Origin of the sequence: Mucilaginibacter sp. (assembly GCF_965201005.1) — a bacterium.
Classification (GTDB): Bacteria; Bacteroidota; Bacteroidia; order Sphingobacteriales; family Sphingobacteriaceae; genus Mucilaginibacter_A.
In genome coordinates, this window is sequence record NZ_OZ241747.1 from 3,342,489 (window position 1) to 3,400,159 (window position 57,671).

Genomic DNA, 57,671 nt, shown 5'->3' on the forward strand with positions numbered 1-57,671 from the left:
AACTGGAAACGGAGGTATTGAACGAAAAACGCTCTACATCATCTTCCACTTTTTTGATGATTTTATGCAGCGATTTGAGTTCAGCTTTTGTTGGTGCTTCGTTTACCACCCTAAAGTTGAAGCTATCATCATGAAACAGTTTCCAAAATTTCCGCAGAAACTTGAAAACGCCTTCGATGCCGTTGGTGTTCCAGGGTTTGGATTGTTCCAGCGGACCTAAAAACATTTCGTACATCCGTAAGGTATCCGCGCCGTAACGTTCAATCATTTCATCCGGATTGACCACGTTAAACTTGGATTTGGACATTTTTTCTATTTCATGTCCGCAGATATATTTTCCGTTTTGATTGTTTCGAGGAGTAGAAATTGAGCTATCTTCAAATATGAAAGCTGCATTTTCATAATCTGATCGAGAAGATCGAAATTTTGTAATCTCTAATAAATCATTAGAAATTATATTTACGTCAACATGTATGGGATTTACTCTAACGTTTCTTATTTCAATATTGAATTTTTTGTAAAATGAATTGATCGCTTCAAATGTACTTTCGTCTCCTGAAATAAACTTTTCGTATATACTTTTAGATATAAACAAATTTGGTCTTACAATTTCTGTATTAATAATCAGAGTATTAGTATGTTCTCCACTAATCAATCTAAAATCAAATTCCGCTTCAACTCGATAAACAAAGCTCGATCTTCCCTGAATCATTCCCTGGTTAATCAGCTTTTTAAAAGGTTCTTCAGCTTCAACCAAACCCAAATCTTTTAAAAACTTGTTCCAGAAACGGCTGTACAGCAAATGTCCGGTTGCATGTTCGCTGCCGCCGATGTACAAATCCACATCTTTCCAATAATCAATGGCTTCTTTTGGTGCGAAAACGTTTTCCGCTCTTTCCTCTTTGGTCGCCATATAACGGTACCAGTACCAACTGCTGCCTGCCCAGCCTGGCATAGTACTTAGTTCGTAGTCAAACTCGTTTCGATATTTCCAGCCTTCTGCCCTTGCCAAAGGTGGCTCGCCACTTTCAGTTGGTAAATATTTATCCACTTCCGGTAAAACCAAAGGCAATTCCTTTTCATCAATCAGCTGCGGCAAACCATCTTTAAAATAAACCGGAACAGGTTCGCCCCAATAACGCTGGCGACCGAAAATCGCATCACGCATTCTAAAATTGATTTTAGCTTTTCCGGTGCCTAATTCTTCCAACTTGGCAATCACAGCGGCGGTTGCTTCTTTATAAGTCATTCCGTTGATAAAACCCGAATTGATGTAACGGCCTTCTTTAGTGGCGTCTGCTTCTTTTAGCACCTCTTTTTGGGTATCTAAAATGGCCACAATTGGCAAATTAAAATGCGTGGCAAAACGATGGTCGCGCGCATCGCCGGAAGGAACGCCCATTACCGCGCCGGTTCCGTATCCGGCCAAAACGTAATCGGCAATCCAAACCGGAATTTTATCATTATTTAAAGGACTAATGACGTAACTGCCCGTAAAAGCACCCGAAACGGTTTTGGTATCGGCCATGCGGTCCAGTTCCGATTTCTTTTTTGCCTGATCAATGTAAGCTTCAATATCGGCCCGCTGATCCGGTGTAGTTAAATCTTTCACCAATTCGTGTTCCGGTGCCAAAACGACGAATGTAACGCCGAAAATCGTATCCACACGCGTGGTAAAAACCGCAATTTTGGCCGGTTCCAGCGGACTATCCTGCGATAATTTAAAATTGCCCACAACCGGTTCAACCTCAAATTCCACCATCGCGCCCACACTTTTGCCGATCCAGTTGCGCTGCATTTCTTTAAGCGGTTCCGGCCAATCAATCGTGTCCAAACCTTGCAGCAAACGCTCGGCATACGCGGTAATGCGCATACTCCACTGCATCATTTTTTTCTGTTCTACCGGAAAACCTCCGCGTTCAGAAAATCCGTCTTTCACTTCGTCGTTTGCCAAAACCGTACCCAATGCGGCGCACCAGTTTACGGTGCTTTCGCGGAGATAGGTCAATCGGTATTTCAGCAGTTCTTCCTGCTTTTTTTGATCTGTAAAAGAAGTATACTCCTCCGCAGAAAAATTTAATACATCGTCATCGGATGCTGCTTTTACCGATGTATTTCCTTCAGCTTCAAATTTTTGAATTAAGGTGGAAATGGATTCTGCTTTGTCCGTTTCCAGGTTGTACCAGGAATTGAACAATTGCATAAAAATCCACTGCGTCCATTTATAGTAATCCGGCGAACTGGTTCGCACTTCGCGGCTCCAATCAAAAGAGAAACCAATTTGATCCAATTGCCGGCGATAAGTTGCAATATTTTGTTCGGTGGTAATGGCAGGATGCTGACCGGTTTGTATCGCGTATTGTTCTGCCGGTAACCCGAAAGAATCGTAGCCCATCGGGTGCAGCACGTTAAAACCTTTTAAACGTTTATAGCGCGCAAAAATATCCGAAGCAATATAACCCAGCGGATGGCCAACATGCAAACCGGCACCGGAAGGATACGGAAACATGTCCATCACATAATATTTGGGTTTAGCGGAATGATTTTCGGCTTTAAACGTGTTGTTTTTGGCCCAAAATTGTTGCCATTTTTTTTCTATTTCTTTAAACTGATAATCCATTTTCGTTTCCCGGGGAATTGAACCGCGAAATTAAAAAATTTGACGGGTTAAGGCTGAATGTTTTATGCCGATGAATTTATGCCAGTAAAAGAAGCATCACGGTTCGGTAACTTATTTCATCTTCATCAAACCCGGATAAATCCTTAAAAAAACTTCTCCCGCAAAAGGGTTTTTTCCATACAGATTATCCAACCGGTTGTTGGCATGGTAAGCAGAAAGCTGACCGCCCGCGGCAATACGTATTTTTCCAATGTAAAACAGATCATAATTCAGGCCCAAAGTCAGCGCATTAACCAGGAAAAGTGTGTTTTCTCTGTATAAATCCTCATCCAGGTTCAGTTCCTCGCGGGATTTTTGCAGCCACTCATAGCGCGTGTACAGTTCCAGTTTGTGCAGGCGGTAACTGGCTTCCAGCAAAGCAGAATTTTCGCCATCGTGGCCTTTATATTTGTTTAACCCCCAAAGCAGCGTGGCATTAAACAATTGATTTGGGTTGAAAGCTTTACTGTAAATGGCGGAAGCGATCGTCCGGTTTACGTTTTCATCAGGATGTAACATTTCCGGACTTTTAATAAAACCGTGCGAAATCTCCAAAGCCCAGTTTTGGGTTGGGTTGTAAGATAAGCGGCCGCTCCAGGAATCAAAACGGGGTTTATCAAAATCCAGGCGGTTTTCGTCCGGTTCCCTTCCGGTAAAAGAAGAACCTTCAATCTTAAATTTATCCAGCCGCAAACCCAACGTGGCCACACCAAAAGTAATGTGCGTGCCGTCGTTCCAGTGGTGGCCGATTGGCGCATCCGGGTTAGCTAAGGCTGATGGCCGGTGCATAAAAGCCGTAGAGCCCAAAGCCGGTTCGCCGGGATAGCCAACGTAAAAACTCAAATCTGTTTTTTTGTTAAAGCTGTAAGAATAACTGGCGGCCAGTTCGGAAAACAGATCGTGCGGGTGCTGCCGATCTACCAGCGGCACATTTTTCCAGCTTTCGCCGGTTTGGAACAATAGCGGATAACCGTTTCCGCCTTCTGTAAACCAATCTGCAGAAAGCATCGCATTAAAACGAAAAACACCTTTTTGGCCAATTTGCCGCTGCGCCATTGACATAAACCAGTTGGGCGCATCAAATTTATTGCCGCCGCGCAAACCTTTGCCGGTAAAATCCTGACTGGTAAAACGCGGTGCGATATTACCGTGCAGCATGTACATCCACGGGCCGGAATGCAGCATAATGCCATACATCGGCGCGGCATCCGGCAGCCAGGCCGTGCCCGAGCCATCACGGTTCATGGGCAGGTTAAGCGAGTAGCCGCTGTTTATCTGCATGTTCATGTGGCCAGAAGTATCGCTCCTGTCCATACCTGACATCCCGGCCATATTGTGCTGGGCACTGGCTTTTTTCGGCAGTAAAAACAGCATTAACACGGTAATTTTGAAGTAGTTTTTCAGCTTTTTCATATCGATACAAAAATATCTGCTAAAAAAACACCGGGTTTTATACAATCCTGTTTAAGATTTATAAAATAATTAGGCTGCGTTGCTGTAAAAACCATTGAAACGCGGTTAAACGATGCTGTTTTTAGCACATTAATTTTATGCTGATAAAAACAGTATGTCATCCAGCCAAAAAAATCAATAAATCAATTGTACTTTTATTTTGTTGATGCTTTCGGAGAGATAAATTGCCTGTCATTTGCAAATCAAATTCGGGTTGCTTATTTTTCAAATCCCTGCTTTAAATTTTTGCTTGTATCTTTGCTTTCTTCGATAAAAACAATGAATAATTCTGGAAATACGGATGTAATTTTAATCGGTGCAGGCATCATGAGTGCCACACTTGGCGTGATGCTGAAAGAACTGGACCCAAACCTGACTATACAGATTTTTGAACGGCTGGACAGTGCGGCTGCCGAAAGTTCTGACGCGTGGAACAATGCCGGAACGGGCCACTCGGCCTTTTGCGAACTGAACTATACACCCGAAAAACCGGACGGTTCGATCGAGATTATAAAAGCAATCAAGATTGCCGAATCTTTTGAAGAATCCAAGCAATTCTGGAGTTTTTTGGTGCAGCAGGGTTTTTTATCAAATCCGCCGGGTTTTATCAGAAGCATCCCGCACATGAGTTTTGTTTGGGGCGATGCCAATGTAACTTATCTGCATAAACGTTTTGAAGCACTCAGCAAAAACCATTTGTTTAAAGGAATGACTTATTCTGAAGACAAAAAACAGTTGGCCGATTGGATGCCGCTGGTGATGGAAAGCCGCAACCCGAACGAAAAAGTAGCTGCCACACGCATGGAACTTGGCACGGATGTAAATTTTGGTGCCTTGACCAAAGCCATGTTTACACAGTTAAATAAAATGGATGGCGTTGACCTGGAGTTTGGGCACGAAATACGCAGTTTGAAACAAAATCCAGACAAAACCTGGACGGTAAAAGTAAAAAACTTAAACACCGGTGAAAGCCGAAAAGTTACCGCAAAATTTGTGTTTATCGGTGCCGGTGGTGGCTCGTTGCCGCTGCTCGAAAAATCTGACATTCCGGAAGGAAAAGGTTTTGGCGGTTTCCCGGTGAGCGGACAATGGCTGAAATGCGTGAACCCGGAAGTGATTAAAAAACACCAGGCAAAAGTTTATGGTAAAGCTTCGGTCGGTTCGCCGCCAATGTCAGTCCCGCATCTGGACACGCGGATGATTGACGGCAAACGCGAACTTTTGTTTGGGCCGTATGCCGGTTTTTCTACCAAATTCCTCAAAAACGGTTCGTATATGGATTTGCCTTTGTCCATCAAGCCAACCAATATTTTCCCGATGATGGCGGCCGGGATCAAAAACATCCCGCTGACCAAATATCTGATCGATCAGGTCAGGCAATCGCCTCAAGACCGCTTAAATGCGTTGAAAGAATATTTCCCGGAAGCCAAAATGGAAGACTGGGAACTAGAAACTGCCGGCCAGCGGGTGCAGGTTATTAAAAACGACCCGGAAAAAGGCGGTATTTTAGAGTTTGGAACAGAAGTAGTAAGCGCGGCCGATGGCAGCATCGCAGCACTTTTGGGTGCCTCGCCGGGTGCGTCCACAGCGGTTTCAATCATGCTGGATTTGCTGGCCCGATGTTTTAAAAACCAGATCAACACGCCCGAATGGCAAAGTAAAATGAAGGAAATGATCCCTTCCTACGGCCAATCATTAGGGCAGGAAATAGCACTGGCAACAAAACTTCGCGAAGAAACCAGCAAAGTTTTAGGTTTGGTTTTACCGTAAACAGCTTAAATCAGCCCAAAAAATACCCGATAAAAACAGCATTAAGGATGAATTTCTGCGATGCTTTTTTTATGCCATAAAAATTTGTGATATGCTTTTTTGCAAAGCTATGTCAAGTCCAACAGCATTTCGTTTTTAACTCCTGTCCGGTTGTTTATCCTAAAAAAACACTTGTAAAAGAAGCATCTGATTTTTTTGTACAGATGCAGAACTTATTTTCTGCCTGATACTTATAGTTACATCAACTACAATTAATGGCAACTACAAAAAATTGGCAATTTTACATAATGGAAGCGTTGGCAATTGCCGGTTTCGTACTTTCTGCTGCTTTTACCTCTATTTTTTTAGAACATCCGGATTCGCCGGTTGCGCGCACAACATTAGCGGTACACCCTTTTCAAAAAAGTATCATTTTGGGTTTGGTAATGGGGATTTATATTACTTCCATTGCCCTTGCGGCTGGCAAATTATCAGGCAGCCACGCCAATCCGATGCTTTCCTCAGCATTTTTCCGTATCAAAAAAATAAGTTTTACCAATTTTTGCGCTTATTGTGCCGCACAATTTTTGGGTGCAATTGCCGCCATTTCGTTGCTCGATTTAACATTCGGTAAGCTTTTTGAACATCCTTTAATTGATTACAGCATCACCAAACCCAAGCCGGGCCATAGTTTAGGTGCTGCTTTTATCGCCGAATTTATCATCAGTTTTATTTTTGTGATGACTACGCTGTTTGTGCTGAGTTCTAAAAAACTTGAAAAATACAATGCGCTGATCGCCGGTTTGCTGATCGCTTTATTTTTGATTTTCGAGCTGCCTTACTCCGGCATGAGCATGAACCCGGCGCGTTCTTTCGCCAGTGCTTTGGTGGCCTGGAAATGGGAAGAAATCTGGGTATATTTTGTGGCACCGGTTATTGCAATGCTGCTGGCCACCGAGCTGTTTTTGTTGTGGCAAAAATCTTTAGGTGTTGATGCGGAAGGAAAACCGAAACTCACGGACGGGATTTTTGGCAGTCTGGCAATTTCCGAATTTCCTTCTGAAGGAAAATAATGCTTCTTTTATCGGTATAAATTACCTCTCCGAAAAAACACGCATAAAAACAGTATCATTATTTTTTTCATGCGGATTTGGATTTCGAACTATCCAAATTCCAGATTTTTTCTGCCTTTCTGCCGATCAGCCAGAATGATAATCCCAAAATGGCAAAAAACATCGTTTTGTTGATATTGTCCCACAAATATTCGGTGTAGCGCGTGTAGATATTGATGAGCAGAAATGTGATGCCGAACTCGCGGGCTATTTCGTCTTTCTTTTTCAACCCGTACAAAACAAAAATCAAGGAAGCGGCAATAGAAATCAAGGCCCAATAATATAAACTGATCTGTTTTACGCGCAGCCAATCGTTTATCGTACCAAAATTACCAAAAATAGAAAGCAGCCAAAGCGAGCAAAACAGGTAAGCCATGCCCACGATGTAAGTGAATTCGCGAAAGTATTCCAGCCATTTTTTCCGCCTCAGCACAAAGCAAAATGCCACCAAAATCGCCCCGAAAACCACAAAACGCAGCGGATAATTCATGCCCAGAAAGTAATGCCGCCAATCGGTTTGGTATCCGGTTTCTGTGCCGAACCAGCTCCCAAGGGAAATCAACGCAAACAGCCAGATCAGGTGTGAGTTGAGTTTGTAGGCGATGAAACCATACACAAAAACCGACAGTAAAAACAGTAACGAATAATGGCCGGAACCGTTGTCAAACGTTTTGCCGAGGTACGCAATGCAGTTGGCGGTAAACAAAATCCCCAGGAAAATAATGGCTTCGTTGCTGTAAACTTTTTGGGGCGAAGTTTTCTTGAGTTTTCTTCCGCGGAGGAACAGAAAAGCGGCCAAAATACCTGAAAGTAAGCTGATTAAAATATCCGGCGTGTTGTATAATTGCTGCAGCCAGCGGATCACTTTATCATCAATAATCAGTGAGGCGATGGCAATCAGGCCGCAAAATAAAGCCACCCAAAAAGAGTATTGCGCCAGCCGTTTCCAATCAAAACCTTTAACATCGTAGCTGTTACGCAGGTTTTGGGCCAGGTTTGGGTCGATCAAACCTAGTTTTTCCCAATGCGAAATGGTTTCGTCCAGAAATCCGCTTTCCTGCTTATCTAAGTCCAATTTTTCCAAAGCCGTAATTTAGGAATGGAAGATACTGTTTTTACCGGTTAAAAAATGCCAGCACATTTTCTTTATCGCGGCCAAGTTGTTCGGTCAGTTCTTCCAAACCGTTAAATTTTACATCGTGGCGGATAAAAGCGTGAAAACTCATTTGCAAGGTTTGGTTGTAAATATCTTCGTTAAAATCAAAAATATTGACCTCGATATTACGCGTCATGCCGTTTATCGTTGGGCGATGACCGATGTAAGCCATACCGAAGAGGCGCGGAGAGCGGAGAGCGGGGAGCGGAGATTCGCCTGTACTTTGTTCTATTAAGGCATTTCGCTCCTCGTTCTCCGCTCTCCGCTCTATTGTTACCGCATAAATCCCGTCGGCAGGTATCAGTTTATAACTTTCTTCGATAAAAAGGTTGGCGGTTGGATAACCTAAAGTGCGGCCGATCTGATCGCCGCGGATCACTTTTCCGGTGATAAAAAAAGCATAACCCAAAAACTGGTTGGCCAGTTGTGTTTCACCGTTCAACAGCGATTTGCGGATTTTACTGGAACTTACCGCCACTTCATTTACATCCTGCTCCGGGATTTCCTCGACCTCAAAACCATATTGCGGCGCAAATTTTTGCAGTTCTGCCAGTCCGCCGCTGCGGTCTTTCCCGAAACGATGATCATAACCGATCACGATTTTTTTGGTGCCGATACAGTTCACCAGCATTTCACGGATGTATTCCTCCGCAGAAAGATTGGAAAAATCACGCGAAAACGGTGTAATAATCAAATGATCAATGCCCAGTTCTTCCAGCAGTTTCGCTTTTTCGGAGATGGTTGTCAGCAGTTTTAGGTTTTGATCTTCCGGGTGCAAAATCAATCTCGGGTGCGGGAAGAAAGTTAAGATCACGGTTTCGCCGCCGGTTTGCCGGGCAACCTCCTGCAAACGGTCAATAATTTTCCGATGACCGAGGTGCACGCCATCAAACGTACCAATCGTAACCACGGCATTTGGCAGCGGTTTAAAATCCTGAATGTTGTGGTAAATTTGCATACTGTTTTTAGCACATAAATTTTAGGGTGATAAAAGAAGCATCAACCGGCGGGTTCCGTTTGGGTTTTTCCCGATCGGATATGGTTTACCAGTCCCATCACTTCATAAGCATCTTTCAGGTGAAAATTTCCGCTTCGGGTACGGGTCAATTTGGAAAGAAATGCGCCATTGTTTAATGCCGTACCAAAATCATGCACCAAAGAGCGGATATAAGTGCCTTTACTGCAAACCACGCGGAAATCGATTTCGGGCAGTTCAATCCTCGTAATTTCAAATTCGCTGATGGTAACTTGCCGGGCGCGGCGTTCCACTTCTTCGCCGCGGCGGGCTTTTTCGTATAAACGTTCGCCGTTGATTTTAATGGCCGAATGCGCAGGCGGAAACTGGCTGATCTCACCCAAAAACAGCTTTACGTTTCCTTTTATTTTTTCTGCGGAGATGTTTTCCAGCGGAAATTCCTGGTCAACTTCTGTTTCCAGATCGTAAGACGGTGTGGTGGCACCCAAAACCATTGTGCCTGTATATTCTTTTTCTTCTGCCTGAAAAGTATCAATTTGTTTGGTGAGTTTGCCCGTACAGATAATCAGCAAACCGGTTGCAAGCGGATCCAGGGTTCCGGCGTGGCCAACCTTTAATTTCAACGGTTTCAGGGAGTTGCGGATTTTGCCAACTACGTCAAAACTCGTCCAGTTGTAAGGTTTGTTGATTAAAAGAAGTTCTCCTTCAGGGAAATTAAAATCAGGAAAGATGCTGTTTTTATCGGACAAAATTTGTGTTTTTTATGCCGCTAAATGCCCGGTGTAATACAAACCGATCAGCACCAAACCCGCTATGATGCGATAAACACCAAACAGCTTAAACCCTTTTTTCTCCAGAAAAGTGATGAAAGTTTTAATGGCCAGCATCGCAACAACAAAAGCAATTACGTTACCAATCAGCAAAAATTTAAGCTGCTCGCCTGCAAAAAGCTGGGTGTGGTGCTTATGATAATCCCAAAGCTCTTTTACAGTTGCACCAAACATGGTTGGCACGGCCAGAAAAAATGAAAATTCTGCGGCTGCCTTGCGGGAAAGTTTCTGGCTCATGCCGCCAACAATTGTAGCTGCAGAACGGGAAACGCCCGGGATTACAGCCAAACACTGAAATATACCAACTTTAAATGCGGTTGGATAGCTGATTTCTTTTTCTTTATTTACCACCGGGCGGTTGAACCAGTCGTCCACAAAAAGCAAAATTATACCACCTAAAACAAGTGTTATGGCCACCACCAGCGGGCTTTCGAGCAAAATATCAATCTTTTTTTTGAACAAAAGGCCAATAATTACTGCCGGAATTACACCTACAATCAGTTTTAAATAAAAATCTATGCTGCGGAAAAAGCGTTTGAAATACAAAACGACCACCGAAAGTATGGCCCCTAATTGGATGCAAACTTCAAATAGTTTTACAAAATCATCCTTGCCAATGCCCATAAAAGCACTCGCAATAACCATGTGGCCGGTTGATGAAACGGGCAAAAATTCGGTTATCCCTTCAATAATGGCCAGGATAATGGTTTGGATCAGATTCATGCTTTAACATCCGGTTTTTTCAAAATCGAGTAAAAACCCAGGACAAAACCAATCATCACCACAAGCGGTGCCAGCACAATTTTGCGGAAATCGTAAATATCGGTATCGCCAATCATCAATATAAAACCAATAACCACTACGGCCATGCTGATGAGCATCCAGCGGTAATTGCTTTTGCCGAACACAAAGTGCAGCGGCTTGGTTTCTGTAGGTTTTAAAGCCATAATTATCTGTATAAATCGTAAATTTTTAAACGTAAAAACTTGTTGACGGCCAGGAAAGTGCTGAACCCGGAAATAAACATCCCTAAACCAATCAAGCTTAAAAAAATAATGCCGAACTCGTAATAGTTGCGCAGTAAAACCAGATCGGGGATTTGCCGGTAACCAAAATACAAACAGCCAACCAGTAAAATAATGGCAATCAGGCCGCCCAGCAAACCGTGCAGCAATGCAAAACCAACAAATGGCCAGCGGATAAAACCTTTTGTTGCGCCAACTAATTGCATCGATTTGATTAAAAACCGCTGCGAATAAATGGCCAAACGGATGGTATTGTTGATCATTGCGATGGAGACCACAAAAAATATCCCGGCAAAAGCAAGGATGACCAAACTGATGGAACTGATATTTTTGTTCATCAGGTCAACCATTGGCTCCTGGTACCGCGTTTCTTTTACGAGCGGATTTTTCGAGATTTCGGCCTGAAACTTTTTAATATTGACGTTGGTTGCAAAATCTGCCTTGAAATATACATCGATAGAAGACGGCAACACATTGTAACCCAGAAACTTAATGGCATCTTCGCCCATATCTTTCTGCAGGTTTCGGGCAGCCAGTTCTTTCGGTATATAAACGGCTTGTTTTATCTGCGGGTTGCTTTCCAGCTGTTTTTGCAAATGAGATATATCGGCCTCGTTGGCCGTTTCATCCACATAAATGTTAACTACCACGTTTTCTTTTACGTAATTGGAAATTTTACGGGCATGAACCAGCAGCAAGCCAAGCAAACCCAACATCAACAGCACCATGGCAATGCTGATGACGGTTGAAATGTATATCGTTTTTGTTTTTCTGGTTGAAGTGCTTGCTTCAAATTCTTCCAACATGATCCGAACCTTTTTGCGAAAATAGGAAACCTCATCCAAAGGTAAAACAATATCTGTTTTAATTTTGCCTTCCGCAGCAGCCAGAAACGGTTTTAACAAACATTAACAGCCCGCGTGTTTGTTTTTTTGCAGAACTATTTGCCGCCACATCAGTTTTAGGTAGATAAAAACAGCATCATGGAAAAAGCAAATTCTGGTAATAAACCCTCTCCTTCCGACGAAAAAACTTTCCCAAAAGTGGATGAAGGGCACGACAGCGTAATCCGCAAAGAAGATAAAACTTACCACGAAGATGATGCAAAAGCCAAAACCGAAAACCCGGCCGAGTATTATCAAAATGAAGAGCAGCCAGTGCAGCCGATAAAAGATGCGCCGAAAGAAGATTGAGCAATGCTTCTTTTAGCACCATAAATTTAAGTAAATCCGGTTTTAAAAAAGACCGGATTTGTTGCTATATTACAATTGATGGCCAAAGAAACCAGAAACCGCATCAATCAACAGGATTTAACTTTCAAAAAACGCTTTGCCGCGCTGGGCAACTTGCCAGCTTTTTTCAAACTGGTTTGGCAAAGCAGCCCCTGGAAAACCTCTTTTAGTTTTTTGCTGAGATTAATACGATCGGCCATGCCGGTGGCTTTGCTTTATATTGGCAAACTCATTGTAGATCAGGTGGTTTTGCTTAATCATAACGCATCAAATCAAAACGGACATCATTATTTATGGCAATTGGTTGCTGCGGAATTTGGCCTGGCTTTGCTTACCGACGCGTTAAACCGGCTGATTAATCTGCTGGACAGTTTGCTGGGCGATCAGTTTTCCAATCACACTTCTATCCGTTTGATGCGCCACGCGGCCACGCTGGATCTGGATCAGTTTGAAGATTCTGTTTTTTACGATAAACTCGAACGCGCCCGGCAGCAAACCGTTGGCCGCACGGTTTTGCTTTCGCAGGTAATGGGCCAGGTGCAGGATGTAATTTCCATGGCTTTCCTGATTACGGGCCTGATCGCTTTTAGTCCCTGGCTGATTTTATTGTTGCTGGTTTCCATTATTCCCGCTTTTTTGGGCGAATCATATTTTAACAATCAAAATTATGCTTTAACCCGAAGCCAAACACCCGAACGCCGCGAGCTGGATTATTTGCGATATCTCGGCGCAAGTGATGAAACAGCAAAAGAAATCAAGCTGTTTAACCTGGCCGGTTTCGTGATTGAGCGTTTCAAAAACCTGTCGGACAAGTTTTATACCGATAACAGCAAACTTGCCATCAAACGCTCTGCCTGGGGCACGTTTTTTTCGGTTTTGGGCAGCGTGGGTTATTATTCGGCTTATGTTTTTATCCTGATAAAAACAGTAAACGGCAGCATTTCGGTTGGAAGCCTGACTTTTCTGGCCGGTTCTTTCCGCCAGTTGCGTGCATTGATGGAAAGTATTTTAACACGTTTTGCGGCCGTTTCGCAAGGTGCTATTTACCTGTCGGATTTTTTGGGTTTTTTCGAGATCAAACCTAAAATTTCCGTTTCACAAAAACCGCTGCCTTTCCCAAACCCGGTTAAACAGGGTTTTACGTTTGAAAACGTAGGCTTTCAATACCACAACTCCGAAAACTGGGCCAACCGGCACTTAAACTTCACGCTTCATCCTGCAGAAAAACTGGCTTTAGTTGGCGAAAACGGTGCCGGAAAAACCACGCTGGTTAAGTTGCTGGCACGCCTTTACGATCCGACAGAGGGCCGGATTTTGCTGGATGGCATCGATTTAAAAGAGTATAAAATTGAAGATCTGCGATTTAACATCGGTGTGATTTTTCAGGATTATATCCGTTATCAAATGACTTTGTCGCAGAATATTGCCGTTGGGAACATCACAGAAATCAGCAATTTTCCGCTGATAAAAAAAGCAGCGCGCGAAAGTCTGGCCGATTCGCTGGCCGATAAATTGCCCGGCGAATACAACCAGTGGCTGGGCCGCAAGTTTAACGATGGCGTAGAACTTTCGGGCGGCGAATGGCAAAAAGTTGCTTTGGCGCGCGCTTACATGAAAGATGCGCAATTGCTGATTTTGGATGAGCCGACCGCCGCGCTGGACGCCCGCGCAGAATATGAGGTTTTTCAGCGTTTTGCGGAGTTGACAAAAGGGAAATCTGCCGTATTGATTTCGCACCGGTTTTCTACTGCGCGGCTGGCCGACCGGATTTTGGTTTTAGAGCGAGGCCAGATCCTGGAAATCGGCTCACATCAGGATTTATTGGCTTTGGAAGGAAAATATGCCGAATTGTTCCGGTTGCAGGCAATCGGTTATCAGTAATTGATACAATGATGCGATCAATACATCACCAAACTAATCATTTCGATCAGAAAAACACCTTTTTCAAATTTATAAAAATCTGTTTTTCATAAGGTTACTGTGGCCTGGGATTTAGTCAGCCGATTAATCGTCATCTGCGGACTGCTGGAATTTAAAAACACTAAGTCGCCGATTTTAAAAATCTTTCTTTTCCGTTTTCTTATTTCTAAATAAAGTTGGATTGTATTTTGAAGAGCTATTGTTAAATTTATTACAAAAAATCCTTATAATGCTTCTTTTATGCCTATAAATTTGGTGTGCCTGGATATTCAACAGGCACAAAAACTACAAAAAAACAATGATTTTTAGTCGATAAAAGAAGCATTGTAAATTGATCAACAGAAATCTAATCAGGATTAAAAGAAATGCTGCCAGAAATCTTGTTATAGCTTTTTCGGAACCGCTTGGCGAAGAGTGTTTCAAGCAGATATCCAATGATGACATAAGTAAGAAACAAGCCGTTCAATTAGCTGTCAATCAAGAGGATACTTGTGATATACTTGTTTTTTTATGTATAACTCCCGGGTCAAAACCATTCCTAAAGCAACAATTGGAGTAGCCAGCAAAACGCCCCAAAAGCCGGTTAAAGTACCCATAGCCACCTGAGCCACAACAGTAAGTATCGGAGGCATACTAATCATCTTTTTCTGAATTATCGGCTGGGTAACGGCACTTTGTATAATTTGTACCAGCGTGTACACACCAAACACCAGCAACGCTGTAGTTGGCCCCTGCATCAGGCCCAGCAGCATTGCAGGAACAACGGCAATTATAGGGCCGAAATTGGGCACAAAGTTTAGGAAACCGGCAATAAGGGCCAGGGTAAAAACCAGCGGCAGCCCTAATGCCCACAAGCCTGCCCCGGTAAATAATGCGATAAAGAAAAAACCGATAATCTGACCTTTAAGCCATTTCCTGAGCACATCGCCCAGTTGGTTTAGTAATTCATCGCCTTTATCTTTCGCTTTTTCCGGCAATAAATGAACAATACCTCTTTTATAAAGCTGCGGAGTGGCAACAAAAAACATGGTCATCAGAATAATCAGGTACAGATCACTCAAAATACCGAAACTGGAAGAAAAAAAGCGTTTGATCAGAGCCGAACTTTTCTCGGCACTGCCCCTGGAATTAATATAATCCAACGCTTTTCTGCCTATAATTGATTGATCAAGCTGCGCTTTGGCATTTTTAACAGTAGAAGGCAATACGTCGGACAGTTGCGTAATCTGCGCCTCCAGCCTTGCACCAGCAAACCAGAAGAAACCAACCAGTAAAAGCAGGTTGAATATAACGGAAACAATAAGACTGATTTTGGCGGGCAAATGCAGATAGCGCTGCAGCAATCCGGCAAAACCATGAAAGTAAATGGCCAGCAGCGCACTCGCCAGCAGCAATAGTAAAATATTTACAATAGCATTAAACAGCAGGAGGAACACAACGATAAAAGCAAGTATGCCCCATTTAATCCAGTTTTTTTTGATATAGACATCCCAGTCGATCGGGTCTTTACGTTTTTCTTCCGAATCCATAGGTTTTCTTAATAATGACAGGACAAGGTATTACAGCTTTTTAGAAAAGTTGGTAAAGTAACGAATCTATATTAACTGCTGCGAAAATCTTTTTAAAAAAGAATTTAAAACTTTAACAGTTTGTTTAAATTCTACTTGAAACAACGGCCATGCTTCTTTTATCACCTAAAAATTGGTGGTTTTTTATGAAATTTCTATCGACAAAAAACAAAATTTAAAGGCATAAAAGAAGCATTGTAAACTTTGCAAAGAATTTAAACAGTTTTACAAACGCCCGCAATATGACAAATATTTTTTTTGATAATTGGGAAAGCCTGACCAGGACTTTTATAATTACCGTTCTCGCTTATGTCAGCATCGTCAGCCTGTTGCGTATTTCGGGCAAACGCACACTTGCCAAAATGAACGCTTTTGATTTTATAGTTACCGTTGCATTAGGCTCCTGCCTGGCCACAGTTGCACTTAACAAAAGTGTGGCACTGCTGGATGGTGTTTTGGTGTTTTTTTTACTGATATTTATGCAATATTTGATCACCTGGCTATCGATAAGGCATAAAACCATCAAAAATTTAGTTACCTGCAGGCCGGTTTTGCTGGTTTATAAAGGGGAAATATTGCATGATATTTTGAAGAAAGAAAGAATTGGCATTGAAGATATTTATGTTTCTGCAAGGCAAAAAGGTATTGCCAGTTTACAAGATATTGATGCCGTAGTTTTAGAAACCACCGGAGATTTTACCATCTTGAAAAATATTGATCTGAACAAGGCAGAAACGCTAAAGGATGTAAAATTATACCAAACAGTAAAAAAGATCAAGTAAAAGACAGGTGCATTTTACCTATAAAATCACATTTTGAACCGATAGATCAGAAATAATATAATGCTTCTTTTACCTTATAAAATTTAGTGCCGCATCATTTTTAAATTAAAAGCAACCATTTTTTAAGTGATAAAAGAAGTATATAAAACCTGTTCGACAAGTTTTAAACAGGCAATTAATTAGCAGGCATCCGCAAAAAAAACCCATGCAAACCGGCGATTATTTATTACCGATTATCCTGATTGCCGGAATTTTCCTCAGCACAAAAGCCAAAAAACTTACGCTGCCTGCGGCATTAACGGCGGCTTTACTGGCCCTGTTTTTATATATTGGTGCAGGTTATTACGGTATATTGATGGCGGCCGCTTTCTTTACAATGGCCGTTTTGGCCACTTCCCAAAAAATGGCCGTAAAAGAAGCATTGGGCGCGGCCGAAAAAAACAAAGGGCAGCGCAATGCCGGGCAGGTTTTGGCCAATTCCGGAGTTGCCGGTTTAATGGGTTTGCTATGCTGTTTTTATCCTCATAAAATTGACTTGTTCAGGCTGATGATGGCCGCCGTTTTAGCTTCTGCCACTGCGGATACCATTTCTTCGGAACTGGGCACGGTTTACGGCAAACGGTTTTATAACATCATCAGCTTAAAACCCGACCAAAAAGGTTTGGACGGCGTGATCAGCCCGGAAGGAACGCTTTTTGGCCTGGCCGCCAGTAGTATCATCGCCGCGGTTTACAGCTTTAGTTTTGGCTGGAACATCAATTTTGCATGGATTATCCTGGCCGCAACCATCGGTAACCTGGCAGATTCTGCCCTCGGTGCAATTGTTGAACGGAAGGGTTTTATCAGTAATAATCTGGTTAATTTTTTAAATACAGTTGTTGCCGCTTTAATTGTTTTAGCGATATATTTTGCCGGATTTACTGCATAGATTTTACCTTTTTAAAGCCTGGTTTACCTTAACAGTAAATTATATGGTTACTTTTATGCGCAAAGTCTTTGTTGATGTCAGCTCAACTTTTTGATTTTATGCCGATAAAAACAGCATTTTAACTTTGCCTGATTTTTTAAACATTTGTAATTGTATGAACATGTCGATCATTTTTAAGCGGAGAAACCCTTTACTGCTTTTAGTCTTTTTTTTGCTGATTACGCCATTTGCTTTCGGCCAGCAACTTAATTTGGCAACGTATAACATGCGGAACGATAATGCCAACAATGGCGATTCTGCCCGCGGCAACGGCTGGAAACAACGTTTGCCGGTTATCGCACAACTTGTCCGTTTTCACGATTTTGATATTTTCGGCACGCAGGAATGCTTGTTTCATCAGCTAAAAAACCTCGAAACTGCCCTGCCCGATTATACTTACACCGGCATTGGCCGTGATGACGGCAAAACCGGCGGCGAGTTTTCGGCCATATTTTACAAAAAAAACAAGTTTAAACTGCTACGCCATGGCGATTTCTGGTTATCGGAAATTACTGATAAACCCAACAAAGGCTGGGACGCGGTTTTACCGCGGATTTGTTCCTGGGGCGCTTTTCAGGATAAAGCAACCGGTTTCAAATTTTATTTTTTTAACCTGCACATGGACCATATCGGCGTGGTTGCCCGCCGCAATAGTGCCGGACTTGTTTTGCAGAAGATTAAACAGCTTGCCGGCAACGCGCCTGTGATCCTGACGGGGGATTTTAACGTTGACCAGACTTCCGACAGTTATGCGGTGATCAACAATTCCGGCACGCTAAAAGATGCATATTTGCTTTCACCTGTAAAATACGCTCTGAACGGTACGTTTAACGATTTCAACCCAAACAACAAAACCGACAGCCGCATTGACCACATCTTTTTGAGCAAAGATTTTAAAGTGAAACGTTATGGTATTTTGACCGATAGTTACCGCTCGCAAAAAGCTGGCGGAAGCGAAAAAGAAACTTCTGCAAACGCGCCTAAAGAAGTTGCGCTGCAAAACTATCAGGCCAGATTGCCTTCCGATCATTTCCCGGTGATGGTGGTGGCTGGCTATTGAGTTTTGCAAGTTTGATTGAAGTGATATTGTTTTAACGAGGAATCCGGAGTAGTCTGGCTTATTTTAAGGATTAAAATTTTACTTGATTATATCCATCTAGACCTGGAAGGTTTTAAAAACCTTCCAGGTCTATAAACCCAACCTCTTATAATTTCCTCGCCTGCACCCCGTCCTGCGTAATCACCACGGGTTTAATCAATCCATTTGCATCAAAATATAGATGATCAATGCAGGTTACTCGATGATTGCCATCGGTTTCGTTAAGCGGACGGCGATGGTAAACAATATACCATTCATCTTTTCCAGGAACCTGAATCACGGAATGATGACCGGCACCGGTTGCCACTTTAGGGTCTTGTTTCAAAACTACGCCAATCCGCTCAAACGGGCCATCAATAGAGTTGGCCATGGCATAGGCCACACGATAATTCGGGCCGGTCCAGCCGCCTTCGCTCCACATTAGATAATACTTGTTTTTACGCGTGAAAAGAACAGGGCCTTCAGTATAATCTTTTGGGGTGATGGATTTGTAAACCGTACCGTCTGCAAACGGAATTAAGCCGGTAAAAGAAGCATTCAATTTGGCCATGTTGCAATGTCCCCAGCCGCCATAAATGATGTAATATTGGCCGTCGTGGTCTTTAAAAACAAATTGATCGATCGGTTGCGCGCCGTTTACGATTTTATCGATCAGCGGTTTGCCCAATAAATCTTTAAACGGACCTTCAGGTTTATCGGAAACCGCCACGCCGATGCCACCGGTTTGCTGATCGTTTTGGATATCGTTCGCCCCAAAAAACAAATAATATTTGCCGTCTTTTTTGGTGATGGCTGGTGCCCAAATCGCTTTTTTAGCCCATTTTACGTTGGCTGAATCCAAAACATGCGGATGCTTCGTCCAATGCACCAAATCCGGAGAGGAAAACGCATCCATAAAAACCTGCTGTTCATACGGTGCCGAATAGGTTGGGTAAACCCAGTATTGCCTGCCAAAAACCGTGGCTTCCGGATCGGCATACCAACCAGGGAAAATCGGATTGCCGCTTCTAAGTTTGTTTTTAACGATGGCGTGATTGGTTATTTGTTGCGCCCAGGCACAAAACATCAGCGAAGAAAATAAAGCGGTCAAAACTGTTTTTTTTATCATAAAATAGGATGTAATTAAACTATGATCTCAATAAAAGTAAAAATTTATTTGGCAATGTTGTTAATCAAGGCAACCATGTCTTTTTGATTTTTAAAATCAGGTTTATAGGTTTTTAGGTAAGCTTTGATCTCTGCTTCTTTTGTAGGAAATATTTTTTGTAATTGTTTTGCGTTCGATACTTTGATATATCTGTTGCCTTTTTTCAGCCAAAACTCTGTGTAAGGGGAAATCTTAAAATCCGAAGGAAGTTGAAGGTTGTAAACCGAATTTGCGCCGGAGTTGGTCCTGTTATAATTACCCGATAACGCGGTTGTAGCCGTTGTTTGCGTTGTGGTGCCGTATCCGCTGTCTTTCCCGGGCTGCTGGATATCGCATTTGTGTTGCACATAAAGGTTATATGGCGTATTTGTGCCGATCACTTCGTAAAAAACCGAATCGACTGGCACAAATTTAGTTTTGCCGATGTAAACGGTGTCAATTGTATTAATTTCGGACAGCGCGAGTTTTTGATTGTTTTGATCAAATATCATTTCCTGCGTGATGGAATTATAGTTTAAAAGGGCTTTGTTTTCTGCACCGGATTTCATTTTGACCATACCTTCCTTAAACTCCGGGAACACGTAATGCGATAAAGCAACGCCGGTTTCATTTTGGGCAGATAGCAAATTTACCTGCAACAGGCAAATAGCCAGATACAACAGTTTTTTCATGATAAACAGCTTTGGTTAAATTGGTTGTTAAATTTGGGCAATCAAAATGAAACAACAAATAATAATTTACAGATTGCCAACAAGCGGCAAACATCCGGCACTGATTTTATACCGATAAAAGAAGCATCCGATTTTCTGTTGCCGTTATCGCCCGGCCAAATAACTCAACAATCCGGCTTTAAACGCCGAGTTCGTGCATCAATTTGTCCAATGCTTCTTTTAGTGCTAAATAATCTGCTTCCAGTTTTGCCACACGCGCTTCCAGTTCGCCAACCGATTTCCGGGCCGGTTCTTGTGGCGTTTCTTCTTCTGCAAACTCAACTTCACCGCCTAAAAGGTGCATAAAACGGACTTCTTTTTGTCCGCTGCGGCGCGGCAGTTGTTTTACGAAAGGAGTTTCAGGCTGAGAAAGCTTTTCTAAAACCGATTGCACTTCTTCTATCGACTCAAATTCGTACATCCGGCCGGAATTGGTGTTGATTTCACCCGGCGTTTGCGGCCCGCGTAAAATCAGCAGACAAATCACGGCTACTTCCGCAGGAACGACCGGAAAAACAATGGCAAAATTGTGTTTATATTTAACCGCACGAATAGAACCGCCGGTTGCCGTGGAAATCAAACCTTTCTTTTTAAGCGAATCCAAAGCCGAAATCACGGTTTCTTCATCATAATCCACCACCGGTTTGCGTGAAGATTTTTGGTTGCAGGCCGTAGTTAAACTGTTCATCGTCATCGGATAATAATCTGGCGTGGTTTTGCTTTTTTCCATCAAAACGCCCAGAACGCGCAATTCCTCGGCAGAAAGTATCGGTAAATTTATTATTGTGTCCATTTTTTAAAAGTAACGAACACTTTGGTTTTGGCAAATTTAAGACGGAAGTTTGCAGCACTTCTTTTTCACCGATAAAATAGCATACATTATCGTCAATTGTTAAGCTTTGTATTTTAGAAATTTATGTCTGCCACCAAAATATCAGATTACGCCAAACGTCTCAAAGCCATGGCACATTTGGGTTTAACGTATGCAAAAGATGAATACGATCTGGAGCGTTACCACGAACTGGAACAGATCAGCATGGAAATGATGCAGCTGATTGCTGATGAACCTTTGCAAAGGATTTCGGATTATTTTAGTTTGAAAAAAGAATACATTACACCCAAAACGGATATCCGCGCGGTGATTTTTAATGCAGAAAAACAAATTTTGCTGGTAAAAGAAAAGGGCGATGGCAAATGGTCGCTTCCCGGCGGCTGGGCGGATGTTGGTTTTTCCCCCAAAGAAATAGCGGTAAAAGAAGCATTGGAAGAAACTGGTTTCCGGGTAAAACCTACAAAACTACTGGCCGTTCTGGATAAACGCTGCCATCCGCATCCGCCGCAGGCAGATTATGTTTATAAAATCTTTATTCAATGCGAAATTATCAGCGGAGAAAAAACACAGGCTTTTGATATTTTGGATGTGGCCTTTTTTGATGAAAACAACATTCCCGAATTATCAGCGGACCGCATACTACCATCGCAAATTAAGTTAATGTTCGAATATTTAAGCAATCCAAACAAAGAAGCGATTATTGATTAATGGCAAATTCAATTTTATACCGATAAAAACAGCATCAAAAAAACGTGTATCAAATCACGCCTTTTTCCTTTTCCGGCTTTTCCTGCACGCCAACTTCCACCAGTTCCTGCTCTTCTTCTACAGCTTCGGCACGCGTTGCATAATTCAGCTTCCTAAACCGCCAGGTTGCAAAAGCCGGTTCCTGATAACGGCCAAGTAATTTAAAATATTTTGGCAGGTTATGTACTTCTTCCAGCAAAAGGCCGGGCACAATGCCGTTGTTTTCCAGAATTTCGCGGACGGTATATTCCTTGTCTTTTGTGATCCAGATTTCAAAATCTTTTGCAATTTCTTCGGCTTTTTCTGGATCGATGGTGGCATCCACACAAATCACTTTATCTCCGGGTTTCATGTTTTGTAGCTTTATTGGCCGCAAAGTTATTGCATAAAAGCTTTGTTTCGATGGTTTTTATGCCGAATTTAGGTGGATAAAAACAGCATCCGGTTTTTACATTTCATCAACAAACTTCCAAAAATCATCCTGATCGTTTTTATCGTATATGGAAACGTCAGCAGGAAATCCTGAGCAATTTTTACTTAAAAATTAAAGGAATAAACTATTTTATAAAGTGCTTGTCTGAAACGGGAAATAATTTTTAAAACTTAATGTTGAAGCAACATACTGATTTTGATGCAGTTATTGTAGGTTCTGGCCCGAACGGACTGGCGGCTGCCATCGCGTTACAACAACACGGGCTTGCGGTTTTACTGCTGGAAGGCAAGGCGCAAATTGGCGGCGGCTTGCGCACCGAAGAGTTTACCTTGCCCGGTTTTAAACATGATGTTTGCTCGGCCATCCATCCGCTGTCGGCAGGTTCGCCATTTTTTAAAACGCTGCCGCTGGAGGATTTTGGGCTGGAATATATTTATCCGCCAGTTGCCGCCGCACATCCTTTTGATGATGGCCATGCGGCCGCACTTTTTGGCTCGGCACAGCAAACAGCCATTAAATTAGGTATTGATTGCAAACCCTATTTAAACCTGGTTAAACCGCTGGAACGCAATTTTACCAAGTTAGCGCCCGATTTGCTTGGCCCGCTGCATTTCCCAAAATATCCGGTCAAATTTGCGCGTTTTGGTTTAAATGCGATTCCTTCGGCTTTGCAAATGGCCAAAAAATTCAGGACAAAAGAAGCACGCGGATTGTGGGCAGGCATGGCGGCACACGGCATTCAGCCATTGTCAAATTGGGCCACATCTGCGGTTGCGCTGGTTCTGCTGGCCACCGGAAACACCAAAGGCTGGCCTATGCCAAAGGGCGGTTCTATCAAAATTGCCGATGCGCTGGCCGCCTATTTTGTTTCTCTGGGCGGAAAGATTGAAACTGATTTTGAAGTGAAATCTTTGCGGCAGCTACCTTCCTCAAAAACGGTTTTGTTTGATATCACCCCAAAACAGCTGCTTAAAATTGCCGGGCACCAGTTTTCGCCTCTTTACCAATGGCAACTTGAAAAATACCGTTACGGCATGGGCGTTTTTAAAGTGGACTGGGCATTGGATGCACCAATCCCGTTTTCGGCACACGAATGCCGCCAGGCCGGAACCATCCATTTAGGCAACACATTAGAAGAGATTGCTTTGGGCGAAAAACAAACTTCCGAAGGTAAAACCGTACAAAAACCTTTTGTATTGCTGGCGCAGCAAAGTATTTTTGACAGCACCCGCGCGCCGGAAGGAAAGCATACGGCCTGGGCTTACTGCCATGTGCCCAACGGCAGCAAAACCGATATGACCAATAGCATTGAGCAACAGGTAGAACGTTTTGCGCCCGGTTTCCGCGAGCGGATTTTGGCCAAACACACCATGGACACGGCTCAAATCGAAGCTTATAACCCCAACTACATCGGCGGTGATATTAATGGCGGCATCCTGGATATCCGACAGCTTTTTACCCGCCCGGCATTGCGCTGGTCGCCGTATAAAACTTCTGCAAAAGGGCTTTACATCTGCTCATCATCAACGCCGCCAGGCGGAGGCGTGCATGGCATGTGCGGTTATTATGCCGCAAAAAGGGCGTTAAAAGAAGTATTCGGGCTGAAGGCTTCTAAGCTGAGTTATGTATAGGGATGAAAAAATAAACGTAAAATGGCCAGTATTTTAGCTGGTTTTGATGCTGTTTTTATCGGTATAAATCTGGGCTGGTTTTTATCTGCCTTTTGCAGGGAAAAAATCCGGATGAATGTTAAGCATCAGGTAAAACCAGTTGCCGGTACGGTTATAAGCAGTGGTTTGTGGCTGCGCTTTAGCAACAGACAGGCTGCTGGAAGCCTTCATCAACCCGTAACCCAACTCGATATTGGTTAATTTATTAAGGTTGTAATTTGCGGTCAGGTTGATTTCGGAGCCTAAATAATTATCGATTGATGTGCCGTTTATCTGTTTCATGGGCTGGTTTAATACGAAATAATGGTAATCGGCTGCGAAAAAAAAGTTTTGATTGGTGTACTTTAATTTAAAATAAGCATCATCCAAACCACCTGCCGGCGAACCTGTTCCGGCGTAAAAATAATCCATATAACCATTAAATTTATGCGCTGTGCCGTAAAGCGGGTCAAAGCGGTTATCCTGCCCGGCCAAGATCGTATTCGCATTATTCCCCGATAAAACATCATAACCCGGCCCAACACTAATTTTGCCTTTGGTATAAATCCCCATAACAGAATAATAATGCGCTTTTAGGTTTGCACCATCCCGGTTGGTGCCGCTTTGTCTGTATAAAGAACCCTGCAGAGCTACATTTCCCCAACTTGCTTTTGCGCCAATTAACTGGCTGGCTATCAATCCATAAGTATATCGGCTGTTAGTGCCGTTTTGATTAAACCTTCTGCCGTAAACGTAACCGTTATTTGCAGTGGCCACAGAATCAAGCTGATACTTGCCAAAATTATCATTGAAAAACAATCCCGAAATTTTGGTTTGATCAAACTTTTTCTGGACGTGCACACTGGTGAAAGATTTATAATCCTGAGTGCCTCCGTTTGTATTTGGCGGTGTGACATAAACCGGCGTACCTGTTTTAGAACTGTTGTTGCCGATGCTTCCGGCAGCAGCCAAAGGAACCAATGCGCCTGGCGTTGGAACGGTTACGCCTTTAGAATCCTTAATGTATGACGGCACATTTCCCGGGACGTAAAATGTATTGGTTACGTTAAAAGCATCCGTATTTTGATTAAACGCATAGCCAATATCAACCTGAAACCCCTTGTGCTCGGCTTTTAGCAATGCCATATCAAAACTACGGCCCTGCTGTAGCCAGTCCAGATTGCCAAACAGGCGTAAATCATCATACATCAATTCCTGCCGGCCAACTTTTAAAGATAATTTGTCAATTACTTTAAAACCAATGCCCGGATCATCCTTGTTGGCCAGCAAAATATCTGCCCAGCCTTCGTGCAGCATTAACCGGTTGCCCACATCAATATTAGATATGGTAGATGCATCCTGGCCCCACACGCGGACATCCTGCACACTGGCGCCAAACGTTAAACGGTCCCATTTGTAACCGAAATTCAATCTTGTCCGCTGAGAAATGAAGGCGGCCGGTTTTGATCCTGAAGGCACCAAGTTTCCTACGCCTTCGCGGATTTCTCCCCGATCGCGCAACTGGCCGGTTAAAGTAAACTGCGCCTCACTACGCTGACTAACGAAAGCTGCCGGCAGCAGGGCAAATAAAAGTTTTAGTTTGTTTGATAACATTGTTGGTTTAGGTAAATTTTAAAGTATAAGCTAGTAGTTATATGATTTGAATAGTTGTGCAAATTTTGACGGAAAATAGTTATCTTTTTTAAAAACCGCTATCTTAACTCCGGATTAATGCTGCGTTTTACAAAAGCTTTGTTGCTAAGGAGGTAACTAACCATTTTTTAGTTTATATAATTCAAAGCACGTTTTTAATTTTTATAAAAGGTTATTTCCATGCTTCTTTTATCACCTAAAATTTGGCGGCTAAACAGGTTTTCACATCAGTAAAAACATAAAAGCACAATTTATCTGCATAAAAGAAGCATTTGATTTGTTTTATATACTTCTTTTATCACCTAAAAAATGGTGGGTTTTTATTAAAAATTAATGCGGGCACTAAATTTTATAGGGTAAAAGAAGCATTGCGTTTTTTCGGATATAAATTTCAAACAGTATCTTAATGCGATCAGCGTTGCTCAAGCATAACTTTACTCCCGATCAAACATTTCCCGCCGCAAAATCTTTAAAACGGATATGAACTCAACTGCCGAACAAAGCCGCCTGGCCGAACATTATGCCGGAACCAAAAACTGGATGAAATGGGGACCTTATTTATCTGAACGCCAGTGGGGCACGGTGCGCGAAGATTACAGTAAAAACGGCGATGCCTGGGATTACATTACGCATGATATGGCCCGCAGCAAGGCTTACCGCTGGGGCGAGGAAGGCATTGCCGGGTTTAGTGATGAGAAGCAGATGCTTTGTTTATCGCTTGCTTTGTGGAACGGAAAAGATGCCATATTAAAAGAGCGTTTGTTTGGCCTCACCAACCGCGAAGGCAACCACGGCGAGGATGTAAAAGAGCTTTATTATTATTTAGACAGCACGCCTACGCACAGCTACATGAAAATGCTGTATAAATACGTGCAGGCGGCATATCCATACCAATGGCTGATTGATGAAAACGGCAGGCGCGGCAAGCATGATCCGGAGTTCGAACTGATCGATACCGGTTTGCTGAACGAGGATAAGTATTTTGATGTTTTTACGGAATTTACCAAAAACACCGAAGACGACCTGCTGATCAAATATACCATTTACAACCGCGGCAACGAAGATGCCGAACTGCACGTGCTGCCTCAATTATGGTTCAGGAATACCTGGAGCTGGCAGCCCGGACAGGCAAAACCAGAAATTACGCACCTGGATAAAAATACGCTGCAGCTGCAATCCGGTGCAGGCACTTATTATTGCCATCTGCAAGGCGATACCGAACTGCTTTTCACGGAAAACGAGACCAACAATGAGCGGCTTTATCAATCGGCCAACAGTTCGGCTTATGTAAAAGATGGCATTAATGATTATGTGGTAAACGGAAACCAGGCGGCCATCAACCCTAAAAAAACAGGCACAAAAACAGCATTGCATTATAAATTAAATGTACCGGCCGGGCAAAGTATGGAAATCCGGCTGCGGCTTTCGGCCACACATCAGCCGGACCCTTTTGATGATTTTGATGCGATCATCACCAACCGGATTAAAGAAGCAGATGCATTTTATGCCGGGAAACAGCAGAAAATCAGCAATGATGATGAAAAATTAGTACAGCGTCAGGCTTTTGCAGGTATGCTCTGGAGCAAGCAATACTATTTTTATGATATAAATTCCTGGCTGAACGGCGATCCCGGACAAGTGCCGCCGCCGGAAAACCGTTTTAAACTACGCAACCACAACTGGAAACATTTTATTGCAGAAAACATCCTTTCGATGCCCGATAAATGGGAATATCCGTGGTTTGCTTCCTGGGATTTGGCTTTTCACTGCCTCACTTTTGCCAAAATTGACCCGGAATTTGCCAAAAAACAATTGCGCATTTTGGTTGGGGCGAATTACATGCACCCTAACGGACAATTGCCGGCTTACGAATGGGATTTTGGCGATGCCAATCCGCCAGTCCACGCAATGGCCGCCTGGCAGTTGTATCAGTTGGACAAGCAGGCCAGCGGCAAGCCAGACATACTGTTTTTAGAGGGTATTTTTCAGAAACTGCTGCTCAACTTTACCTGGTGGGTAAACCAGAAAGACAGCGAAGGCAACAATATTTTTGAAGGCGGTTTTTTAGGTTTGGACAACATCGGCGTTTTTAACCGAAGTGCGCCTGTGCCCGGCGGCGGCTTTTTAGAACAGGCAGATGGCACCAGCTGGATGGCGATGTATGCGGTCAACATGATGCAGATCAGCTTAGAACTCGCCCTAAACAATGCCGTTTACGAGCACATGGCCATCAAATTTGCCGAGCATTTTCTGTATATCGCCGGTTCTATTGCAGATATTGGCGGCGGTTCGCTGGGCTTGTGGGACGATCAGGATGGTTTTTATTACGATTTGCTGCGGAAACCGGACGGGGATTATGACCGTTTGCGCCTGCGTACGTTGGTGGGCTTGATACCCATGTTTGCCGTACTGGTTTTTGATGAAACGAAATGGAACAAGCTGCCCAGGTTAAAAGAAAAACTGGATTGGTTTATGACAGAGCGCCCGGATTTGGTAAAACTGATTAGTTTTTGGAAAGATACCAAAGGCACCGAACAGCATTTATTTTCACTTTTGCGCGGCCACCGCATGAAACTTTTGCTGCGCAGGATGCTCGACCCGAATGAGTTTTTATCTGATTACGGCATCCGTTCGATCTCCGAAGTATATCAGGAACATCCGTATAATTATTATTTAAACGGTAAAGATTACCAGGTACGCTATGACCCCGCCGAAAGCGATAGCGATATGTTTGGCGGCAACAGCAACTGGCGCGGCCCGATCTGGATGCCGATAAATTATTTACTGATCCGCTCGTTGTACATTTTCCAGGAATATTATACCGATGATTTTAAGGTAGAATACCCAACCGGCTCTGGCAGTTATCATTCGCTTGCCGAAATTGCAGATGCTTTGGGCAAGCGTTTAAAAAACATTTTTCTGCGGGACGATAAAGGCGAACGGGCCGTTTTTGGCGGTTACGAAAAACTAAACCACGATCCTCATTTTAAAGATTACATCCTGTTTCACGAATATTTTCATGGTGATACCGGCAAAGGCTTAGGTGCCAGCCATCAAACAGGCTGGACGGGTTTGGTTGCGCTTTTGTAATCTAAAAAAACCTGATGCTGTTTTTAATTGGTAAATTTCATGTGCGATGTGCGGGAAAAACGGGTGCTGGAGCAGGAAGAAACAGAAGTTGCCAAAGTTAAGCCCAAAGCTGCGATAAGGATAAATTTTTTCATGATTGCAAAAGTTTTTGTTTTGTGATGTACCTGGGCTTTTGCAAGGGCTGTTCCAAAACGGTTTTACGCTTGGGAAAGGTAATTTCAATTGCTAATCGGCCTCAAACCTGGGAACGAATTTCTCATTTTGAGTTTTTCCGGGGAAGAAACAGGGCAACTGGTTTGATCTCTGTAATCGATAGGAAATAACTCAGGCTGAGTAAATACTACCCTCAACCTAAAATTTTACCTGTAAAAGAAGCATTTCCTGAAACAGGCTGCTTAATAATTATGATGCCTGCTGCTGCACCAATTCAGCGGAGGGTTTGGTAAACAATATTTTACTATCAATTAAATCCAGAATTTCTGAATCAACATTTTCATCAAATTTTCTGGCAAATAAATCGTCCGAAGCCACAATTGTTTCTATATCACCTTTAACCAGTAATTTGGGATGTGCACTATTTGGTTTTGGCCAGATGGTAAATCTTTTTTCTGTGTTTTTGATGCTGTGGAGCAGTTTTTCGTCTTTACTATTGCCGATAATCATTTGTACAAATAACTCATCGGCCACAAAAGTATGCTTATGAAAATCCATATATTCCAGATGCCGATCAACATAATCCAGGATGTAATCCAGGGCATAACGGTCTAAATTCCACCAGGTTTGGCCGGTATAGGGCTTCATGCCGTTTGGTATTTTCCGCCTTAAAAAAGGCAGATAAGTAGCCAGCAGATTCATGGCTTTGGAGCAAATCAGTTCGTACCATTTTGCGCCAAAATAATATTTATCTATCCGGTACAGTCCGCCCCGGTCTTTGCCCGGCCATTTTGTTAAATTGGGTATCGGGAAGTAATTGATAAAATTTGTGTATGGTGAGTTTTCAAAAAACGCATTGATATACTGGTTGCTTTTGATCGGGTAATCCTGGCCGCTCAATAACAAAATACGGTCAAACTTTCGGGACGATTCCCTTACTGTTTTTAGCGCACTTAAATATGGTTTTATTAGCCCGTAACCGCCCCAGGATGCATCAAAACGTTCGGTAAAATGCACTGCATTACCTATTTGTTTTAGGTTTTGGAACTGAGAAATAGCTGCTTTTTTATCAATATGTATAAAAAATTCTGAAGAGCCATCATTTAATCTTGAAACTAAACGAAAAACTTGTTTAGGGTTTTTGTGGGCCATGATGAGATAAGCCTTTTCCATCAAAAGGGTTTATTGTTTTATAATGTATTCAACTAAATATTTATTGATTTCTGGGATAAACCAGCACAGCTGTTGAACAGGGACAAAGGAGCGGCAGGCAATTAATTACGGTATTTTTGTATAAGCAGTTTGTATTATGGTGAAAACGATAAAACTTATTCCCGTCAACTGGTCTTTTTAATTTACAACTGCAATGTTATAGAGACGATAATATTTCAAACAATAAATAATACTCAATAGTTTGAGCGTTAACAGGGTTTTGTGCTTAGATTTTAAATTTTTACAGAAATTAAACTTGCCGTCCCAAGTAAAAAACTTAAATAAATATCCGTATCCTGATCTGTACTTGCTGTTTCAGGCTTTAAATTTTTGGGCTGCCGATTGTTGATTATTTACCACTTATGCCAATGAAAATAACTGCTGTTATCGTCACCTATAACCGCTTGGGATTATTAAAAACCTGCCTGAAATCAGTTCAGGGACAATCCAGAAAACCCGATGAAATTATCGTGATCAACAATGGCTCAACTGATAACACCCAGGAATGGTTATCTGCACAAAACGTAACCACTTATACCAAGGAAAACAATGGTGGCGCAGGCGGCTTTTCTTATGGCATAAAAACAGCATACAACAACGGTACGGATTGGAGTTGGCTGATGGATGATGATGTAATCCCGGAAAATGACGCTTTGCAGCAACTGGTGAATACCCTGGAAGATTTAGGCGATCAGCAGGAAAAGGTTGGTTTTTTGGCCAGCAAAGTGCTTTGGACGGACCATAGCGTGCATGAAATGAACAAAACTTATCCGCTTGAAGATCCGGTTAAGCTGAAAAAATTAGCTTTCCCGACAGGTACAAAACTACCATTTGTACAGTTTGCAACTTTTGTTTCCATGCTGCTATCTGCAAAAGCGGTGGCAAAAGTTGGCCTGCCAATCAAAGAATATTTTATTTGGTGCGATGACATAGAATATTCTAAACGCATAGTAGCAAGTGGTTTGGCCGGTTTATTGGCGGAGAATAGCGTGGTAATCCATCAATCGCCCACCAACAATCCGAGCAATGTTTTTTACGATCCAAAATCATCGATCTGGAAATTTAACCACGGTTTCAGGAATGAAATGTACACCAAACGCCTGCACGAAGGTGAATTAAGTTTCTGGTCAACCTGGGCGCACCGCATGTTTTTATTGCCTTTTCGTATTGCTATTACCCGAAAAGCTGATCGCTGGGCTTTTATAAAAATGGTTTGGAAAACAACCTGGAAGGCTACTTTTTTTAAACCGGTTATTGAGAAAGTTGGTTGAGGCAGAGTTTAGAAAATTAAGGTTTGGTTTAAGAGCCTGTTAAATTTATTCAAGAAAGAATGTCAATGCTTCTTTTATCCTATAAAAATTGGTGTCTGCATCAATCTAAATAAACCAAAAATAAATACCATTTTTTAGGTGATAAAAGAAGCATCGAAATAAATTATACAAAGTTTAGACAGGCTCTTATTTAATGTTTAAACCCTGTAACATTTTGAGTATAACTTCCTCTAACACCAAAAAAACACCGATAAAAGAAGCATTATGCTGAGTATCCGCAACCTAATAAAACAATACGCCGGGCACCGGGCACTGGATGATGTAAGCCTGGAAGTTGAAAAAGGGAAAATTTTCGGTTTGCTTGGGCCGAATGGTGCCGGCAAAACTTCGCTTATCCGCATCGTTAACCAGATTACGGCACCGGATTCGGGCGAGGTTTTTTTCAACGGGGAAAAACTCAATCAATCTCACATCGAGCGCATTGGTTATTTGCCGGAAGAACGCGGCCTGTACAAAAAAATGGAAATCGGCGAGCAGCTGGTTTACTTGGCACAGCTGAAAGGTTTGGGCAAGGCCGATGCCGAAAAACGTATCAAAACCTGGTTTGCCAAGCTGGACATGAGCGATTGGTGGGGCAAAAAAATAGAAGAATTATCCAAAGGTATGCAGCAAAAAGTGCAGTTTGTGAGCACGGTTTTGCACGATCCGGAACTGCTGATCCTGGATGAACCTTTCAGCGGTTTTGACCCGGTAAATGCAGAGATCATCAAAGATGAAATTTTGGAACTGAACCGTAAAGGTGCAACCATTATTTTTTCTACACACCGGATGGAATCCGTAGAGGAACTGTGCGATTCGATTGCGCTGATCCATCAATCGCACAAAATACTGGACGGGCCGGTAAAAACCATCCGCAACTCGTACCGCAACAATACTTACAAGGTTGAATTTTCCGGGAAACTGGATTTTAACGGAACCGAACCTTTTGAATTACTGCAACATATTCCCGGTCCTGAAAATGATCTGATCAAAATTAAACTTAAAGAAAATTATACGGTAAACGAAGTATTGCAATATCTCATCCCGAAGGTGGGCATCAACCGGCTGGAGGAAATCATCCCGACGATGAACGAAATTTTTATCGAGAAAGTAAATCAACGCTAAAAACCATGAACAAAACCTTACTCATTATCCGGCGCGAATATTTGGCCCGGGTGAAAAAGAAATCATTTGTGCTGATGACTTTCCTGGTCCCGGGATTGATTTTGGCCATGTACGGCGGCATTTATCTCATCGCCAAAAACAGCGACGCGATGAACAAAGTGCGCCAAATCCGGGTGATTGATGAAAGCGGCGTGTTTTCGGCCAAACTAAAAGATCATAAAAACATCCGTTTCAGCACTTCGGCCCAAACCTTGCCGGAAGCTAAAACTGCTGCCAAAAAAGACAACGATTTGTTTGTTCTTTTCATCCCTAAAAATTATACCGATAAAAACAGCATCCAGATTTTTTCTGAAAAGAAACCCAATTTCGCCCTGATCGACGAAATTGAAAAACAAGTCAACACCATCGCCACGGGCAATAATATGGTTTCGGCCGGTATCGATCTGCAAAAAATCGCAACGCTAAAAACCAATATTTCCGCAGAAACCAAACAACTGACAAATGATGGCGAGAAAGACAGCAACCTTACTTCGGCGTATGGCATTGGCGTGGCTTCGGCCATCCTGATTTATCTGTCGCTTTTCATTTATGGTTCACAAGTAATGCGCGGCGTGATCGAGGAAAAAACCAACCGTGTGATCGAGGTGATTGTTTCCTCGGTAAAACCGTTTCAATTGATGCTGGGCAAAATTTTGGGTGTTGGTTTGGTTGGTTTAACGCAGTTTTTGCTGTGGATTGTGCTTTCTACAACCATCACCAACGTTGCCGAAAAAGCTTTTAACCAAGATGAAGTCCGTACGGAACAAAGCAGTAACCCAAGCCAAAAAAACATCGATAAAAACAGTATCAAATCCGCGCAAATGCCAATTGGTAATCCGGTAATGGGTTTTTTAAACACACTGAAAGGCATCAACTACGTGTATATCCTGGGTTGCTTTATCTTTTATTTCTTGTCGGGATATTTGTTGTACAGTGCACTTTTTGCGGCCGTTGGTTCGGCGGTAGATAGCGAAACGGAAACGCAGCAGTTTATGTTCCCGATTACGCTGCCGCTGCTGTTTACTTACATTTTATCGTTTGCTTTTTTGGTGAATAATCCGGATAGTACGCTGGCTTTTTGGCTTTCCATCATTCCGTTTACGGCACCTATCGCCATGATGGTGCGCATTCCGTTTGGCGTTCCGGATTGGCAACTGGCCTTATCAATGGTGCTGATGGTGGCCGGTTTTATTTTTACCACCTGGGTTGCCGCCCGTATTTACCGCGTTGGCGTGCTGATGTACGGCAAAAAAACGAGTTATAAAGAGTTGGCCAAGTGGTTTTTTTATAAAGAGTGAAGACCTCAGCAATCGGCGCGACAAAAAATAAGTCCACAAAAAAACCTGCCTAAACAAAGCAGGTTTTTTTGTGAAAGGGTGAAAAAGACTAAGCTGCTTCGCCGGATAATTTTTGTACCAGTTTAGCACCTTTTAATAAAGACTGACCCAATTTTTTAATAGAAGCATTTTCTTTACCTTCTGCTTTTTCAGCGGCTTTTACGGTTTCATTGCCGAGTTTTTCGAGCAGAGTAGAGATTTTTTTACCGTCTTTGTCGGCAATTGCTTCTTTTAATTTTTCCAGATCGTGGGCAATGGTTTTGTAGCCAGGCTTGTCACTCAGGGTTTTGATCCAGCTGGTAATGCTGGCGGATGAACCGGTTGCGGTTTCTTTTTCGATACTGTTTTCTAAAGCGTCTATCGTTTTTTCGATGTGTTCTGCTTCTGATTTTTGCTCTGCCATGTTGATTTTTTTGATTAGTTTGCAGTTACAACGCCTTTAAAAAAGATAGGTTTACCAATTTTTATAGTAAAATTATCTACAATTTGTGAATAAGTTTTTAAAACTTAATTCGCCGATTGTAACCTGATTTGTGCAGCTCCGCGTGAGGGATTGCAGTGGAAAGCCCGCAGCGCAGCGAGGACTTGGAACGTAAAGCCCGACCCGAAGGGGCACGCCCAAAAAAAGAAGTGGGAAAGTTGGATAAGAGCGGGAGAAAAAATGAACCAGTCGGGTTTTTGCACGATAAAAACAGCATGAAGCAATTGGCTAACCTGAAATGCTGTTTTTATCACAAATTTTTTCTGCATCTTCGGCTGATGGAGCACCGTATGGCCGTGATGGATCTCGGCACCAACACTTTTCATTTGCTGATTGCAGAACCGTTTGAAGGTGGTTTTAAAGAGATTTTACACCTCACCGAAGCCGTAAAACTGGGCGAAGGCGGCATGAAAAACGGTTTGATTGCGCCCGAAGCTTTTGCGCGCGGTATCAAAACGATGGAACTTTTTGCCGAAAAAACAGTGCTAAAAGAAGCATTGCAGGTTCGGGCGGTGGCCACTTCGGCCGTGCGCAGTACCAAAAACGGACAAGATTTTATCCGCGAAGTAAAAGCCAGAACGGGGATTGAAATTGAAGTGATTGATGGCTTGCAGGAAGCCGGGTTGATTTACAAAGGCGTGAAAAGTTCGGGGATTTTATCGGCAGAAAAAAGCCTGATTTTGGATATTGGCGGCGGCAGCGTAGAGTTTATTTTGTGCGATCAGGAAAAGATTTTTTGGAAACACAGTTTTGAAATTGGTGCGCAACGGCTGCGGCAGCTTTTCCATCAAACCGATCCCATTTCCGCAGAAAACATATTGAAGCTGAACGCTTATCTGGAGGAACAGTTGCAGATGCTGTTTTTAGCCCTGAAAAATCAGGATATTAAACAGCTGATCGGTTCGGCCGGTTCTTTTGAAACTTATGCAGAGATGATCGAGGTTGAAAAAGGTAATGCTTTCGACATCAAAAAAACTAAAATTTACGATTTTGAAATACTTGATTTTGAGCGAGTTGCAGATTGGCTGCAACATTCCAGTCATGAACAACGGCTTAATAAAAAAGGAATAATCCCGCTACGCGTAGATATGATTGTAGTTGCTTCGCTGCTAACTTCTTTTATCATGCAAAAATTGGAAATTCAAAAATTAAGCATGACTACTTATTCTTTAAAAGAAGGGATTTTGGCGAAAAGTTTTAACTGATTTCTGATCGCTAACGGCTAATAGCTATCAGCTGCTGATACAATTTCTCCGTTGGCAAACCCACCACATTGGTGTACGAACCTTCAATGCGCTGGATGCCGGCCAGCCCGATCCATTCCTGGATGCCGTAAGAACCGGCTTTATCCATCGGATTAAAATTGTCAACATAGTAGCGGATTTCTTCTTCCAAAAGCGGCCGGAAAAGCACTTCCGAAACATCAAAAAACGTATTTTGCCGGTGTTTGTACAGCAAACTCACGCCGGTAATTACCTTATGTTTCCGGCCGGAAAGCAGTTGCAGCATGGCCACGGCATGTTCCGGCGTTTCGGGTTTGCCCAAGATTTGATCATCAATGGCAACAATCGTGTCGGCCGTTATCACAATTTCATCATCCACCAGTTCATCAAAAGCGGTGGCTTTTTTTTGGGCGATAAAAACAGCAATTTCTTCGGGTTTGAGGTTTTCGGGATAAGATTCGTCCACTTCTTTCAGCACAATGCGGAAGTTGAAATTCATCAGTTTTAACAATTCCTGTCGGCGCGGCGATTTGGAAGCCAATATAATAGGCGGAAAATTTTGCATTGGTTTTGATTGTAAAAAAAGGTTTGACGGATGAAGGAGACTAAATTTCAGGTGATAAAAACAGCATCATTCCAGCAGCAACTCATCGCCGCCGGTCAAGCTGAAATTAATCTGATCGCTTCCGGCAATCCCTTCAATAGAACCGCTGATGAACGCGGCGTTCAGCAATACTTTTTCTAATTGTTTTTCGCGGGATTTCCACAGCTTTTCCATGGCGTTGCGTTCCTGCTGGATAGATTGCCGCATACTCATAAAACCTTCCTGCACGGCTTTCCACTGCTCGGAAAACTCACTGCTGGTGAGGTAGTTATACAGCAAGTGCATTTTATCGCCTTTGTTTTCCTGGGATTTCATCACGTTGGAAAGCCGGATCACGCCATCGCGCAGCACGCTGGCCACGGCTTTTGCCTCTTCAAAACTACAGATCCAAACGCCGTCTCGCTCGCCAAAACAATCCATGCCTTTCGGGTAACATTGCGAAACGATCACGGCCACGTCCACGCCCTGGCTGCGCATGTCTTTTTTCAGTTTTTCAATCCAGTCGCCGCCGAAATCCTTGGTGCGTTTGCTTTCATAAATAATCCGGCCGCACTCCTGCCCAAACTGGTTGCGCACGGTTTGCACGCAATCCGCACCGCGAATGCCTTTTCCAACTTCGCTGATCACATCAAACGGGAAACTGTTCCGCAGCAATTCTTCCAAAATCAGTTCCTGCACTTCGCCCTGCAGCTGCATCGAGCCTTGTTCGGCCTTGCGTTTCATTTCTTCGGCCAGTTTTTTCTGGTCGTCCAGCTGCTTTTCCAGTTCTTTTACGCGCAGCTGGTGTTCGGTATCTTTTAAGCTGTTTTTTTCGTTTTCCTGCTTGCGTACCTGCTCCACAATTTCACCGCGCTGTTCCTGCAATTTACGTTGCAGTTGCAGTTCCATTTCGGCTTCTTTGGTTTTAAGCTGATTTTCGCGCTGTAAAAACCCCAGCTCTTTCTGGCGCGAAAGTTTCAGTTTTTCTTCGGATTCTTTGTTGGAATTTTCCAGCAAAGCCAGTTTCTGTTCAAAATCCGAACTAATGGTTTTCCGCAGATTTTGCTCTAATTGCTGCTGCATAGTTTTCTTTTCGGCGATCAAACGCTGTTCAAAAACCTGATTTTGCTGCTGTACCTGCTTGTTTAAATCTTCTACTTTACGCTGGTTTTCCTCCTGAACCCGTTTTGCCTCTTCATCTTTTTTGCGCTTGTAAGAAAGCATTTCGTTCTTCAGTTCCTTTTTATATTCCTCGGCCATCACTTCCTCAATCGGGAAACCATAACCACAACCCGGACACTTTACTTCTGTTGCCATTGCTAAAATATTTGGCCGGAAGATAGGCAATCCGCCACAAACCTGAAAATCAGGATTTGAACCGTACCTCAGCAGCATTTATAAATCAAATGCTTCTTTTATCCCTATAAATTTGGGTTTTGATTTTATGTTGATGTTTGATTTTACGTAGATTGACCCAACAACTTCTGCCCAAAAAATGAATCTGAAACTGCTGGATTTCTTGCTGACCGTTTGCCACCTGCTCATCATCGGTTTTAACCTTTTTGGCTGGATTTCGCCCAAAACCCGCAAACTGCATTTTATTTTTGTGCTGATTACGGCCGCTTGCTGGCTTGGTTTGGGTTATTGGTACGGCATCGGTTATTGCCCCGTAACCGATTGGCAATGGCAGGTGAAGGAACATTTAGGCGAACAAAATCTGCCCAATTCATTCATTAAATATGAGCTTGATAAAATTAGCGGCACCGATATCAATGCTGTTTTTATCGATATAATTACGGCAGTCTGCTTTTTCCTGGCGGCCGCAGTTTCGGTTTATGTCAATTTTTTTGATTTTAAGCGGAAACCATTTGTAAATCAGCCTTAACTCTTTTATTTTGATTTTCCATCTGAAGGAATGGCCAGCGGCACACCTGCTTTAACCGGCGTACCAAATTCGGGCATTCCGTTTTTGTTCCAGGTAAATTTTTGTGCCCGCGGAGAGCGTTCACGGCCGCAGCCCTGTCCAGGTTCTGAGTTAGCATGATACAAAATCCAGTCTTCTGTTCCGTCCGGGGATTTAAAAAAAGAATTATGGCCGGGCGCATAAACGCCGTTTTCCGGTGATTGCTTAAAAACCGGTTCTGGGGATTTTTTCCAGGAAACCGGGTTCAGCAAATTGCTTTTGGTTGATGCGGTCAACATTCCTAAAGCGTAAAAATCTGTCCAGCAGCCACTTGCAGAATAAACAATAAAAATTTTATGGCCATGTTTTAAAAACTGCGGCCCTTCGTTCACATCCACATGCGCCGGGTTGCCGGCATCGTGCAAATCCCCGTTGCGTTCCCAGGCATAAGTTGGTTTTGACAACAGCACGCGTTTTCCGGCAATCGTCCAGGGGTTTTTCATCCGGGCGATAAAGATATTCTGGCGGCCGTTTACATCGCCTTCCCAGCCAGACCAAATCATGTACAGCTTTCCGTTCTGCTCAAAAACATCACTGTCGATAGCCCATTTATCCGACGGCGCGGCAACTTTCCCTTTAAAAACCCATTTGCCTTTAAACGGATCGGTAGCATTATTTTCTAAAACATACGTGCGGTGATGATCATTGCTGCCGTCATCCGCAGCAAAATAAACGTACCATTTGCCTTTGATGAAATGAAATTCGGGTGCCCAAATTTCTTTGGAATATGCAGTGCCTGCTGGTGGCACCCAAATGGTTTTGTTTTCGGCATTTTTTAAATCGGCCAGGTTTTTCGTTTTCCACAACACCAGTTTATTGCCCAGCGTATTGGTGTAATAATAATAGCCGCCTTTATAAAAGCTGTACGGATCGGCACCGGAAGGCAGCAGCGGATTGGTAAATGTTTGCTGCCCAAAAACCGAAAAAAACACCGGTAAAAGAAGTATGCTTAACAGAAGCTTTTTTTTCATGTTGATTTAGGTTGATCAAAAATTAACTGCTTAATCAGTTGCGGGGAAGCTGGCCGATTTGCGTACATAAATACTAATCTGTTTTTGCAGATCAAAATTATAGTGCTGGTTAATTTTTTGTTTATCAGCATAAAATCAACCCAACTATTAAAAACAAAAAAGCGAAACCAGGTTACGGTTTCGCTTTTGATATAAAATTAAGTTTTGTAGCTTCTTTTATAAAGGTTTTTTCAGGATTTTATGGTTGCCCGCTTCCGCCTGCAGAACCGTAAACCTGGCCGGTTGCATAACTGGCGTCGCTGGCGGCCAGCTGCACGTAAATAGAGGCTAACTCTACCGGCTGTCCGGGGCGGCCCATCGGTGTTTGTCCGCCAAACATTTTTAATTTATCCTGAGATGCACCACCGCTAACCTGCAACGGCGTCCAGATTGGTCCAGGTGCCACGCCATTTACCCGGATTCCTTTTGGGGCGAGTTGTTTGGCCAAGGATTTCACATAGTTCATGGTTGCGGCTTTGGTTTGCGCATAATCGTACAAATCCGGAGAAGGATCATAAGCCTGCTCGGAAGTGGTGCCGATAATTACCGATCCCGGCTGTAAATGCGGCAAGGCAGCTTTAATAATCCAAAACGGTGCGTAAATATTTGTTTTCATCGTCCAGTCAAACTGCTCCGAAGAAATATCCAAAATAGAGGCATGTGCCTGCTGGCGGCCGGCATTGCTCACCACAATATCCAAACCGCCCAACTGGTTTACGGCTTCTGCAACTAATTTCTGGCAGAAAGCTTCATCGCGCAGATCACCCGGAATGGCTACGGCTTTTCGGCCTTCAGCTTTAATCAAGGCAATTACTTCGCGTGCGTCCGGTTCTTCCGAAGGAAAATAATTGATGGCCACATCTGCACCTTCACGCGCATAAGCAATGGCTGCCGCACGGCCCATGCCAGAATCTCCGCCCGTGATCAAAGCTTTACGCCCGGCCAGCCTGCCCGAACCTTTGTAACTGGTTTCGCCATGGTCCGGCCGCGGGTCCATCTGGCTGGCCAAACCCGGCCAGGGCTGCGATTGGCCTTTGAACGGCGGCTTTGGGAATTTAGTGGTCGGATCTATCAGTTTTGCCGGTGCCGAAGTATCTAAACGCAATCCCTCCGCAGAAGCAAAAACCGGCGAAACGGCTGCCGCGGCCAAACCCGTGCCTATTCCGGCGATCACCTGCCGCCGACTGATTTTGTTGTTCTCATCCATAATGTAATGCTGTTGATTTGTTATTTGCTGCCTAAATAACCTATCTTATTAACATTGGTTTTTTTATTATTAAGAAAGAACAATGCTTTTTTTATAGGGTAAAAAAAGCATTGGCAATCAATTTGGACAAGGTTGAGAAATGGAATTTTTTAACTTAAATTTTAACAAAAACAGATTCCGAAAACCCTCAGCCTGAAAGAACGGATTAGGCCGGTATCCTTTCATCAAACCAAATGGCCGATACTGTTTTTACCCTATAAATTTCAGAAAACTTAAGGCTGGTTCAAGTCTGGCCCCTGTTCACTACCGTCTTCTTTGTTTTTCTTGAACTCCAGCTTGCCAAACTTATAACTCAGGCTGATCCCGAATGACCGCAACTGTATCTGGCGCAGGTTGGTTTGATAAAAGGTATCGCCCATCAAAACACTGTGCTGGTTAACAAACTTGTTGAACGGATTGGCAGCCGTTAGCCCGATGCTTGCTTTTCTGTCCAAAAACTGTTTGCGCAGCGCAAAATTATAAAAAGCAAACGACGGCCGCGTGCCCTGTATCGTGCGCTGCGAGGCGTTGTAATTGCCAAATACCTCTACAATTAAGTTGTGTTTAAAATTGTAGGAAGCGTTTAAATTGATACGATAAGTAAAGCCGCTTACTTTAGGGTTGCCGGGATTGGTAGAAACCCGATTGCCAAAAAACATGTTAGAGCGCAGGTTTAAGTTTTCATTAACCGGCACAGAACCGTATAAATTTGCGCCGGTAGTGGTTTCTGTGCCGATGTTATCGCGCAAGGTCAAAAACACGTTGGTATATTTTGTACCGCCGATGTTCAGGCTGTCATATTGTGTGGTATAAGATTGGATGTCGTTGGTATTGTGCCGGTAAAACAAGCCTGCATAAATGTTTGCCCCTTTTTCAAAGCTTTTGTTGTAACCAAGTTCGTAGTTATTACCGATTTCCGGTTTCAGGTCAGGTTTTCCGGTGCTGATGTTGTGCGGGTCGCTGATGTTGTAAAACGGGTTTAAATCACCATAATTAGGCCGCTGTACACGGTATGAATAACTTATTTTGATGGTTTGGGTTTCGTCCAGTTTGTGCGATATTACTGCGGAAGGTGCCAGGATATTATAGTTGGGCAGTGTTGTATTAGGAAAATCTGCGGTGGCGGTTGTGTACTCATCGCGCAAACCTGCTTTGGCACTGAGGAAATCATGGAACAGGTTAAACTGTGCCGATAAATAATAAGCGTAAATCTGTCGGCTGTAATTAAAGCCGTACGTTTGGTTGGCGTTTGGCACAAAATCACTTCCGGCCAAAGTATCGGTAGCAACCTGGTTGCTTATTTTTTCAAAAACACCTTTTACACCGGTTTCTACAATAAAACTTTTGCTGATAGGATGTACATAATCGATGCTGAGGTTGATTTCCCGGTCCTTGCCCGGATTATTGCTTTGCGAACCGGACGTTCTGTAATTTGCCGATTGGTAATTTTGCTGCTGAAAAAAGCTTGAAGTGTTTTTACCGTTGCTGCTGGTCAGCAAAACGTCAAACTCCTGGCCTTCTTTTTTAAAGGTTTTTTTGTATGATAAACTGTAATCAACCGCGTTTGCATTGAAATGACTGTTGGAATTGCGCAAACTCAGCAAATCAGAAAACGTGTTGGAATTGCCAACCTGCTGCCGGGTTTGCTCCTGATAAGTCAGCCCGTTGCCGCGGTTTCCAAAATGATTTGAGCTGATGGCCGCCGTTAAATCATCTTTCGGGGTAATGCTCCAGTTAAAACTGATACCGGTATTGTAGCCGCTCCGTGCAGTGGCATTGTCGCCGTTTTGCAGTAAACGGGAGCTGGTATCGCGGGCATTATTGTACGATAAACGATCATTTGCAGTGAGTGTATGCACGTTTATCTGAGTATTGCCCGATAAAAAAGCATTGACACCAAACCGGCCTTTGCGTGCGTTAAGGTTAATAGAGCCGTTTTCGAGCCTTGTGCCAGCCGACAGGTTTACGCTGCCGTTGAAACCCTCAACCCTGCTGTCTTTCAAAATGATGTTGATGATACCGCCTGTCCCGCTGGCGTCGTATTTGGCCCCGGGGCTGGTAATTACTTCAATACTTTTGATCTGGCTTGCCGGGATAGCTTGCAGCGCATCAGACAGACTCGCCCCAAAAATACTGGATGGTTTGCCGTTTATCAAAAACCGGATGTTGGAATTGCCTTGTAACTGCACGTTGCCATCCACATCAACGCTGATCATCGGTACTTTTTTAAGCACATCAATGGCAACGCCGCCTTGCGCAGTCAAATCGCTGGCTGCGTTGTAAACCAATTTATCGATCCGGTTTTCTACTGTGGCAGCTTTGCCCACAACGGTTATGCCTTTTAACTGGTTTTGCACGGCGGCTATCGGAACAGAACCTAAGTGCACATCTGAAGCCGTTGCAGAAATAACAACGCTGGCAAAAGTTTTACGCTGATAACCAATAAAATCTATGTTCAGCTGATAGGTTCCGGCAGGTATGTTTTTGATGATGAAATTACCTTTAGTATCTGTAACTGTGCCATTTACCGGGCTTGTACTGCCCTGTTTCAGCAGCGTAACGGTGGCATAATCAACCGGGGTTTTGGTAGCGGCATCCAACACGCGCCCCGTAATCTGGCCTTTGTTTACAGCTAGTTTATCCTGGGCATGTAACAGTTGAAACGCAAAAACCAGGATAAAAGTAAAACAGTATTTCATAAAAAAGCAAAAAATTAGAGCTGCAAAAATGAAACTTAACCTGGTATAAAAACCCAATTGTGCGTAAAGCCATAAAATCGTTACAATCAAAACGGTTTAAAAAAACCCGGCCGATGCTTCTTTTACAGACTAAATTTTTGTTCCAGCATATTTTATATGCTTCTTTTAGCACCTGAAAATTGCCCGAACTTTATTTGTTTTTGATGGATAAACTGATCCGGAACCACCAATTTTATAGTGCTAAAAGAAGCATTGTGCCTGTGCTTAAATTCGTAGCGGGTTTTAACTCCGGGCGATGAAGCGGCCAAGTAAATTTTGCCGGGATTTGTTTTATCTTCGGAAGATGTTTTTGAGGAAGCATCGTTATAAATTTTTGTTATGGAAAACCAACCAATCGTCCGTTTAAACTTTACCTGCAACCGCAACTGGGAAGATATGCAACCAGTTGAAAGCGGCCGTTTTTGCAACGATTGTCAGAAAAAAGTGGTTGATTTTACCGATAAAACTAATGATGAAATCGCTGCTTATTTAATGAGCAGTACAACGCAAGTTTGCGGCAGGTTTCATAATACACAACTCGTTCCTGCACTTCCAAAACCTGTTTGGAAACGCTGGCTTTCGGCGGCTGCCATGTTTGTTGCCGTTTTTATAGGGGTAAAAGAAGCATCGGCACAAAAGGTTATACAAAAGGATTCAGTATCAAAGCAAGCTACAAACCCAACAAGTTTTGGAGGGCCAGAAGTTATTCCACAGTTTCCGGGTGGTGAGGTTGCCTTTCAAAAATATCTGCATCAAAACCTTCGACAAATAAGCGGTATAACAGGAAGAGTAATTACTGTTTTTGTAATCGAAAAAGATGGTTCATTAAGCAACATCCAGGTTTTAAAAGGATTGGGTGAAGAAATTAATGAGGAAGTTATAAGAGTTATAAAAGCTAGCCCGAAATGGTTACCCGGAGTTTATAACGGTCAACCACAAAGAAAAGCTTATACGATGCCAATAAATTTCTAACCCACCTCCGGCTCCACCCAATTTCCGTCAACTTTAATAATCCCGATCAGTTCATCCAAAGCCAAAGCCGAAGGAACGTTTTTCTTCACTACTTCTTTGCCGCGGTAAAGCGTGATTTTATCCGGACCGGCGCCAACATAACCATAATCAGCATCGGCCATTTCGCCGGGGCCGTTTACAATGCAACCCATAATCCCGATTTTTAAACCTTTGAGATGAGATGTCCGGCTGCGGATCATTTGCGTGGTAACTTGCAAATCAAACAAAGTTCGGCCACAACTTGGGCACGAAATATATTCGGTTTTAGAAATCCGCGACCGCGCGGCCTGCAAAATCCCAAAAGCAGTGGAAGTGTTTGTTTTAGCAGGTATTTCCGGCGCATCAATCCAAATCCCGTCTCCAAAACCATCAACCAGCAAAGCACCAAAATCTGTGGCGGAGTAGAGCTGGAGAAGGGTTGTCGGGTCAGTTGAGCGAGGAGCGGAGATAGAAGATATGACAGACGCGCTTTGAATTACAGCAAGACTTTCCGCTCCTTTTTCTTCGCTCCCCACTCCTTCAAAAATGTAACTCCTCTTCACAATCACCGGCACCTTGATCCCATTTTTTACCAGGTAAAAGAAGCATTCGCGCTGATCGGCCATGCCATTTATTTCGTTGGTTTCCAGTACGAAAACCAAAGTTTCATCAATATTCAATTGTTTAAAAGCTTCGGTTTGCAAATCTTTGTTTTTGATTTTGACCAAATTTAACGCTCCATCTTTTTCTGCGGAAGCAATATATTCCTCCAAACCAAAAACCGGATGGCAGTTCTTTTTATCGGTCAAAAAACTCCAAGTTTTATAATTGTAAAGCTGTTTGAGGTTTCCCGGAAAAGCAAAAGAAGGCAGATTGTCAGCCAGATAAACAAAGTCAACCGACTGATCGGCCATGTTATATTTATCCAGCAGCGGCGAATAAAGGTAACCAGCATCAGCCATAATTGCCGGGTCTTTTAAATTTTTGGCCGATAAATCCAGCACCACACGCGGCACCATCGCGCCGCCGATAAAAGCGTTTGCTTCGTAAGTTTCGCGTTTTTTATATTCATAAGGAGAGTGAGAAAAGAGCGGAGATTGAAGTGCAGAGAGCGGATAAGCAGGTTTAAGATTGCTATTTCGCTCTTCTGTCTTCGCTCCTATTTCTTCGCTCTTCCTTCTTCGCTCCACATATCTCTCCACCAGCGCAATCGCAACCGGTGCCTCGCATTCCGGTTCTTCGGTGAGGGAAACGCGCACGGTATCGCCCAAACCGTCTTCCAGCAAAGTACCAATACCAACGGCAGATTTTATGCGGCCATCTTCGCCGTCCCCGGCTTCGGTAACGCCCAGATGCAGCGGATAATTCATGTTTTCGGCCACCATCGTTTCTACCAGCATACGGTACGCTTGCACCATTACTTGTGGGTTGCTGGATTTCATGGAGATCACCAGGTTATAATAGTTCAGGCTTTCACACATGCGGATAAATTCCATCGCAGATTCTACCATGCCGCGCGGCGTATCGCCATATTGGCTCATTATGCGATCTGACAATGAACCGTGATTGGTGCCGATCCGCATTGCCGTGCCATATTCTTTGCAGATATTGACCAAAGGCGTAAACTTTTTAAAGATGCGCTCCAATTCGTTTTGATATTCCTGTTCGGAGTAAACCAACTCGTCAAAACGTTTTTTATCGGCATAATTCCCCGGGTTGACGCGTACTTTCTCTACAATCCGAGCCGCAACTTCTGCTGCATTTGGGGTAAAGTGAATATCCGCCACCAACGGAACGTTGTAACCTTTTACACGCAATTGCTTTTTGATCTCGGCCAGGTTTTGTGCTTCTTTTACGCTTGGCGCCGTAATGCGCACGTATTCGCAACCGGCATCAACCATTCTTATCGTTTGCGCAACGGTTCCGGCAGTATCCATCGTATCGGTGGTGGTCATGCTCTGGATACGGATCGGGTTTTTTCCGCCCATCGGCACATCACCAATCTCAACTTCGCGCGTTAGCCAGCGTGAATATTCGGTTAATGAGTTACAATAACGGCCCGGTAAGGCTTTGATCGTTTCGGCGTTCATGCTTCAAAATAAAATAACACAAAAGTAAGCATTCTGCCAGGATCACGAATTTTTAGGTGGTAAAAGAAGCATCAGCCAAAAGGAGAAACCGGAGAAAAATATCCACAGTTTTTAATTATTTTCTTCAAAATAACCAAAAACAATAAACCGGTTTTATTTCAGGATCGTAAACTCACAAGTTGTGCCTTCATTTAAAACAGAGTTTAGTTTTAGTTCTCCGCCTAAACTTTCTATCAGGTTTTTTACGGTTGATAAGCCGATTTTTGCCTTATTATCTTCGGGGCTGGTTTCAGCTTTTGTAAAATCCAGCGGTTTAAAAATGTTCTTCAGCACTTCGGGCCCTATACCTCTGCCGTTGTCAAATATTTTAAAGTGATAAAACTGCTGATCTTCCTCAAAATCAATCCGGATATTGATGCTGTTTTTATCGGTGTTTTTTGCGGCATAATGCAGCAGGTTGATAAAAATCTGCTCTAAGGCAATCAAAGAAGTTTTAACATAAACGGCCTGCTTAGGTATTTCAACGTGTATATTTTCCGGGATACACAGTAATTTTAAGATATGCAACAGCAAATCATTTACATAAATCCGGTCTTTTCTTTTTGTTAAAACGGTATTAGCTTTAGAATAATCCAGCATGTTGTTCAAAAACCCGAGCAGTTTTTTAGAAGAATGATTAATCGTATCTAAAAAGTAGTTTGCTTTATCGTCCATCAGCCCGCTGTATTTTACTTTAAACATTTGGGCCGATAACATAATGCTTGTGAGTGGGGTTTTAATATCGTGCGAGGCAATTAAAGCAAAACGTTCTAAGTATTGATGCGATTCCTGTAGTTCAGTAACACTTCGGTCTAATTCAGCGGTTTTTTTGCGCAGCTCCAGCTGGTTTATCACTTGTTTGGCCAATACTTTTAGGGCAGAAATTTTTTCATCAGAAATGTTTTTAGGCTGATGGTCGATCACACATAAAGTACCTAAAGGATAACCTTCGTTGTTGACCAGCGGCACGCCAACATAAAAAATCACATGCGGGTTGCCCGTAGCAAGCGGGTTGTTTTTAAACCGTTCGTCCTGCATGGCATCCGGCACAACCATAACCTCCAGCGGATTTAAAATCGCATGAGCGCAAAACGCATAATCTTTATCTGTTTCCCTGATTTTCAGTCCGTAATTAGACTTGAACCATTGGCGTTTATCATCAACTAAGCTGATCAAAGCAATCGGGGTTCCGCAAATTTGAGAGGCCAGCTCGGTAATTTCATCAAAACTTTTTTCGTATGAAGTATCCAAGATTGCATACGAATTCAGGGCATTTAATCGTTCGGTTTCGTTTTTCGGCAGAGAAGGCTTCTTCATAATCACATTTTTTAGTGAAACCTTGTAAATAAAGTATCAGAAAAGGCTACAAGTTGTAATAAAACAACACTCTAACTACAACAGGCAGCCCAAAAAGTGTGATCTTTTTTTAGTTGGCGGAAAGTACGGCTAACTTCCCATCGCGTACAACACAATATTTACCCCAAATTTAGTGTTGTCTTCTGCCAGGAAACGTTTGTTGCGGAAATCATAATCCCATTCGCAGCCATAGTCTTTATTGCTGTATAAAACCGCAATCCGGCCGTTAATTTCGATGGCTTTCAGGTAATCATGGATCAGGTCATCGCCCCAGCCGTTCAGTTCAAAAGCAGTATTTGGCGGACCTTTTTCAAAATTGAAAAACGACGAATAAATGGGATGGTTTGGCGGGATTTTTTTTAAAGCGTGCGGGCCAAACAAGGCCGACATCTGTGCTTCAAAAGAACGGGCAAAAAGCCCGTCTATATCATGGTTGCAATCATCCGCAAAAATAAAACCGCCATTTTGCACATATTGCTTAAAATTAGCCCTTTCGGCAGCGTTGAATTGCACTAATTTATGGCCGCTGAGGTAACAAAACGGCGATTGAAAAATTTCCGGGCTGCTTAAATCGATGATTTTTTCCTGCGGATTGATAGGGATTGTAGTGTATTCGATCAGCGAATTGAGGATATTGGAAGGCATCCTTTGATCGGTATCCCAATCCCCGGAAGTATATCTCAAACGCGTAAACGTAAATTTTGCGGCATTCATCGTTCTAAATTATTGCAAATTTTATGCAATACTGTTTTTATCGATATAAATCTTGTAAAGTTTCTGCTACGCTGTAATAGTTTTTTAAATTGAAGGATTTTATTTCTATTTTTCTCGAAGAACAAACCGGGATTTTATTTTCGTAATTATAAAACGCTTTGGAAACTACAGAAATCGACCTTAAAAATTTACTCGGCAAGCTTTTATCGCTTAAAAACGAAATCCAAAAAGTTATTATCGGCCAGGATCAGGTTTTAGATGAGATTTTGGTGGCTTTGCTGGCCGGCGGCCATTGCCTGCTGGAAGGCGTGCCCGGATTGGCCAAAACGTTGATGGTAAGAACGTTATCGCAAGCGTTGGATTTATCTTTTCGGCGCATTCAGTTTACACCGGATTTAATGCCGACAGATATTGTTGGCACCGAGATTTTGGAGGAAGACCACGTTACCGGCAAACGCTTTTTTAAATTTAACAAAGGGCCGCTTTTCGCCAATATTGTTTTGGCCGATGAAATTAACCGTACGCCGCCCAAAACGCAGGCCGCGCTACTGGAAGCCATGCAGGAATTTGAAGTTACTTACGGCGGACAAACTTATCCTTTAGACCGTCCGTTTTTTATTTTGGCCACCCAAAACCCGATTGAGCAGGCCGGAACGTACCCCCTGCCCGAAGCACAGCTGGACCGTTTTTTATTATACGTCAAAATCGGCTACCCAACCGCACAGGAGGAATTTAACGTTTTGAACAGCACGACCGGCAGCAGAAAAGTACAGGTAAACCCGATTTTGGGCGGGGAAGAGATCAGGCAACTGCAAGGTTTGGTGCGCGATGTTAGCATTAACGACGACCTGGTGCACTACGTTAGCGATTTGATCCGCGCCACGCGGCCGGATACCACAACTGTTCCTTACATCAAAGAATGGGTTCGCTGGGGAGCTGGCCCGCGTGCCGGGCAGGCGTTAATTTTAACGGCCAAAGCGCGTGCGTTGTTCAAAGGTCGTTATTCCGTGCTGATGGAAGACCTTCATAATATGGCTTACCCGGTTTTGCGCCACCGTATTTTGATGAATTTTAAAGCCGAAGCCGAAAATGTAAGTTCGGACAGGGTTACCACAGAATTGATTAAAGCAATTGAACGGCCGAAAGTGCTGGCTTGACAATGCTGTTTTTATCGGTATAAAATTATATCTATACAAGAATATTAAGAATCATGTTTGAAGCAGAACAATTGAAACAAAGCATCATACAAACTTTAGATCAGGCTGATGAAAAAACACTTCGTATGTTACAGGCGATCTTACAGATTCATTTGGAACACGATTTTTGGGATGATTTGCCAGATGAAATAAAAAACGAGGTTGAAGAATCAATCAAACAAGGTGAGAGAGGTGAGGGAATAACGCACGAGGAGATGATGAAAAAATACCTTAAATAAGAATCTTAAATGTCCCGCCTCCTCGATCCGAAAATTGTTATGTCTATCAAAAGCCTGCAACTGGCTGCCAAAATGGTGGTTGATGGTTTTATGAACGGCATAAACAAAAGTACCATCAAAGGTCCGGGAATGGAATTTAGCCAGTACCGAAGCTACCAGCCGGGCGATGATTTGCGCTCATTGGACTGGAAAATGTTTGCGCGCTCCGATCGCTATTATATCCGCGAAAGCGAGGTGGAAACTAATATTTCGGTGCGTTTCCTGGTTGACGCCAGTGCGTCAATGAACCACGAAGATAATGGCTATAAAAAGAGCACTTATGCCGCTTATTTAACTGCTTCGCTGGCTTACTTGGCTAATTTACAGGCAGATGCAACCGGTTTGTACGTGCTGCAAAACGGCGGTTTGTTTTCTTTGGTGCCGAGGCAAAACACGCAGCATTTAAACCGTTTGTTTTATCAGCTGGAGAACTTAAATCCCGCAGGGAAATTTACAGAACCCGTCAATTATAAAGAACTTTTTGCCGGAAACGGAAAGCGGGAACTGCTCGTTTTTGTTACGGATTTTTATGAGGAAAACGGTGAAATCATGGCTTTGCTGGATAAATTATCAACCTTAAAACATGAGATCATTGTGTTCCATTTGATCGGAAAAAACGAACTAGAACTCGATTTTGCCGGATATACAACTTTGGAAGATTTGGAAACCGGGCAAACCATCCAAATCAATGCTGTACAAGCCCAAAAAACTTATAAACAGACATTAAATGAACGTTTGACTTATATCAAAACCCAGCTTTTAAACCGGAATATTTTTTACCGCCTGATCAGCATGGACCAACCTCTGGATTTGGCTTTGCGCGATTTTTTGAACCAGCGGACGAAAGGGTTTTGAGGAGGTAAGAGGTATGAGGCATCAGGTAGATAAAAAGTTTAACAATAAAAGGCACGAAACACAGGTTGCCCATACCTCAAACCCCATACCTCACACCTAAAAATGCTGCAACTAACAAACCCTTTATGGCTATGGGCAATTGCCGGAATCCTCGTTCCGGTCATGGTTCACTTGTGGCACGTTAAAACCGGAAAAACGCTCAAGATCGGCAGTATTGCACTGCTGGGCAAAAGTGCGCGGCAAAGTTCGCGTAGTTTCCGCATCACCAATTGGCCGCTGCTGCTTTTGCGGTGTTTATTATTGCTTTTGCTGGCGTTTTTGCTGAGCGGCCCTATCTGGCCCAAACCGGCAAAAATTACGCAAACAAAAGGCTGGGTTTTGCTTGAAAAAACACCGGTAAAAGAAGCATATCAGCATTTTAAACCCAAAATTGATTCGTTGCTGAAGGCCAGTTACGAACTGCATTTGTTCGATACTTCTTTTAGGGCGGTAAAATTGGCGGAAGTTTTGAAAGATACTGTCCACCAGCAAAATGAAGCCGATTACCGGGCGTTGCTGAAATTGCTCGAACAAAAAATCCCGCAAAAAAATAATGTTTATTTGTTCACTTCCAATCAGTTACAACATTATCCCGGAAAACGGTCTGCATTGAATCTGAACCTTGACTGGCAAACTTATACACCGGCAGATTCTGTTTCTGCCTGGGTCCAGAGCGCGTTTTTGACTTCTTCGGACAGTATCCGCGTGATTTTGGGCGGCAGCAAACCCGGCGGTACTGTTTTTAGCACCAAAAATTTGCAGTCCGGCGATCGTGGAAACCCTCGTTTCAAGGTTTTTTTTGAAGAAGGAAAACCGTTTGTTTCGCTCCAAAACAATCCGCAAAAAGCAGTTGCCGTAGATACTTCGACCTTAAAAATCACGGTTTACCAAAATCAATATGCCGCGGATGCAAAATATTTGGAAGCCGCGTTGCAAGCTGTTAAAAAATTTAGCGGCCGAAAAATGAAGCTTGTTTTTACAGATAACTTCAACCAAATCCGAGCTGATCAAAACTGGGTTTTCTGGTTGTCCGATCAAAAAATCCCGCAAAAATTTTCAAAAATAGTTTCAGGCGGAAGTTTTTTTCAGTACGAAACCGGCCAATTGCAAAACATCAATTCCTGGATCAATGCCAATCAGGATTTTGCCGGGAACGAAGCGGAACAAATCAATTTATACCAGCATTTTTTACCCGGTAAAAACAGCATTACAAACGCAGAAACGATTTGGCAGGATGGTTTTGGCCAGCCAGTTTTAAGCTTGCAATCAACCCAAAACAGCAATATTTATCATTTTTACAGTCGTTTTGACCCAGCCTGGAATGATTTGGCCTGGAGCAGCAACTTCCCGAAAATGATACTGGATTTGATTTTGAAAAGCTATCCGCAGCCTGATTTTTCTAAGTACGATAAACGTATTTTGGCCGAAAATCAAATCCAATCTTCCGCAAAAAACCAAGCTGAAACCACTTTTAAGAACCCTAAAACTTCGGAAATTGCGGATTTAAAACATGGTTTCTGGTCCGCTTTGTTCCTGATTTTTTTATTGGAACGGATTTTATCAGCCCAGACTAAAAAACAGGAAATTTATGGTTGAGGAAAACGAAAAACCAGTAATTGTAAACTGGCAAAAAAAGTGGAAAAGGATCAATATTTTGTCGCTGGTTTTGCTGGTTTTGGCGGCGGTACTGTTTTTATCGACTATATTTCATCTGCTTTTTTCGCTTTCTTTTTGGTGGGTTTTGCCAATGATCCTGGTTTTTGCGGCGATTGTTTTTGCAACGGACCAATCCTGGAAAATCACTGTTTTGGAAGTTGCACGTTTTTTCAACCAGCGTTTCCCGGAGCTGGAGGAAAGTGCAGAACTCAGCTTAAAACCAACAAACTCGCTAAATCTTTTAGAGCAGTTGCAAAAACAGAAAGTAGAAAATATTTTGCCGCAACTTCCTCAGCTTAAACCTTTTTATAAAAAATTACAGCTTGCGGTTTTGATGTTGGCCGCAGCTTTGGCTTTTGTTTTTTTGTTATGGAAAAGTAACCTGAAACCGATACAAACCAAATTTAACCCGATAAAAGAAGTATTTAGTCCCAATGGAAAACCGGCCGTAAAACCGGAAGTTATTTTGCCGGAAATCGATCATTTCAGCCTGAAAATCAGTCCGCCAGGTTATACCGGCAAAAGCACGCGTGAACAAAAAAAATTCTCGATTGATGCGGAAGACGGCGCAATCGTAAATTGGGAAATCAGCACAAACAAAGCGGTAAAAAGTCTGACTTTGATTTTTAATGATCGTGAAAAATTATCATTAAGCGCAGTAAATCAGGATTATACGGAATGGAAAACGGCTAAAATGATCAGCAAACCCGGTTTTTATCAGGTTGATCTGGATGGTAAACTTTCAGAATTGTACCAGGTGGAAGTGATCAAAGATTTGCCGCCGGTGATCCGTATTTTATCACCAAAACCAAGCACTGTAATTGATTTTGGCGAACCGCAAAAAACCATGCTAAAAACAGCATTGAGCGATGATTACGGCATCCGGGAAGCCTACATCAACGCCACAATTGCCAGCGGAAGTGGCGAGGCCGTGAAATTTAAAGAGCAGAAATTGCGTTTTGATGCTTCGTTTTCCGGTCGTCAGACACAATATCAGTTATACAAACAGCTGGATTTGAAAGCTTTAGGGATGCAGCCCGGCGATGAATTGTATTTTTATATAAAGGCGACGGACAACCGAAACCAGGAAACGCGTTCGGAAGTTTACATCATTTCTATTGCGGATACGGCCAAACTGATGCAGCTTGACGGCATGGTGAACAGCCTGGACATAAAGCCGGAATTGTTTAGAAGCGAGCGGCAAATTATTATCGAAACCGAACAACTGCTGCGTGAAAAAGACACGATCAAGGCTGAAAATTTTAAGAAAAGAAGTCAGGATTTGGGTTTTGACCAGAAACTTTTACGCCTGCGTTACGGCAAGTTTTTGGGTGAAGAAAATGAGTCCGGCGGTGATCCGGAAGACGCAAACACGTTGGACAATCCGGCAGATTTTAGCAATGCCAACAAAATTTTTGATGCTTATACCGATAAGCACGACAATGCCGAAGATGCCAGTTTTTTGGAGCCGGAAACCAAAAATCAACTTAAGGCCACGCTGAACGAAATGTGGAGTGCCGAGCTGCGTTTGCGCACATACAAACCGCGGGAAGCATTGTCTTTTGCCTACAAAGCATTGCGTTTGCTGAAAGATCTGCAGCAAAAATCCCGTGCGTATGTGGCCAAAACGAGTGCTAAAACGGCACCGCTGAAACCAGCCGAAAAACGGCTGACCGGCGATCTGACAAAAATTATTGCACCAATTACACAGCAGGATTTTAAGAAACAAAACGATCCGGATTTATCGCTGCGGCAAACGGCCAACCTGCTGAACCAATTGAAAAACGGTGCTGGTTTGGGCGAGGCATCGTTGCAGGTTTTGCGGCAAAGTAATTTAAAAATCAGTGAAAAAGCGGCTGCGCAGCCTTCGGTTTATTTGCCTGCGGTTGCTTCTTTCAGGAAGATTTTAGCGCAGGTCAATCAACCAAAAAACATTGACAGACAAGATATTTCAACGGTAGAAAAAGCGGTTTGGAAGATGCTTCCGGCGGTTGCCAAATTGCCGCAGCGGGCAGAAAACACGCCTGATTTGGGTTTGTCTGACGCTTATTTTCAAAACCTGACCCACACAAACCGATCAAAATGATGTGGAACATAGTGGTGCTTTCGGCTTCTTTTTTACTGCTGGTTTTCCTGGTTTTTAAGGAGATCAAACGTACGCAGAAACAGCGTTTGGTTTGGCGTTTGCTGGCTTCGTTTCTGGCAGTGGCGAGTTTGGTCTGCCTGGCCGTTCCGCCGTTTTATTATGGTAAAAAAAGCATTGGCAATCAACATGAAATCTTGTTGCTGACGGATGGGTTTAGCAAGGATAGTTTGCGTTTTTTTGGGCAGAAAACGTTGGTTTATACCGCTGATGAAGCGGTTTTCCAGAACCTGCGTTCACCCAAAATCCGGTTTATTGCCGATTTGGGTCTGTGGCGAAAAAATCTCCCTCAAAACACTTCGCTGCATATTTTGGGAAATGGTTTGGAGGAAGCAGAATTACAAAAACTGGATCAGCTTCCGGTCCGGTTTATCGCCCCTGAACTGCCTTCCGGAATTCAAAAAATCAATTGGACGCACCGGACAAATACAGGCGAAAGTTTTCGGGCACAAGGCCGTTTCCTCAACCAAAATAATCAGGAAATCAAACTGGTTTTAAAAGGATCGGGCACCGGTTTGGATTCTGTAAAAATAGGTGCTAAAAGAAGCATTGATTTTTCGCTGAACGCTGTACCGAAGCAAAGCGGTAACGCCGTTTTCAGGCTGCTGGCTTTAGCCGGAAAAGATACGCTGGAAAACGAACCGTTGCCATTTATCATTGAGCCGGTAAAAAAGCTGAAAGTGTTGCTGCTTGCCGCTTCGCCGGATTTTGAAAGCCGGTTTTTGAAAAACTGGCTGGCCGAAAATGCTTATGCCGTTGCTGCGCGAAGCACCATCAGCAAAAACAAAACCACCACAGATTTTGGCAATATGGGCAAGCTGCCGCTGGATAAAATCACGCCTGCGCTGCTCCAAAATTTTGATGTGCTGATTTGTGATGCCAGCGCGTTTGGCAATTTGGGCAAAGCAGAAACGGCGGCAATTTTAGCACAAACGGACCGGAAAGGTTTGGGTTTGATTTTCCGGGCAGATAGTGGCAATGCTTCTTTTATCAGGCAAAATTTTGCGGTTTATCCTTCCAATGATCCGCAGAAAACGTTGAATTTAAAACTAAACGATGGCCATGATTTGCGCTTAACTATTCAAACCAATCATCCTTTTTTCATTAAAAACCAGGCCAATTCGCAGGTTTTGGTGAAAGATCAAAGCAATCATTTGCTGGCTGACAGTAAATTGTTTGGTTCGGGCAAAATAATTTTATCAACTTTAAACAATACTTTTAGCTGGCAACTTTCCGGCAAGAAGAAGGAATACGCGGCTTTTTGGTCGCTGCTGATTTCTAAAGCTTCCCGGAAAATCAACCTGAAAGAAAATGTTTCAGCCCAAATTTATGCCGATAAAAACAGCATGGCCACTGTCAGGCTGGAAAATACGGCAAATACATCAGCGATAAAAATCAACGGTACAGTTGTTGCCCTTCAGCAAAATCCGGTCGTCCCGTTTATCAGGGAAGGGTTTTTTTGGCCGCTAAAATCTGGCTGGACCAACATTCAAAACTCTGAATATCCTGCAACCGGCATGTATATTTTTGATAATCAGGATTGGAAAACGTTAAAATCAACCCAAAAGATCAATTTAACCCGTAATTACGCCCGGCAGTTTGCTTTTGATCAAACCAAAAACCGAATACAGCAAAAAGCTGAACTGATTTTTATGCCAGTCGGCCTGTTTTACTTTTTATTTCTGCTCTCCTGCGCGTTTTTATGGTTTGAAACAAAATTTTTATAAATAATTTCCTTTTAGTTTAACTGAAAAACATTAGCTTGGGGCTTTTATAAACACCATTTAATTTGGAGGACAACCATTGAAAAGAAGTGATTTTTTGTACTTATCGGGCTTAGGGCTTGGTGCGGCAATGCTGCCCCAAATGCCTGCTTTTGCCCGGCCGATTGATCCGATGGCCGCTTTGTATGACGGCATGGACGTGCGGCAGAAAAAGCAGCTGGCGGATGTTGCGCTGAATGCTGCGCGTGCCAAAGGTGCCAGTTATGCCGATGTGCGCATTGGCCGATATCTGAACCAGGCCGTGATCACGCGCGAAAACAGGGTGCAAAACATTGCCAATACCGAATCGCAAGGCGTTGGTATCCGCGTAATTGCGAACGGCTGCTGGGGTTTTGCGGCTTCCAACAACATGACGAAGGAAGACGTGGCAAAAACTGCCGAACGTGCCGTGGCCGTAGCCAAAGCGAATGCAAAAATCCAGGCCGAACCCGTGCAGCTTGCCCCGCAGAAAGGTTATGGCGAAGTGAGCTGGAAAACACCGATCGAGATAAACGCTTTTGAGGTGCCGATCAAAGATAAAACCGATCTTCTATTATCGGTAAACGCGGCAGCAAAAGCGGGCGGTGCCAATTTTATCAATTCCACGTGCTTTGCGGTGAACGAGCAGAAATATTTTGCCTCTACGGATGGTTCTTACATCGATCAGGATATCCACCGCCTTTTCCCAAGCTTTACGGTCACAAAAATCGATCAGGCTTCGGGCAAATTTCAAACCCGGAAATCGTTAAGTTCTCCGGTTGGGATGGGTTATGAATATCTGAACGCGCGCCCGCAGGATAAAGTTGCCGGCATTGTTACGCGTTATAAAGACCGTTACGATATGCTGGAAGATGTAAAAGCGGCGGCAAACGACGTGAACCAGAAAATCAAGGCAAAAACAGTAGAGCCGGGCAAATATGATCTGATTTTGGACCCTTCGCATTTGTGGCTCACCATCCATGAATCTGTTGGACACCCAACAGAGCTTGACCGTGTTTTGGGTTACGAAGCCAACTATGCCGGAACCAGTTTTTTAACGTTAGATAAATGGGAATCCAAAAAATTTCAGTTTGGCAGCAAACTGGTAAATGTGGTTGCCGATAAAACACAGCCCGGTTCGCTGGGTGCAGTTGGGTATGATGATGAAGGCGTAAAATGTAAAAAGTGGGATTTGATCAGCGATGGGATTTTGGTGAATTACCAGGCCATCCGCGATCAGGCGCATATCATCGGCTTAAAAGAATCGCAGGGCTGCTGCTATGCGCAAAGCTGGGACGATGTGCAGTTTCAGCGCATGGCCAATGTTTCCCTTGAACCCGGAAAAACAAAACTGAGTGTGGACGA

48 protein-coding genes (2 of these 48 cut by a window edge) are annotated in these 57,671 nt (G+C 43.1%); 23 read left to right on the forward strand and 25 right to left on the reverse strand.

The annotated features are described in order from the left end of the window. Together ACOFKR_RS15235 and ACOFKR_RS15240 are read right to left on the reverse strand one after the other, a co-directional pair. Positions 1-2,620: the 5' portion of a leucine--tRNA ligase gene (locus tag ACOFKR_RS15235; RefSeq protein WP_419801655.1), read on the reverse strand. 377 nt of this gene lie to the left of the window's left edge; 2,620 of the gene's 2,997 nt are visible here — the first part of the coding sequence; the start codon lies at positions 2,618-2,620; its stop codon lies off the left edge, out of view. 111 nt (positions 2,621-2,731) lie between these two features. Next, complete coding sequence (locus ACOFKR_RS15240; protein WP_419801656.1) at positions 2,732-4,072, reverse strand: hypothetical protein; 1,341 nt, start codon at positions 4,070-4,072, stop codon at positions 2,732-2,734. Between the two features lie 309 nt (positions 4,073-4,381). Here ACOFKR_RS15240 and ACOFKR_RS15245 point away from each other — a divergent pair, with 309 nt between their 5' ends. Next, positions 4,382-5,881, forward strand: coding sequence for a malate:quinone oxidoreductase (locus ACOFKR_RS15245; RefSeq protein WP_419803651.1), 1,500 nt, complete (start codon positions 4,382-4,384; stop codon positions 5,879-5,881). A gap of 254 nt (positions 5,882-6,135) precedes the next feature. Next, the gene (locus tag ACOFKR_RS15250; protein ID WP_419801657.1) at positions 6,136-6,933 is read left to right on the forward strand and encodes an MIP/aquaporin family protein; all 798 of its coding nucleotides are present in this window, start codon (positions 6,136-6,138) and stop codon (positions 6,931-6,933) included. Between the two features lie 67 nt (positions 6,934-7,000). Here the strand turns inward: ACOFKR_RS15250 and ACOFKR_RS15255 are convergent, their stop codons facing one another. From ACOFKR_RS15255 to ACOFKR_RS15280, 6 genes are read right to left on the reverse strand one after another with little or no spacing between them, the layout of a single operon-like run. After that, positions 7,001-8,056: a DUF2157 domain-containing protein gene (locus ACOFKR_RS15255; RefSeq protein ID WP_419801658.1), complete on the reverse strand. Its 1,056-nt coding sequence runs from the start codon at positions 8,054-8,056 to the stop codon at positions 7,001-7,003. Between the two features lie 31 nt (positions 8,057-8,087). Then, a complete protein-coding gene (locus tag ACOFKR_RS15260) occupies positions 8,088-9,086 on the reverse strand; it encodes a bifunctional riboflavin kinase/FAD synthetase (RefSeq protein ID WP_419801659.1) in 999 nt (332 codons plus the stop codon). Between the two features lie 41 nt (positions 9,087-9,127). Then, positions 9,128-9,853 (reverse strand): tRNA pseudouridine(55) synthase TruB, encoded by a 726-nt coding sequence (gene truB / locus ACOFKR_RS15265; RefSeq protein WP_419801660.1) that lies wholly within the window; start codon positions 9,851-9,853, stop codon positions 9,128-9,130. A gap of 12 nt (positions 9,854-9,865) precedes the next feature. After that, positions 9,866-10,657, reverse strand: coding sequence for an undecaprenyl-diphosphate phosphatase (locus ACOFKR_RS15270; protein ID WP_419801661.1), 792 nt, complete (start codon positions 10,655-10,657; stop codon positions 9,866-9,868). After that, a complete protein-coding gene (locus ACOFKR_RS15275) occupies positions 10,654-10,881 on the reverse strand; it encodes a DUF3098 domain-containing protein (RefSeq protein ID WP_419801662.1) in 228 nt (75 codons plus the stop codon). The genes ACOFKR_RS15270 and ACOFKR_RS15275 overlap by 4 nt, the downstream gene beginning before the upstream one ends. Positions 10,882-10,883: 2 nt before the next feature. Then, a complete protein-coding gene (locus ACOFKR_RS15280; protein WP_419803652.1) occupies positions 10,884-11,762 on the reverse strand; it encodes a cell division protein FtsX in 879 nt (292 codons plus the stop codon). Between the two features lie 180 nt (positions 11,763-11,942). Here ACOFKR_RS15280 and ACOFKR_RS15285 point away from each other — a divergent pair, with 180 nt between their 5' ends. Both ACOFKR_RS15285 and ACOFKR_RS15290 read left to right on the forward strand, forming a co-directional pair. Beyond that, entirely contained in the window at positions 11,943-12,152 is a 210-nt protein-coding gene (locus ACOFKR_RS15285; RefSeq protein WP_419801663.1) for a hypothetical protein, read from the forward strand. A gap of 78 nt (positions 12,153-12,230) precedes the next feature. Next, entirely contained in the window at positions 12,231-14,072 is a 1,842-nt protein-coding gene (locus ACOFKR_RS15290) for an ABC transporter ATP-binding protein (protein WP_419801664.1), read from the forward strand. Between the two features lie 512 nt (positions 14,073-14,584). Here the strand turns inward: ACOFKR_RS15290 and ACOFKR_RS15295 are convergent. After that, on the reverse strand, positions 14,585-15,640 hold the full coding sequence (locus tag ACOFKR_RS15295; protein WP_419801665.1) for an AI-2E family transporter: 1,056 nt from the start codon (positions 15,638-15,640) through the stop codon (positions 14,585-14,587). A 281-nt stretch (positions 15,641-15,921) separates the two neighbouring features. On the opposite strand from ACOFKR_RS15295, the gene ACOFKR_RS15300 reads away from it, so the two are divergent. The 3 genes from ACOFKR_RS15300 to ACOFKR_RS15310 all read left to right on the forward strand — a co-directional run bounded on the left by ACOFKR_RS15300 (position 15,922) and on the right by ACOFKR_RS15310 (position 18,488). Beyond that, positions 15,922-16,461: a DUF421 domain-containing protein gene (locus ACOFKR_RS15300; protein WP_419801666.1), complete on the forward strand. Its 540-nt coding sequence runs from the start codon at positions 15,922-15,924 to the stop codon at positions 16,459-16,461. 205 nt (positions 16,462-16,666) lie between these two features. Further along, the gene (locus tag ACOFKR_RS15305; protein ID WP_419801667.1) at positions 16,667-17,389 is read left to right on the forward strand and encodes a DUF92 domain-containing protein; all 723 of its coding nucleotides are present in this window, start codon (positions 16,667-16,669) and stop codon (positions 17,387-17,389) included. Between the two features lie 154 nt (positions 17,390-17,543). Beyond that, a complete protein-coding gene (locus ACOFKR_RS15310; RefSeq protein WP_419801668.1) occupies positions 17,544-18,488 on the forward strand; it encodes an endonuclease/exonuclease/phosphatase family protein in 945 nt (314 codons plus the stop codon). Between the two features lie 145 nt (positions 18,489-18,633). On the opposite strand, the gene ACOFKR_RS15315 is transcribed toward ACOFKR_RS15310, so the two are convergent. The 3 genes from ACOFKR_RS15315 to ACOFKR_RS15325 form a co-directional block, all read right to left on the reverse strand. Continuing rightward, a complete protein-coding gene (locus ACOFKR_RS15315) occupies positions 18,634-19,635 on the reverse strand; it encodes a glycoside hydrolase family 43 protein (protein WP_419801669.1) in 1,002 nt (333 codons plus the stop codon). A gap of 44 nt (positions 19,636-19,679) precedes the next feature. Next, positions 19,680-20,345 (reverse strand): hypothetical protein, encoded by a 666-nt coding sequence (locus ACOFKR_RS15320; protein WP_419801670.1) that lies wholly within the window; start codon positions 20,343-20,345, stop codon positions 19,680-19,682. A 178-nt stretch (positions 20,346-20,523) separates the two neighbouring features. Further along, on the reverse strand, positions 20,524-21,177 hold the full coding sequence (locus tag ACOFKR_RS15325; RefSeq protein WP_419801671.1) for a YceH family protein: 654 nt from the start codon (positions 21,175-21,177) through the stop codon (positions 20,524-20,526). A 123-nt stretch (positions 21,178-21,300) separates the two neighbouring features. Here ACOFKR_RS15325 and ACOFKR_RS15330 point away from each other — a divergent pair, with 123 nt between their 5' ends. Beyond that, positions 21,301-21,924, forward strand: coding sequence for an NUDIX hydrolase N-terminal domain-containing protein (locus ACOFKR_RS15330; protein WP_419801672.1), 624 nt, complete (start codon positions 21,301-21,303; stop codon positions 21,922-21,924). 49 nt (positions 21,925-21,973) lie between these two features. Here ACOFKR_RS15330 and ACOFKR_RS15335 read toward each other — a convergent pair whose 3' ends face one another. Beyond that, positions 21,974-22,315, reverse strand: a complete 342-nt coding sequence (locus ACOFKR_RS15335) for a hypothetical protein (RefSeq protein ID WP_419801673.1) — start codon at positions 22,313-22,315, stop codon at positions 21,974-21,976. A gap of 254 nt (positions 22,316-22,569) precedes the next feature. On the opposite strand from ACOFKR_RS15335, the gene ACOFKR_RS15340 reads away from it, so the two are divergent. Next, positions 22,570-24,027, forward strand: a complete 1,458-nt coding sequence (locus ACOFKR_RS15340; protein ID WP_419801674.1) for a phytoene desaturase family protein — start codon at positions 22,570-22,572, stop codon at positions 24,025-24,027. Between the two features lie 81 nt (positions 24,028-24,108). On the opposite strand, the gene ACOFKR_RS15345 is transcribed toward ACOFKR_RS15340, so the two are convergent. Then, a complete protein-coding gene (locus ACOFKR_RS15345) occupies positions 24,109-25,659 on the reverse strand; it encodes an alginate export family protein (protein ID WP_419801675.1) in 1,551 nt (516 codons plus the stop codon). 519 nt (positions 25,660-26,178) lie between these two features. Between ACOFKR_RS15345 and ACOFKR_RS15350 the strand changes: the two genes are divergently transcribed. After that, entirely contained in the window at positions 26,179-28,788 is a 2,610-nt protein-coding gene (locus ACOFKR_RS15350; protein ID WP_419801676.1) for an MGH1-like glycoside hydrolase domain-containing protein, read from the forward strand. 402 nt (positions 28,789-29,190) lie between these two features. Here the strand turns inward: ACOFKR_RS15350 and ACOFKR_RS15355 are convergent, their stop codons facing one another. Then, positions 29,191-30,114 carry a beta-1,6-N-acetylglucosaminyltransferase gene (locus tag ACOFKR_RS15355; RefSeq protein ID WP_419801677.1) on the reverse strand — a complete coding sequence of 308 codons (924 nt, stop codon included), beginning with the start codon at positions 30,112-30,114 and terminating at the stop codon, positions 29,191-29,193. Between the two features lie 407 nt (positions 30,115-30,521). On the opposite strand from ACOFKR_RS15355, the gene ACOFKR_RS15360 reads away from it, so the two are divergent. From ACOFKR_RS15360 to ACOFKR_RS15370, 3 genes are all read left to right on the forward strand, one after another. Beyond that, entirely contained in the window at positions 30,522-31,424 is a 903-nt protein-coding gene (locus ACOFKR_RS15360; protein ID WP_419801678.1) for a glycosyltransferase family 2 protein, read from the forward strand. A 264-nt stretch (positions 31,425-31,688) separates the two neighbouring features. Continuing rightward, a complete protein-coding gene (locus ACOFKR_RS15365) occupies positions 31,689-32,588 on the forward strand; it encodes an ABC transporter ATP-binding protein (protein ID WP_419801679.1) in 900 nt (299 codons plus the stop codon). 5 nt (positions 32,589-32,593) lie between these two features. Further along, positions 32,594-33,925: an ABC transporter permease gene (locus tag ACOFKR_RS15370; RefSeq protein ID WP_419801680.1), complete on the forward strand. Its 1,332-nt coding sequence runs from the start codon at positions 32,594-32,596 to the stop codon at positions 33,923-33,925. An 88-nt stretch (positions 33,926-34,013) separates the two neighbouring features. On the opposite strand, the gene ACOFKR_RS15375 is transcribed toward ACOFKR_RS15370, so the two are convergent. Next, positions 34,014-34,367: a hypothetical protein gene (locus ACOFKR_RS15375; protein WP_419801681.1), complete on the reverse strand. Its 354-nt coding sequence runs from the start codon at positions 34,365-34,367 to the stop codon at positions 34,014-34,016. A gap of 155 nt (positions 34,368-34,522) precedes the next feature. On the opposite strand from ACOFKR_RS15375, the gene ACOFKR_RS15380 reads away from it, so the two are divergent. Then, positions 34,523-35,650, forward strand: coding sequence for an exopolyphosphatase (locus ACOFKR_RS15380; RefSeq protein ID WP_419801682.1), 1,128 nt, complete (start codon positions 34,523-34,525; stop codon positions 35,648-35,650). A gap of 10 nt (positions 35,651-35,660) precedes the next feature. Here ACOFKR_RS15380 and ACOFKR_RS15385 read toward each other — a convergent pair whose 3' ends face one another. Next, the gene (locus tag ACOFKR_RS15385; RefSeq protein WP_419801683.1) at positions 35,661-36,233 is read right to left on the reverse strand and encodes a Maf family nucleotide pyrophosphatase; all 573 of its coding nucleotides are present in this window, start codon (positions 36,231-36,233) and stop codon (positions 35,661-35,663) included. Positions 36,234-36,299: 66 nt separating this feature from the next. After that, complete coding sequence (locus tag ACOFKR_RS15390; RefSeq protein ID WP_419801684.1) at positions 36,300-37,568, reverse strand: DUF2130 domain-containing protein; 1,269 nt, start codon at positions 37,566-37,568, stop codon at positions 36,300-36,302. A gap of 178 nt (positions 37,569-37,746) precedes the next feature. Here ACOFKR_RS15390 and ACOFKR_RS15395 point away from each other — a divergent pair, with 178 nt between their 5' ends. Beyond that, complete coding sequence (locus tag ACOFKR_RS15395) at positions 37,747-38,136, forward strand: DUF2784 domain-containing protein (RefSeq protein WP_419801685.1); 390 nt, start codon at positions 37,747-37,749, stop codon at positions 38,134-38,136. Between the two features lie 5 nt (positions 38,137-38,141). Here the strand turns inward: ACOFKR_RS15395 and ACOFKR_RS15400 are convergent, their stop codons facing one another. The 4 genes from ACOFKR_RS15400 to ACOFKR_RS15415 all read right to left on the reverse strand — a co-directional run bounded on the left by ACOFKR_RS15400 (position 38,142) and on the right by ACOFKR_RS15415 (position 43,588). Beyond that, entirely contained in the window at positions 38,142-39,185 is a 1,044-nt protein-coding gene (locus ACOFKR_RS15400; protein ID WP_419801686.1) for a family 43 glycosylhydrolase, read from the reverse strand. 238 nt (positions 39,186-39,423) lie between these two features. Continuing rightward, positions 39,424-40,431, reverse strand: a complete 1,008-nt coding sequence (locus ACOFKR_RS15405; protein ID WP_419801687.1) for an SDR family oxidoreductase — start codon at positions 40,429-40,431, stop codon at positions 39,424-39,426. 272 nt (positions 40,432-40,703) lie between these two features. Continuing rightward, positions 40,704-43,169 (reverse strand): TonB-dependent receptor domain-containing protein, encoded by a 2,466-nt coding sequence (locus ACOFKR_RS15410; protein WP_419801688.1) that lies wholly within the window; start codon positions 43,167-43,169, stop codon positions 40,704-40,706. A gap of 152 nt (positions 43,170-43,321) precedes the next feature. Beyond that, positions 43,322-43,588, reverse strand: a complete 267-nt coding sequence (locus ACOFKR_RS15415) for a hypothetical protein (RefSeq protein WP_419801689.1) — start codon at positions 43,586-43,588, stop codon at positions 43,322-43,324. Positions 43,589-43,604: 16 nt separating this feature from the next. Here ACOFKR_RS15415 and ACOFKR_RS15420 point away from each other — a divergent pair, with 16 nt between their 5' ends. Then, positions 43,605-44,180, forward strand: a complete 576-nt coding sequence (locus ACOFKR_RS15420) for an energy transducer TonB (RefSeq protein ID WP_419801690.1) — start codon at positions 43,605-43,607, stop codon at positions 44,178-44,180. Here the strand turns inward: ACOFKR_RS15420 and ispG are convergent. The 3 genes from ispG to ACOFKR_RS15435 form a co-directional block, all read right to left on the reverse strand. After that, a complete protein-coding gene (gene ispG, locus ACOFKR_RS15425; RefSeq protein ID WP_419801691.1) occupies positions 44,177-46,288 on the reverse strand; it encodes a (E)-4-hydroxy-3-methylbut-2-enyl-diphosphate synthase in 2,112 nt (703 codons plus the stop codon). The two genes, ACOFKR_RS15420 and ispG, sit on opposite strands and share 4 nt — an antisense overlap. A 153-nt stretch (positions 46,289-46,441) precedes the next feature. Then, entirely contained in the window at positions 46,442-47,644 is a 1,203-nt protein-coding gene (locus tag ACOFKR_RS15430; RefSeq protein WP_419801692.1) for a GAF domain-containing sensor histidine kinase, read from the reverse strand. 129 nt (positions 47,645-47,773) lie between these two features. Next, on the reverse strand, positions 47,774-48,397 hold the full coding sequence (locus tag ACOFKR_RS15435; protein ID WP_419801693.1) for a DUF4159 domain-containing protein: 624 nt from the start codon (positions 48,395-48,397) through the stop codon (positions 47,774-47,776). A gap of 158 nt (positions 48,398-48,555) precedes the next feature. Between ACOFKR_RS15435 and ACOFKR_RS15440 the strand changes: the two genes are divergently transcribed. The 7 genes from ACOFKR_RS15440 to ACOFKR_RS15470 form a co-directional block, all read left to right on the forward strand. Beyond that, entirely contained in the window at positions 48,556-49,554 is a 999-nt protein-coding gene (locus tag ACOFKR_RS15440) for an AAA family ATPase (RefSeq protein ID WP_419801694.1), read from the forward strand. A gap of 53 nt (positions 49,555-49,607) precedes the next feature. Continuing rightward, positions 49,608-49,832 carry a hypothetical protein gene (locus ACOFKR_RS15445; protein WP_419801695.1) on the forward strand — a complete coding sequence of 75 codons (225 nt, stop codon included), beginning with the start codon at positions 49,608-49,610 and terminating at the stop codon, positions 49,830-49,832. Between the two features lie 9 nt (positions 49,833-49,841). Next, positions 49,842-50,726, forward strand: a complete 885-nt coding sequence (locus ACOFKR_RS15450) for a DUF58 domain-containing protein (protein WP_419801696.1) — start codon at positions 49,842-49,844, stop codon at positions 50,724-50,726. 102 nt (positions 50,727-50,828) lie between these two features. After that, on the forward strand, positions 50,829-52,361 hold the full coding sequence (locus ACOFKR_RS15455) for a BatA domain-containing protein (RefSeq protein ID WP_419801697.1): 1,533 nt from the start codon (positions 50,829-50,831) through the stop codon (positions 52,359-52,361). Next, positions 52,354-54,507 carry a hypothetical protein gene (locus ACOFKR_RS15460; RefSeq protein WP_419801698.1) on the forward strand — a complete coding sequence of 718 codons (2,154 nt, stop codon included), beginning with the start codon at positions 52,354-52,356 and terminating at the stop codon, positions 54,505-54,507. Before ACOFKR_RS15455 ends, ACOFKR_RS15460 begins: the two co-directional genes overlap by 8 nt. Beyond that, entirely contained in the window at positions 54,504-56,291 is a 1,788-nt protein-coding gene (locus tag ACOFKR_RS15465) for a hypothetical protein (protein WP_419801699.1), read from the forward strand. Before ACOFKR_RS15460 ends, ACOFKR_RS15465 begins: the two co-directional genes overlap by 4 nt. A 76-nt stretch (positions 56,292-56,367) precedes the next feature. Next, positions 56,368-57,671: the 5' portion of a TldD/PmbA family protein gene (locus tag ACOFKR_RS15470; RefSeq protein WP_419801700.1), read on the forward strand. The gene runs 334 nt beyond the window's last position; the window shows 1,304 of its 1,638 coding nt (coding positions 1-1,304); its start codon is at positions 56,368-56,370; its stop codon lies off the right edge, out of view.

Excerpts from the sequence above, each read along its gene's own strand:
- ACOFKR_RS15320 (WP_419801670.1), bottom strand. The coding sequence starts at position 20,345 with ATGAAAAAACTGTTGTATCTGGCTATTTGCCTGTTGCAGGTAAATTTG.
- ACOFKR_RS15355 (WP_419801677.1), bottom strand. The coding sequence starts at position 30,114 with ATGGAAAAGGCTTATCTCATCATGGCCCACAAAAACCCTAAACAAGTT.
- ACOFKR_RS15435 (WP_419801693.1), bottom strand. The coding sequence starts at position 48,397 with ATGAATGCCGCAAAATTTACGTTTACGCGTTTGAGATATACTTCCGGG.
- ACOFKR_RS15375 (WP_419801681.1), bottom strand. The coding sequence starts at position 34,367 with ATGGCAGAGCAAAAATCAGAAGCAGAACACATCGAAAAAACGATAGAC.
- ACOFKR_RS15300 (WP_419801666.1), top strand. The coding sequence starts at position 15,922 with ATGACAAATATTTTTTTTGATAATTGGGAAAGCCTGACCAGGACTTTT.
- ACOFKR_RS15450 (WP_419801696.1), top strand. The coding sequence starts at position 49,842 with ATGTCCCGCCTCCTCGATCCGAAAATTGTTATGTCTATCAAAAGCCTG.
- ACOFKR_RS15405 (WP_419801687.1), bottom strand. The coding sequence starts at position 40,431 with ATGGATGAGAACAACAAAATCAGTCGGCGGCAGGTGATCGCCGGAATA.
- ACOFKR_RS15310 (WP_419801668.1), top strand. The coding sequence starts at position 17,544 with ATGAACATGTCGATCATTTTTAAGCGGAGAAACCCTTTACTGCTTTTA.
- ACOFKR_RS15305 (WP_419801667.1), top strand. The coding sequence starts at position 16,667 with ATGCAAACCGGCGATTATTTATTACCGATTATCCTGATTGCCGGAATT.
- ACOFKR_RS15345 (WP_419801675.1), bottom strand. The coding sequence starts at position 25,659 with ATGTTATCAAACAAACTAAAACTTTTATTTGCCCTGCTGCCGGCAGCT.
- ACOFKR_RS15250 (WP_419801657.1), top strand. The coding sequence starts at position 6,136 with ATGGCAACTACAAAAAATTGGCAATTTTACATAATGGAAGCGTTGGCA.
- ACOFKR_RS15285 (WP_419801663.1), top strand. The coding sequence starts at position 11,943 with ATGGAAAAAGCAAATTCTGGTAATAAACCCTCTCCTTCCGACGAAAAA.
- ACOFKR_RS15335 (WP_419801673.1), bottom strand. The coding sequence starts at position 22,315 with ATGAAACCCGGAGATAAAGTGATTTGTGTGGATGCCACCATCGATCCA.
- ACOFKR_RS15260 (WP_419801659.1), bottom strand. The coding sequence starts at position 9,086 with ATGCAAATTTACCACAACATTCAGGATTTTAAACCGCTGCCAAATGCC.
- ACOFKR_RS15275 (WP_419801662.1), bottom strand. The coding sequence starts at position 10,881 with ATGGCTTTAAAACCTACAGAAACCAAGCCGCTGCACTTTGTGTTCGGC.
- ACOFKR_RS15330 (WP_419801672.1), top strand. The coding sequence starts at position 21,301 with ATGTCTGCCACCAAAATATCAGATTACGCCAAACGTCTCAAAGCCATG.
- ACOFKR_RS15430 (WP_419801692.1), bottom strand. The coding sequence starts at position 47,644 with ATGAAGAAGCCTTCTCTGCCGAAAAACGAAACCGAACGATTAAATGCC.
- ispG (WP_419801691.1), bottom strand. The coding sequence starts at position 46,288 with ATGAACGCCGAAACGATCAAAGCCTTACCGGGCCGTTATTGTAACTCA.
- ACOFKR_RS15365 (WP_419801679.1), top strand. The coding sequence starts at position 31,689 with ATGCTGAGTATCCGCAACCTAATAAAACAATACGCCGGGCACCGGGCA.
- ACOFKR_RS15370 (WP_419801680.1), top strand. The coding sequence starts at position 32,594 with ATGAACAAAACCTTACTCATTATCCGGCGCGAATATTTGGCCCGGGTG.
- ACOFKR_RS15360 (WP_419801678.1), top strand. The coding sequence starts at position 30,522 with ATGAAAATAACTGCTGTTATCGTCACCTATAACCGCTTGGGATTATTA.
- ACOFKR_RS15240 (WP_419801656.1), bottom strand. The coding sequence starts at position 4,072 with ATGAAAAAGCTGAAAAACTACTTCAAAATTACCGTGTTAATGCTGTTT.
- ACOFKR_RS15395 (WP_419801685.1), top strand. The coding sequence starts at position 37,747 with ATGAATCTGAAACTGCTGGATTTCTTGCTGACCGTTTGCCACCTGCTC.
- ACOFKR_RS15420 (WP_419801690.1), top strand. The coding sequence starts at position 43,605 with ATGCAACCAGTTGAAAGCGGCCGTTTTTGCAACGATTGTCAGAAAAAA.
- ACOFKR_RS15400 (WP_419801686.1), bottom strand. The coding sequence starts at position 39,185 with ATGAAAAAAAAGCTTCTGTTAAGCATACTTCTTTTACCGGTGTTTTTT.
- ACOFKR_RS15465 (WP_419801699.1), top strand. The coding sequence starts at position 54,504 with ATGATGTGGAACATAGTGGTGCTTTCGGCTTCTTTTTTACTGCTGGTT.
- ACOFKR_RS15390 (WP_419801684.1), bottom strand. The coding sequence starts at position 37,568 with ATGGCAACAGAAGTAAAGTGTCCGGGTTGTGGTTATGGTTTCCCGATT.
- ACOFKR_RS15410 (WP_419801688.1), bottom strand. The coding sequence starts at position 43,169 with ATGAAATACTGTTTTACTTTTATCCTGGTTTTTGCGTTTCAACTGTTA.
- ACOFKR_RS15270 (WP_419801661.1), bottom strand. The coding sequence starts at position 10,657 with ATGAATCTGATCCAAACCATTATCCTGGCCATTATTGAAGGGATAACC.
- ACOFKR_RS15295 (WP_419801665.1), bottom strand. The coding sequence starts at position 15,640 with ATGGATTCGGAAGAAAAACGTAAAGACCCGATCGACTGGGATGTCTAT.
- ACOFKR_RS15350 (WP_419801676.1), top strand. The coding sequence starts at position 26,179 with ATGAACTCAACTGCCGAACAAAGCCGCCTGGCCGAACATTATGCCGGA.
- ACOFKR_RS15445 (WP_419801695.1), top strand. The coding sequence starts at position 49,608 with ATGTTTGAAGCAGAACAATTGAAACAAAGCATCATACAAACTTTAGAT.
- ACOFKR_RS15385 (WP_419801683.1), bottom strand. The coding sequence starts at position 36,233 with ATGCAAAATTTTCCGCCTATTATATTGGCTTCCAAATCGCCGCGCCGA.
- ACOFKR_RS15455 (WP_419801697.1), top strand. The coding sequence starts at position 50,829 with ATGCTGCAACTAACAAACCCTTTATGGCTATGGGCAATTGCCGGAATC.
- ACOFKR_RS15315 (WP_419801669.1), bottom strand. The coding sequence starts at position 19,635 with ATGATAAAAAAAACAGTTTTGACCGCTTTATTTTCTTCGCTGATGTTT.
- ACOFKR_RS15460 (WP_419801698.1), top strand. The coding sequence starts at position 52,354 with ATGGTTGAGGAAAACGAAAAACCAGTAATTGTAAACTGGCAAAAAAAG.
- ACOFKR_RS15290 (WP_419801664.1), top strand. The coding sequence starts at position 12,231 with ATGGCCAAAGAAACCAGAAACCGCATCAATCAACAGGATTTAACTTTC.
- ACOFKR_RS15340 (WP_419801674.1), top strand. The coding sequence starts at position 22,570 with ATGTTGAAGCAACATACTGATTTTGATGCAGTTATTGTAGGTTCTGGC.
- ACOFKR_RS15325 (WP_419801671.1), bottom strand. The coding sequence starts at position 21,177 with ATGGACACAATAATAAATTTACCGATACTTTCTGCCGAGGAATTGCGC.